At 42.6% G+C, this 57,671-nt stretch carries 36 protein-coding genes and 1 pseudogene (2 of these 37 only partly in view); 18 read left to right on the forward strand and 19 right to left on the reverse strand.

The annotated features are described in order from the left end of the window. The 4 genes from V7K45_RS03835 to V7K45_RS03850 all read left to right on the forward strand — a co-directional run. Window positions 1-16, forward strand: the 3' end of a protein-coding gene (locus V7K45_RS03835) for a PP2C family protein-serine/threonine phosphatase (protein ID WP_335000543.1). Its footprint begins 1,442 nt before the window's first position; 16 of the gene's 1,458 nt are visible here — the last part of the coding sequence; the start codon falls outside the window, past its left edge; it ends in the stop codon at window positions 14-16. 36 nt (window positions 17-52) lie between these two features. Further along, on the forward strand, window positions 53-484 hold the full coding sequence (locus V7K45_RS03840; RefSeq protein ID WP_335000545.1) for an ATP-binding protein: 432 nt from the start codon (window positions 53-55) through the stop codon (window positions 482-484). A gap of 513 nt (window positions 485-997) precedes the next feature. Beyond that, on the forward strand, window positions 998-12,025 hold the full coding sequence (locus tag V7K45_RS03845) for an SDR family NAD(P)-dependent oxidoreductase (RefSeq protein ID WP_335000547.1): 11,028 nt from the start codon (window positions 998-1,000) through the stop codon (window positions 12,023-12,025). Continuing rightward, a complete protein-coding gene (locus tag V7K45_RS03850; protein WP_335000549.1) occupies window positions 12,022-16,851 on the forward strand; it encodes a thioester reductase domain-containing protein in 4,830 nt (1,609 codons plus the stop codon). The genes V7K45_RS03845 and V7K45_RS03850 overlap by 4 nt, the downstream gene beginning before the upstream one ends. Here V7K45_RS03850 and V7K45_RS03855 read toward each other — a convergent pair. Then, a complete protein-coding gene (locus V7K45_RS03855) occupies window positions 16,848-17,102 on the reverse strand; it encodes a hypothetical protein (RefSeq protein WP_335000551.1) in 255 nt (84 codons plus the stop codon). The genes V7K45_RS03850 and V7K45_RS03855 overlap by 4 nt on opposite strands. Before the next feature lie 697 nt (window positions 17,103-17,799). Here V7K45_RS03855 and V7K45_RS03860 point away from each other — a divergent pair. The 5 genes from V7K45_RS03860 to V7K45_RS03880 all read left to right on the forward strand — a co-directional run bounded on the left by V7K45_RS03860 (window position 17,800) and on the right by V7K45_RS03880 (window position 27,000). Further along, complete coding sequence (locus tag V7K45_RS03860) at window positions 17,800-22,824, forward strand: CHAT domain-containing protein (RefSeq protein WP_335000553.1); 5,025 nt, start codon at window positions 17,800-17,802, stop codon at window positions 22,822-22,824. Window positions 22,825-23,098: 274 nt separating this feature from the next. Further along, window positions 23,099-23,836 (forward strand): DUF928 domain-containing protein, encoded by a 738-nt coding sequence (locus tag V7K45_RS03865; RefSeq protein ID WP_335000555.1) that lies wholly within the window; start codon window positions 23,099-23,101, stop codon window positions 23,834-23,836. 77 nt (window positions 23,837-23,913) lie between these two features. Then, the gene (locus V7K45_RS03870; protein WP_335000557.1) at window positions 23,914-26,142 is read left to right on the forward strand and encodes a CHASE2 domain-containing protein; all 2,229 of its coding nucleotides are present in this window, start codon (window positions 23,914-23,916) and stop codon (window positions 26,140-26,142) included. A 178-nt stretch (window positions 26,143-26,320) separates the two neighbouring features. After that, the gene (locus V7K45_RS03875; protein ID WP_335000559.1) at window positions 26,321-26,524 is read left to right on the forward strand and encodes a hypothetical protein; all 204 of its coding nucleotides are present in this window, start codon (window positions 26,321-26,323) and stop codon (window positions 26,522-26,524) included. A gap of 74 nt (window positions 26,525-26,598) precedes the next feature. Then, window positions 26,599-27,000, forward strand: a complete 402-nt coding sequence (locus V7K45_RS03880) for a fasciclin domain-containing protein (protein ID WP_335000561.1) — start codon at window positions 26,599-26,601, stop codon at window positions 26,998-27,000. Between the two features lie 23 nt (window positions 27,001-27,023). Here V7K45_RS03880 and V7K45_RS03885 read toward each other — a convergent pair whose 3' ends face one another. From V7K45_RS03885 to V7K45_RS03895, 3 genes are read right to left on the reverse strand one after another with little or no spacing between them, the layout of a single operon-like run. Then, window positions 27,024-27,188: a hypothetical protein gene (locus tag V7K45_RS03885; protein WP_335000563.1), complete on the reverse strand. Its 165-nt coding sequence runs from the start codon at window positions 27,186-27,188 to the stop codon at window positions 27,024-27,026. 23 nt (window positions 27,189-27,211) lie between these two features. Then, complete coding sequence (locus tag V7K45_RS03890; protein WP_335000565.1) at window positions 27,212-27,709, reverse strand: SRPBCC domain-containing protein; 498 nt, start codon at window positions 27,707-27,709, stop codon at window positions 27,212-27,214. Then, on the reverse strand, window positions 27,696-28,043 hold the full coding sequence (locus V7K45_RS03895) for an ArsR/SmtB family transcription factor (protein ID WP_335000567.1): 348 nt from the start codon (window positions 28,041-28,043) through the stop codon (window positions 27,696-27,698). The genes V7K45_RS03890 and V7K45_RS03895 overlap by 14 nt, the downstream gene beginning before the upstream one ends. Window positions 28,044-28,251: 208 nt before the next feature. Here V7K45_RS03895 and V7K45_RS03900 point away from each other — a divergent pair. Continuing rightward, a protein-coding gene (locus V7K45_RS03900; protein ID WP_335000501.1) for an IS630 family transposase occupies window positions 28,252-29,387 on the forward strand; the annotation gives its coding sequence in 2 pieces (ribosomal slippage) (window positions 28,252-28,672 and window positions 28,672-29,387; 1,137 coding nt in all). On the opposite strand, the gene V7K45_RS03905 is transcribed toward V7K45_RS03900, so the two are convergent. Then, entirely contained in the window at window positions 29,358-29,534 is a 177-nt protein-coding gene (locus V7K45_RS03905) for a hypothetical protein (protein ID WP_335000569.1), read from the reverse strand. The two genes, V7K45_RS03900 and V7K45_RS03905, sit on opposite strands and share 30 nt — an antisense overlap. Window positions 29,535-29,584: 50 nt before the next feature. Further along, window positions 29,585-31,651 carry a vWA domain-containing protein gene (locus V7K45_RS03910; protein WP_335000571.1) on the reverse strand — a complete coding sequence of 689 codons (2,067 nt, stop codon included), beginning with the start codon at window positions 31,649-31,651 and terminating at the stop codon, window positions 29,585-29,587. A 307-nt stretch (window positions 31,652-31,958) separates the two neighbouring features. Between V7K45_RS03910 and V7K45_RS03915 the strand changes: the two genes are divergently transcribed. Continuing rightward, the gene (locus tag V7K45_RS03915) at window positions 31,959-32,807 is read left to right on the forward strand and encodes an alpha/beta hydrolase (protein ID WP_335000573.1); all 849 of its coding nucleotides are present in this window, start codon (window positions 31,959-31,961) and stop codon (window positions 32,805-32,807) included. A 979-nt stretch (window positions 32,808-33,786) separates the two neighbouring features. On the opposite strand, the gene ureG is transcribed toward V7K45_RS03915, so the two are convergent. From ureG to ureE, 3 genes are all read right to left on the reverse strand, one after another. Continuing rightward, a complete protein-coding gene (gene ureG / locus V7K45_RS03920; protein ID WP_335000575.1) occupies window positions 33,787-34,383 on the reverse strand; it encodes an urease accessory protein UreG in 597 nt (198 codons plus the stop codon). Between the two features lie 212 nt (window positions 34,384-34,595). Further along, entirely contained in the window at window positions 34,596-35,288 is a 693-nt protein-coding gene (locus V7K45_RS03925) for an urease accessory protein UreF (protein ID WP_335000577.1), read from the reverse strand. Further along, window positions 35,263-35,709 carry an urease accessory protein UreE gene (gene ureE / locus V7K45_RS03930; RefSeq protein WP_335000579.1) on the reverse strand — a complete coding sequence of 149 codons (447 nt, stop codon included), beginning with the start codon at window positions 35,707-35,709 and terminating at the stop codon, window positions 35,263-35,265. The genes V7K45_RS03925 and ureE overlap by 26 nt, the downstream gene beginning before the upstream one ends. 116 nt (window positions 35,710-35,825) lie before the next feature. Here ureE and V7K45_RS03935 point away from each other — a divergent pair. Beyond that, window positions 35,826-36,395 (forward strand): annotated as a pseudogene (locus V7K45_RS03935) (Uma2 family endonuclease). Window positions 36,396-36,433: 38 nt separating this feature from the next. Here V7K45_RS03935 and V7K45_RS03940 read toward each other — a convergent pair. The 3 genes from V7K45_RS03940 to V7K45_RS03950 form a co-directional block, all read right to left on the reverse strand. Then, window positions 36,434-38,197, reverse strand: a complete 1,764-nt coding sequence (locus V7K45_RS03940; protein WP_442941955.1) for a PAS domain-containing sensor histidine kinase — start codon at window positions 38,195-38,197, stop codon at window positions 36,434-36,436. A 213-nt stretch (window positions 38,198-38,410) separates the two neighbouring features. Continuing rightward, window positions 38,411-40,972 (reverse strand): sensor histidine kinase, encoded by a 2,562-nt coding sequence (locus tag V7K45_RS03945; protein WP_335000583.1) that lies wholly within the window; start codon window positions 40,970-40,972, stop codon window positions 38,411-38,413. After that, window positions 40,965-41,156 carry a hypothetical protein gene (locus tag V7K45_RS03950; protein ID WP_335000585.1) on the reverse strand — a complete coding sequence of 64 codons (192 nt, stop codon included), beginning with the start codon at window positions 41,154-41,156 and terminating at the stop codon, window positions 40,965-40,967. Before V7K45_RS03950 ends, V7K45_RS03945 begins: the two co-directional genes overlap by 8 nt. 261 nt (window positions 41,157-41,417) lie before the next feature. Here V7K45_RS03950 and V7K45_RS03955 point away from each other — a divergent pair, with 261 nt between their 5' ends. Continuing rightward, entirely contained in the window at window positions 41,418-42,005 is a 588-nt protein-coding gene (locus V7K45_RS03955) for a Uma2 family endonuclease (RefSeq protein WP_335000587.1), read from the forward strand. A 230-nt stretch (window positions 42,006-42,235) separates the two neighbouring features. Here the strand turns inward: V7K45_RS03955 and V7K45_RS03960 are convergent, their stop codons facing one another. Further along, window positions 42,236-43,327, reverse strand: a complete 1,092-nt coding sequence (locus V7K45_RS03960) for a hypothetical protein (RefSeq protein ID WP_335000589.1) — start codon at window positions 43,325-43,327, stop codon at window positions 42,236-42,238. A 226-nt stretch (window positions 43,328-43,553) separates the two neighbouring features. Here V7K45_RS03960 and ada point away from each other — a divergent pair, with 226 nt between their 5' ends. From ada to V7K45_RS03975, 3 genes are all read left to right on the forward strand, one after another. After that, window positions 43,554-44,633: a bifunctional DNA-binding transcriptional regulator/O6-methylguanine-DNA methyltransferase Ada gene (ada, locus tag V7K45_RS03965; protein WP_335000591.1), complete on the forward strand. Its 1,080-nt coding sequence runs from the start codon at window positions 43,554-43,556 to the stop codon at window positions 44,631-44,633. Beyond that, window positions 44,617-45,255, forward strand: a complete 639-nt coding sequence (locus V7K45_RS03970; RefSeq protein ID WP_335000593.1) for a DNA-3-methyladenine glycosylase family protein — start codon at window positions 44,617-44,619, stop codon at window positions 45,253-45,255. The genes ada and V7K45_RS03970 overlap by 17 nt, the downstream gene beginning before the upstream one ends. 70 nt (window positions 45,256-45,325) lie before the next feature. Next, on the forward strand, window positions 45,326-46,321 hold the full coding sequence (locus V7K45_RS03975; RefSeq protein WP_335000595.1) for a DMT family transporter: 996 nt from the start codon (window positions 45,326-45,328) through the stop codon (window positions 46,319-46,321). A gap of 95 nt (window positions 46,322-46,416) precedes the next feature. On the opposite strand, the gene dapF is transcribed toward V7K45_RS03975, so the two are convergent. Beyond that, on the reverse strand, window positions 46,417-47,256 hold the full coding sequence (gene dapF, locus V7K45_RS03980; protein ID WP_335000597.1) for a diaminopimelate epimerase: 840 nt from the start codon (window positions 47,254-47,256) through the stop codon (window positions 46,417-46,419). 69 nt (window positions 47,257-47,325) lie between these two features. Between dapF and V7K45_RS03985 the strand changes: the two genes are divergently transcribed. Continuing rightward, a complete protein-coding gene (locus V7K45_RS03985; protein WP_335000599.1) occupies window positions 47,326-47,544 on the forward strand; it encodes an Hfq-related RNA-binding protein in 219 nt (72 codons plus the stop codon). Between the two features lie 148 nt (window positions 47,545-47,692). Here the strand turns inward: V7K45_RS03985 and V7K45_RS03990 are convergent, their stop codons facing one another. From V7K45_RS03990 to V7K45_RS04010, 5 genes are all read right to left on the reverse strand, one after another. Further along, complete coding sequence (locus tag V7K45_RS03990; protein ID WP_335000601.1) at window positions 47,693-49,477, reverse strand: diguanylate cyclase domain-containing protein; 1,785 nt, start codon at window positions 49,475-49,477, stop codon at window positions 47,693-47,695. Window positions 49,478-50,173: 696 nt separating this feature from the next. Continuing rightward, complete coding sequence (locus V7K45_RS03995; protein ID WP_335000604.1) at window positions 50,174-52,513, reverse strand: cation:proton antiporter domain-containing protein; 2,340 nt, start codon at window positions 52,511-52,513, stop codon at window positions 50,174-50,176. Between the two features lie 93 nt (window positions 52,514-52,606). Further along, on the reverse strand, window positions 52,607-53,023 hold the full coding sequence (locus V7K45_RS04000; protein ID WP_335000606.1) for a hypothetical protein: 417 nt from the start codon (window positions 53,021-53,023) through the stop codon (window positions 52,607-52,609). A gap of 57 nt (window positions 53,024-53,080) precedes the next feature. After that, window positions 53,081-54,058 carry an SDR family NAD(P)-dependent oxidoreductase gene (locus V7K45_RS04005; RefSeq protein WP_335000608.1) on the reverse strand — a complete coding sequence of 326 codons (978 nt, stop codon included), beginning with the start codon at window positions 54,056-54,058 and terminating at the stop codon, window positions 53,081-53,083. A gap of 12 nt (window positions 54,059-54,070) precedes the next feature. Then, window positions 54,071-54,964: a hypothetical protein gene (locus tag V7K45_RS04010; protein ID WP_335000610.1), complete on the reverse strand. Its 894-nt coding sequence runs from the start codon at window positions 54,962-54,964 to the stop codon at window positions 54,071-54,073. A gap of 615 nt (window positions 54,965-55,579) precedes the next feature. On the opposite strand from V7K45_RS04010, the gene V7K45_RS04015 reads away from it, so the two are divergent. Continuing rightward, window positions 55,580-57,671, forward strand: the 5' portion of a protein-coding gene (locus V7K45_RS04015; protein WP_335000612.1) for a GAF domain-containing protein. It continues 497 nt past the right edge of the window; the window shows 2,092 of its 2,589 coding nt (coding positions 1-2,092); the start codon lies at window positions 55,580-55,582; its stop codon lies off the right edge, out of view.

Raw genomic sequence — 57,671 nt, forward strand, 5'->3', positions numbered from 1 at the left:
AAAGGCTTCAGACTAAAATTTCATCCTTTCACTCACCCCCAATCCGTAAAATATGGAACCTTTAACTGTGCCTGGAACACTGGACTCTTTAAAGGCGATCGCAGAATATGTGATGGCAGCAGCAACGGTAGCAGGTTTGAATAAAAAAACCTCCTATAGACTGCGTTTGGCGGTAGATGAAATCGCTACAAACATCATTAATTACGGCTATAAGGCAGCAAATCGCGAAGGCATATTGATTTTAAAAGCCGATCTTGACGATCGCTCCTTGACCATTGCGATTAAAGATACTGGTGTTCCCTTCAATCCTACTCAGAAGTTAGCTCCAAATGATTTGAACAAGTCGCTACAGCAACGACAGATTGGCGGTTTGGGAGTTTATCTAGCTCTTAACAGCGTAGATCGGTTTATTTACCAACAAGACGGAAACCAAAATTGTAATATTTTGATTGTAAATCGTGATGACGGATTGGGAAACAGTTAAGTAAGTTTGTAGGAATATTAATTATAAAAAAAGAACAATGAATTTAACAAGATACAACAAGAGTTACAAGTTAATTTATTTTTATTTACATAGTTTTGTTTTTCGACACCGCTGCACTTAAAACCAGTGATTGTTGGACAAAAATCTTCCTAAAACTTGCTAGCAAATATTTACAAAGCTTGATGTCCAATCCTTCCAGATTCTCGTTTCAGGTCACTTGTTACAAATGGTCACGAAGTTAGTAACTACAAAAAAATTTCATGTATTCTCAATATTCACAAGGTAGCGACCTGAAACAGCAAATATGTCAAAAACGGCCAAAAAAAGCATATATAGCAGTTGCCTTGATAGGTTAGGACATCAACCGATGTCAAACCCCGACAACAAAAACTTTTAAGCCTGTTGCCTATTAGCTGTTGCCTGTTATATCAAACCACCAACTAATAGGGTTGCTTGTAGAAGTGAAGACATCCCGCAACAGCAAACGTGTCTAAGTTAGTTTGGAGCTTATAGATGTTGGAGAAAATTAGTACCCTCAATGGTTTTCAGGCAAACTTAGCAGACCAAGAAGCACTCGAAACTACGCTCCTGACCCATCCAGAAATTCAAGAGTGTCGGGTATTAATCCGAGAAACAGAAACCGCAGATATGTGGTTAGTTGCCTACATAGTTGCATCAGGAAAATGTTCGTTGGCACAACTAAATGCATATTTGCAGGTTCATTTGCCAAACACTATCCTGCCTCAATCCTACGTTTGGTTATCGAGATTGCCGCTTACCAGTGAGGGACTGATTGACGATCGCCGACTAACTGATTTAGCCGTGATTGACATAGATTTGGTTAATCGATGGGAGTCGTCTTTGCGATCGCTTCCCTCCATCAACCAAGTCGCAGTTATCGTACAAGACCAGACAAAACAACTGCCACCATTACACGTTTGGGATTTGCTAGGGAATGCTCAAGCAACAAAACTCAATTTTCAATTAGAGGATTCTGGAGAAAAACTAGAATCCAGTGGCGTAAATCAACAACTTGAGCGTTCAAAATTTCAGATTTCCCAGCCAAAAGCCAAAGCAATTAGTCATGGCGAACCTTTACAACTGGCAACAGACGCGATCGCTAACTTAACGGAACTAATCCAAAGGGCAGCGTTACAAAGCTCAAAAGGAATTAGTTACATCCAACCGGATTACACTTGCCAAAACCAATCCTACAAAGATTTATTAGACGCAGCTCAACGGATTTTGGCGGGTTTAAGAAAGTTAGGGCTTGTGCCTCAAGATAGAATTCTCTTTCAATTTGACCAACCTCAAGATTTCATTCCTGCCTTCTGGGGCTGTATTTTAGGCGGATTCATCCCAATTCCTTTATCCGTTCCTCAGAGTTACGATCGCTCTCATGGTTTCGTTAATAAATTAGCTCAAATCTGGCAAAGACTAGAACCAAGCTTGGTACTGACTAGCGATCGATTAGCACCTGAACTGAGAGGTTCCCTGGCAGATTTGCCAGTTGACAATTTGGCGATCGCTACCCTCGATGAGTTGCAATCTTACCATCCCGATCCTAACTGGTATGTTGCTGCTTTAGATGATTTGGCAGTACTGTTTCTCACTTCTGGCAGTACAGGTACGCCGAAAGCAGTTATGCAAAGCCATCGCAGTCTCATCTGTCGGTCGGCTGCGAGTGTCCAAATGAACGGGTTTACCCAAGAAGATGTTTCCTTAAACTGGATGCCACTCGATCACGTTGCTGGATTAGTGTATTTCCATATTCGGGATGTGTATGTGGGTTGTCAACAAATTCATGCCGTCGCCGATTGGGTGTTGCAACAACCCCTGAAATGGCTTGATTGGATGTCTGATTATCGCGTGAGTGTAACCTTTGCACCGAATTTTGCGTATGGGCTAATCAACGCCGCCGAAGCAGAACTTTCTCAGGGGCATTGGGATTTATCATCAGTGCGATACATCTTTAACGGAGCAGAAGCCATTGTCGGCAAAACTGCGAAAAGATTTCTAGAATTGCTGACAGCGCATGGACTCCCGACTAAGGCAATACATCCAGCTTGGGGAATGGCTGAAACTTGTTCGGGAGTAACTTACTCTCACAACTTTTCTGGAGAATCAACCACTGATGAAGATGCATTCGTAGAAGTTGGAGCGCCAATTCCCGGATTTTCTCTGCGGATAGTTGATGCTCAAGACCAGCTCGTTGAAGAAGAAGCCATCGGAAGGCTGCAAGTCAAAGGACTGACAGTAACATCAGGTTATTTTGGTCAACCGGAACTGAATTCAGAGGTTTTTACAGAAGATGGCTGGTTCAAGACGGGAGATTTAGCTTTCTTACGACAAGGACGTTTAACAATTACAGGCAGAGAGAAAGACGTTATTATCGTCAATGGACTGAATTATTATAGTCATGAAATCGAAGCAGTTGTTGAAGAAATTGCAGGCGTAGTTGTTTCCTACACTGCCGCAGTGGCTGTGCGTGATGGAGAAAGTTCAGAACAGCTAGCTATCTTCTTCCATGCAGGTGGCGCGAATGAAATGCAAATTTCAACGTTAATGCAAACTATTCGCCAAAAAATTGTCCAACGTTGTGGCATCAATCCCAGCTATGTGATTCCAGTTGAGAAAGCTGCGATTCCAAAAACGGCCATTGGCAAGATCCAGCGATCGCAACTGGTTAAACGCTTTGAATCCGGTGAATTTAAACCTATCCTCCGTCAGTTTGATATCCTCAGTGGCAATGCCAATACAATACCTGACTGGTTTTATCGCCGAATTTGGTGTGTTAAGCAGTTAAGTCACAAACATCTGGAGCCAGTTAAACTTCCGACTCAGAAATTCCTCGTGTTTCTCGATGGTTTAGGTTTAGGAAATTACCTGTGTACAGAACTCGAACGCCATAAACAATCTTATATCTGCGTTGCAGCAGGTACGGATTTTATCAAATCTGAGCGGGGCGATCGCTTTACCATCAATCCCAAAAATCCCGATCACTATCGGCGGTTGCTAGAGTCTTTGGCATCGGATATTCCCACTCAGATTTTGCATTTGTGGACATATAACGAATCTGTGGGTGTTTCTAGTAGTTTGCCAAGCGAACTTGGCGGGGTAAAGGGGAAAGGGGAAGGGGGAAAGGTTTTAAATCCCTTAGCCTTTACCCCTTCCCCTTTCCCCAGCCCTCACCCAACTTCTAGTCTAGAGGAACTAGAAGATGCCCAATACTTAGGGTTATATAGCATTCTATTTTTAGTGCAAGCCTTAGCAAATACCAAAGAAAAACACCAACTACTAGATATAGACATTCAGTTACAAGTCATTTCTAACAACGTCCAGTTAACTAGCAGCGATGATGCGATCGCTTATGAAAAATCCACACTTATCGGATTACTGAAAACAATTCCTTTAGAACTATCTTGGTTGCACTGTCGCCACATTGACTTGGAAGTTGGGTCACTGGAAACAAATACCAACTATGTTTTTAGAGAATTAAATGTTACTAAAGGTGATAGTGAAATTGCTTATCGTCAAGGTCAACGGCTAATCTCGTCACTCGCCAAAGTCGATATGCTTGCTAGTCCAACCCAGGAACTACCAATTAAACCAGGTCAGACTTATTTGGTAACAGGCGGATTGGGTGGAATTGGGACTTCCGTTTGCCAATATTTACTTAAGCAATTTGGCGTGCGATTGCTGATTGTTGGCAGAACAAACTTACCACCAGAAATAGAATGGTCGCAGTATATCGACCAGAATACAGCGATCGCCAAGCGATTGAAAAATTATCGATCGCTTATAGCAACAGGCGGTGATTTATTATACAAACCTGTTGATATCTGCGATCTAACTTGTTTGCAACAGGCTGTCACTGAGGCAGAGTTGAGATGGAATCAACCCTTGGCAGGAATTATTCATTTAGCAGGTGAAGGCGATCTCAAACACCACTGGACGGTGATGGAAAATCACTGGATAGCTGTGGCTACATTAGAAAGCTTTCATACCATGCTGCGCCCGAAAGTTCAGGGCACTTGGACGCTTTTTCAACTAATTCAGAATCGACCAGATGCCCTTTTCATCGGCTTTTCTTCTGTAAATAGTGTGTTTGGGGGAGCAACTTTCAGTGCCTATGCTGCTGCCAACAGTTTTTTAGATGGTTGTTGTCAATATCAGCAATACCATTACCATCCTGATACTTACTGCTTTAACTGGAGCCAGTGGGATGATGTCGGTATGAGCGAGGGCAACCCCATGCACAGCCGGGAAGCAGCTCATCGCTTGGGCTATCAAAGTATTACTCAAGAACAGGGATGGCGTTCCTTACTGGCAGGTTTATCGCGTCATCAACCGCAGCTGATTGTCGGTTTAGATGGGAGTAATCCCCATATTCGTCGATATTTGAAGACAGAAGCCGAGAACGTCGAGAAATTAACCGCTTATATTACGACGATTGATGGTGCAGAGGTGAATGGTTGGGAGCAAATGAGAGTTGGCGATCGCTTTGGGACTGCTAGCCATTGTGAAATTGTACAGCTTGCAAAAATGCCCTTAACACAAACGGGTACGATAGACATTGCCAAAATTATTGGCAGCAATCAAAGGCACAACCAACCTTGGCAAGTTGTTTTGCCCCAAACTGACATTCAACGCCAGATAGCTCAAATATGGCAAGACATACTGGGCATTACTTCAGTGAGTATCGATCGCAACTTTTTTGAACTAGGTGGCAGTTCGCTCACCTTGGTTCGGGTTCACGATCGCTTACAAAAACAATTTGGGCAACATCTGTCACTGATTGACTTGTTCCAATATCCAACTATTCAGACGCTAGCAGAGTTTCTAAATCAAGCTCAAATACCATTGCCGGAGCGATCGCAATTCTCGCCATCCGAGCGCGTGGGTAAGATGAAAGATACCCAGCAATTAGAAATTGCCATCATCGGCATGTCCGGGCGTTTTCCAGGAGCCAAAACACTCGATGAATTCTGGCAAAACTGCTGTAATGGCGTGGAATCGATTTCGTTCTTTAGTGATGAAGAACTGGAGTTAGCCGGAATCGATCCCTCATCCTTGAATGATGCCAATTATGTGAAAGCAAGTGGTATCTTATCTGACATTGATTTATTTGATGCCGCGTTTTTCGATATCTCTCCTAAAGAAGCCCAAATCATCGACCCGCAGCATCGCCTGTTTCTAGAGTGTGCTTGGGAAACACTCGAAAATGCTGGTTACGATCCTGCAACTTATACAGGATTAATCGGGGTTTATGCAGGCATGGGGATGAATCTTTATGCAGGTCGAACCTATTGGAATCAGAATCTTTACCCGAATCGGGAGCGATTAGAATACGTTGATGACTCGCAACTGGCGATCGCTAATGGTGCAGATTTTCTCCCCACGCGGGTTTCATACAAATTCAACTTGCAAGGGCCGAGCGTCAACGTGCAAACCGCTTGCTCAACTTCCTTAGTTGCAGTCCATCAGGCTTGTCGGAGTTTGATTCAGGGAGAATGCGATATGGCTCTGGCTGGTGCTGCGGCGATCGCAGTACCCCAAAAATCTGGTTATCGGTATCAGCCAGGAATGATTCTTTCACCTGACGGTCACTGCCGAGCATTTGATGCCAATTCACAAGGAACCGTTGGCGGAAATGGCGTTGGCATTGTGATGTTGAAACGATTGGCAGATGCGATCGCGGATGGAGATAATATTTACGCCGTCATTAAAGGTTCTGCGATTAATAACGATGGCTCCCAAAAAATCAGCTATACGGCTCCCAGCGTTCAGAGACAGGCAGCAATGATTGCTCAAGCCCAAGCGATCGCAAATATTAATCCAGAAACTATTACTTACATCGAAACTCACGGAACCGGAACGACTCTCGGCGATCCGATTGAAATTGCAGCATTAACCCAAACATTTCGTAGCAAAACACAGAAGCAACAATTTTGCGCCATCGGTTCTGTAAAGACTAACGTCGGACATTTAGACACAGCTTCAGGCATAGCAGGATTGATTAAAACAGTTTTGGCACTCAAACACCGATTGCTACCGCCTAGCCTAAATTTTAAACATCCCAATCCCAAGATTGATTTTGCTAACAGTCCATTTTATGTAAATACAACTCTATCAGACTGGCAAACAGACCAAACGCCTCGGCGGGCTGGCGTAACTTCTTTGGGTGTTGGCGGTACGAATGTCCATGTCATTTTGGAGGAAGCACCCTCCGATTTTAGATTGCCGATTTTAGATTTTAGATTGGATGATGCTGATGACAATCCAAAATCCCTATTGACGGTTTCGGCAAAAACTGAGACAGCGTTACGGGAATTAGCTGGGCGATATGTGGGGTTTTTGGAGTCTCATTCAGAAGTATCTTTGACGGATATTTGTTATACGAGTAATGTGGGGCGATCGCATTTTGACTATCGGCTGGCCTTGGTTGCCGATTCACCCGCACAATTGAGAAATCAACTTACAACATTTATTGCCGAAAATCAGCGCACTCGCTCTCAGGCTTCAGGGGTAGCTTTCCTGTTCACCGGACAAGGTTCGCAGTATATCGGCATGGGACGAGAACTTTACGAAACCCAACCTGTTTTTCGGCAAGCCCTCGAACGCTGTGCCCAAATTCTGGACTCATTATTAGAGCAACCATTGCTAGAAGTGCTGTATCCATTAGGGGAAAGGGGAAAGGGGAAAGGGGAAAGGGAAAAGAACTTAGGGCGTCATATTCTAGATGAGACTGGCTATACCCAACCTATCTTATTTGCCTTGGAATATGCATTGTCCCAGCTATGGCAATCTTGGGGTATCAAGCCTAGTGTTGTTATGGGTCATAGTGTGGGCGAATATGTTGCTGCAACTGTTGCAGGTGTATTCAGTCTGGAAGATGGATTGAAACTCATCGCCGCACGGGGAAAATTGATGCAAGCACTACCGCAGACAGGGGCGATGGTAGCGGTATTTACTGATTTGGCACAAGTCCGTGCGGCGATTGATTCATTGCCGGAGGTGGCGATAGCTGCGATTAACGCACCAAGGCAAATCGCGATCTCTGGTGCATCTGGGGCGATCGCATCGGCTGTGGCTATCTTAGAAGCCAGAGGAGTGCAAACAAAGTCACTGAAAGTTTCCCATGCTTTTCATTCGCCATTGATGCAACCAATGGTGGCAGAGTTTGAGCAGATTGCCCAGCAAGTGAGCTACCGTACACCAAACCCGAATATTCACTTCATTTCCAATATCACAGGGCAATTGGCAGGAGTGGAAATTAGCACGCCTGAATATTGGGTGCAGCATATTTTGCAGCCAGTGCAATTTGCTAACAGTATTGTCAGCCTTTCAGCGTTGGGAAATTTGGCTTGTTTGGAAGTAGGGCCACACCCAATTTTAGTAAGCATGGGTCGTCAATGTATCCCAGAATCAGGACATCTGTGGCTAGGGAGCCTCAAATCCCAGGAATCGGATTGGCAGCAGATGTTGAGCAGTTTAGCGGCGTTGTATGAGCAGGGAATATCGGTGAATTGGTCGGAGTTTCATCGGGGATTTGAGCATCGGCGCGTGGTGTTGCCGAATTATCCCTTTGAGCGATCGCGTTTTTGGGTTGAACCAAACCAAGATAGTAGCCAAAAAAATGTTCAACTCTCCTCTGCCAATCTCAAATCTTCTCATCCTCTGGTTGGTTCTAGATTGCACTTGGCAGACTCGAAAGAGATTCGTTTCCAGACGCAAATCAATTCTCATTTCCCCGCTTTTTTAGCTGACCATCGCGTTTACGGCAAAGTAATCGTGCCAGGAACTGCTTATCTAGAGATGGTTTTAGGGGCAGCAGCTAAGGTTTTGAAATCCAAAAATTTAATTTTAGAAAATGTCTTATATAAACGGGCATTAATTCTATCAGAAAATGAAGTTAAAACACTCCAGCTAATTCTTCACCCCACGGAACAACAGGGATATTCCTTTGAAATTTTTAGTTGTGAATTAGATGAGGAAGATTCACCCTCTTGGATGCTGCATGTTTCTGGAAATGTCAGCGCATCCAATCTCAAACCATCGATGGAACTTTCTGCAACGCACTGTTTCCCCAAAGAAGTAGCTTCCCATCAGCAAGCCGAACATTATCAACAGTTTCTTCAGAGGGGAGTTGATTATGGTGCTAGTTTTCGGGGAGTTAAACAGTTGTGGTTGAATTCAGAAGTAGTGACAGGGGAAATTGAGTTACCCCAAACATGCGTTTTAGAAACAGATACCTATCAGTTTCATCCAGCATTGTTAGATGCTTGTTTTCAAGTTTTGCAAGCTACGTTCCCACAAGATGGTAGCAAAGAGGCTTATGTGCCGATCGCTATCAAGCGATTGCAAGTTTGCGATCGCCCCAGCAACCGACTATGGAGTTTTGCCAAAGTACATCCTAGCCAGAACAGTAACAAAACACTCTTAAGCGATTTGCAATTAGTTACAGATGATGGTGAGATTCTAGCGGTTGTTGAAGGTCTGCAACTTCAAAGGGTCGCTTCGGCTACATTAACCTCTCCTCAAGTTCCGCCAGATTGGTTGTATCAAATCGAGTGGCGACCTCAAGCCCGAATGGGGCGATCGCTCTCACCGGATTACCTGCTCAATCCCAAGGACATCAGCCAAAACCTGATTCCTCAATTGGCCGAACTCCTAACAACAACCTCATCAAACGACGAATTTTTACCCCAACTTGAAGCTCTCAGTGTATCTTATGTAATCAGTGCCTTACAACAACTAGGATGGGACTTTCAACTCGGATTGCAGTTCTCCTTTACAGAAATAGCAGAACAGTTAGGGGTGATTAGCCAGTATCATCAACTGCTACATCGGTTTCTGGATATTTTGACTGAAGCAGGGTGGCTCAGACCTCTTGATTGTGTCAACGGCAGACATCATTGGGAAGTAATTAGCGCCCTCGATCGCCAAACGCCGCAACCAGACCGACTGTTAGTCCAATTCCCTACCGGAGATACTGAAATCGCCCTAGTAGAACGCTGTGGTGCTAGCTTACCAGAGGTACTTCAGGGAAAACTTGACCCACTACAATTACTGTTTCCCAATGGTGATTTCACCCTACTGACGCAACTGTATCAAGATGCCCCAGCTGCTAGAGTAATGAATACATTGGTGCAAAAGGCAGTTTCCGCAGCACTGCTGCGAGTACCACAGGGAAGCAAGATCCGCTTGCTAGAAATTGGGGCGGGAACTGGCAGCACAACCGCTTACATTCTGCCGCAATTGAATAATTACCAAGCTGAATACACCTTCACAGACATTTCACCTCTGTTTGCAGCCAAAGCACGGGAGAAGTTTCGGGATTACCCATTTGTCCGCTATCAGGCTTTAGATATCAGCCAAGAGCCAGCGACTCAAGGCTTGGAAGGCCAAAAATATGATGTGATTCTGGCAGCAAATGTGTTACATGCTACACCAGATTTACAACAAACATTGGCCCATGTCCACAGCTTATTAGCACCAGGCGGAATTTTGGTGCTGTTAGAAGTCACCGATCGCCATTGTTGGCTAGATATAAGCTTCGGTTTGACCCCAGGTTGGTGGTTGTTTGCCGATCGCTGGTTGCGACCGAATTACCCGCTCTTAAGTAGTGCCGAGTGGCAAGATGTGTTGCAAGCGAATGGATTTACGTCGGCGGTGGCGATCGCACCGAAAAATCAAGTCATCGGTTCCCTGGCTCAGGCTGCGATCGTTGCTCAAAAAGGAACCGAGAGCCACATACCACAAAACTGGCTAATTTTAGCAGATAGTCAAGGTATCAGTCAGAAACTTGCTCAACGGTTTCAAGAACGAGGAGATACCTGTACTCTAGTTTTGCCCGGACATGAATACGAACTGTTGAGTGAGTTCGAGTTCAGGATTAATCCTCAGAAACCGGAAGATTTTCAGCGGTTGGTTTCGCAAATACTTAGCAAGCGATCGCGTCTCTCAGGGGTGGTACATTTGTGGAGCTTGGAGACTGGAGAAACTGCACCAACCTTAACCGTCGAAGATTTGCAAGCAGCAACCCGTATTGGCTGTGGCAGTACTCTGTACTTGGTGCAAGCGCTAGTTAAAAAGATGGGTATAACGCCACCTCAGTTATGGGTAATAACTAGAGGAGCAGTTGCCGATGGAGCTGGATTAGTTCAATCGCCCCTATGGGGAATGGGGAAAGCAATCGTCAAAGAACACCCAGAATTACAGTTTCGCTTGATAGATTTAGACCTCCAAGAGAATTATCGGCTAACTCAAAACCCCCTTGATGCACTATTTGCAGAGTTAACATCACCAGATCGAGAGAACCAAATTGCATTCCGTAATGGGATGCGTCAGGTGGCAAGACTGGTTCCTTACCGGGGAAAACAAAATCCCAATCAAGCAGATATCCCCATCCACGCAGATAGTACCTACTTAATTAGTGGTGGATTAGGGGGACTGGGACTGCTAATTGCCCATTGGTTAGTAGAACGTGGGGCACAGCACTTAGTTCTCATGGGACGCAGGGGGACAAACGAACAGAGCGATCGCCAGATTCAGCAGCTTCAGGCACAAGGTGTATCGGTGATGGTAATGCAAGCTGACGTGTCTGTGCAGTCACAAGTGGCGGAGGTATTGGCAGAAATTGACCGCAGCTACCCGCCTCTGCACGGCATTATCCATGCAGCCGGAGTTTTGGATGACGGAGTTTTACTCCAGCAAACTTGGGAGCGCTTTCATCGAGTCATGGCACCGAAAGTACAAGGTGCTTGGAATCTGCACGCATTAACCCAAACCTTACCGCTCGATTTTTTCATCTTGTTTTCTTCTGCTGCTTCTGTTTTGGGTTCTGCCGGTCAAGCTAACCACTGCACTGCCAATGCCTTTTTAGACGCTCTAGCACATTATCGTCATCAATTGGGGTTATCGGGATTGAGTATTAACTGGGGAGCTTGGGCTGAAATTGGTGCAGCAGCCGAGCGTCAGTTCGGTAAGCAACTCCAACATCAGGGAATGGAAATGATATCGCCATCCCAAGGTTTACAGGCTTTGGAGCAGAGCTTTTCTTGGGAGGTTGCTCAAGTAGGTGTGATGCCGCTCAATTGGCTGACATTTATGCAGCAATTCTCACCGGGGACTTGTCCGGCATATTTGACAGAGTTTTCTCAGGTGGGGATTGCTCAATCGGCATCACCACCGCCGATGGAAATTCAGCAACAATTGCAAACTCATGACTTCGGCGATCGCTTGCAGATTTTAATTATTTACCTGAAAGAAAAGATTGCCAAAGTGTTGGGTTGTTCTGTGGAGCGAGTCGATGCCAGTCAAGCACTGAGCAAAGCCGGACTAGATTCTTTGATGGCGATCGAAATCCGCAATCGGATCATCACAGAACTGGGAATTGACCTTTCTTTAGAAAAGTTTGTTGAAGGTTCCAGCATCAACCAACTAGCAGACCTGTTATTGAAACAGCTAGCTTTACAGGGACTCAACGAAAATTCGGCGATGGAAATCACTGAGGATGTGGAAGAAATAATACTATGAACCTAAATGCCCTTTTAGCCGAGCTTTCAGACCGGGGAGTGAAATTATTAGTTGATGGGGAACAACTCCGCATTCAAGCACCTAAAGGAGTTATCACTCCCGATCTACGCAATGCTTTAGCTAACAATAAAGTAGAGCTAATCCGGTTACTACACCAAAACAAAATCGGTGCTGCTTCCATCCCTTTGGTTCCGGTTTCACAAACGCAAAATGTGCCGGTATCCTTCCAGCAGGAACGCCTGTGGATTTTGGCCCAGTTAGCTGCTGTAGAATCTGCTCATAATATTGCTCAAGCCTTGCGGTTGAATGGGGATCTAGATTTAAACTGCCTAGAACAAAGTATTAATGAAATTTTCCGTCGCCACGATGTGTTTCGGACAACGTTTGGGGTATGGGAAGGAAATCCCGTGCAAAATATCACTGCACCAGAACCTTTTACATTATCTGTTTTCAGTCTTGAGCATTTAGATGCAACCGAACAATTAAAAACTTTCTGGCAACTTGCCGATGAAGCAGCTGAAGCTCCCTTTGATTTGGCGATCGCTCCTTTATGGCGGATTAAACTCATTCGCTTAAATGCACGCGAGCACATTCTCTTGCTCGTCATTCACCACATTATCAGCGATATGATCTCGATGGGTGTATGGATTCGGGAACTGGCGACAGTCTACAGTCATTTCTACAAGGGACAACCTTCCCCACTACCAGAACCTGCGATCCAATATCGAGACTTTGCCGTATGGCAGCGCCAGTGGCTCAACAATGATGCACTCAAAAGCGAACTAGCTTACTGGAAACAGCAACTAGAGGGGGCATCCTTTGAATTAAAATTGCCCATCGACCATCCCCGACCGCCACTCCAGAATTTCCAGGGTCGGCGAAAGTTTTTTAAACTCGATCCTGTTCTGTGGGCAGCAATCAAACAACGAAGTCACGAACAAATGGGAATTACTTCCTTTATGACTTTCGTAGCGGCGTTTAAGGCTTTGATTTATTTGTGTTCTCAGCAGGAAGACATATTAATTGGCTTTACCGCTTCAGGTCGAGTTCATCCGCAAGTGGAGTCGCTGATTGGTTTTTTTGGCTACCCTTTGTTACTGCGTACAGATTTGTCTAACAATCCCACTTTTGCGGAAGTACTCAGCCGAGTGCGATCGGTGTTGTTATCTGCTTATGCTCACCAAAATGTCCCCTTTGGTAAAGTCGTTGAAGTCATGGGGTCGAGTCGGGTTGCACAAGATACTCCCTTTTTTCAAACATTCCGCACCGGATTAAGCTATGTCAACAGTCAATTACCGAGCGACCTAACAAATTTACCCAATCTGACGTTTTCATTAATTGACGAAGGAATTTGGGGGCCTACTGATTTAGATTTATATACCTATATTTACGAAGTCGGAACAGATTTACAAATAGGAATTGCATATAACACCGACATATTTGAAAGTGAAACAATTGACGCTTTTGGTAACGCTTTATTTCAAATTCTAGAACAATGGGTTGAGTCAAAAGATATTCGCCTCAATGAATTGAGACTACCAACAGACCTTGAGAGAAAAGCAAAATTAGCCAGGAGTCGATACCAAAAACAAAAGCTAGCGATCGCAGCTACTTTTACTGCCGATTTGGTTGCAGATTCTCTAAAATTCTGGATGCAGCAACTCAATTTCCCCTCAGAAATTACCTTTGCTCCCTATAACCAAGTTTTCCAACAACTGCTGACTCCTGATAGTCTGTTATCGCAAAATGAAACGGGAGTCAATATTATTCTAGTGCGGTTAGAAGATTGGGTTAGATCACAGGATTCACAAGAGTTATCTAGTAACGAACAAAAGAATTCCATTGAGCGCAATACTCAGGATTTAGTTATAGCATTACGTCAATCCTGCGAACGGACTCAAATTCCCCATTTGCTTTGTTTATTGCCAAGTAATGCAAAAATGGCAACTTTTTTGCAATCAGTGGAAGCAAACTTATTAACAGAACTTGCCGATATTAGTGGACTAAATATTATTAATTATCAAGAGTTAGCAACAAGCTACCCAGTAACTAACTTCTATGATTCTTATAGCGATGAAATCGGACATATTCCATTTACGCCAGCATTTTTCACAGCGCTAGGAACAATGTTGGCGAGAAAAATTCACTGCCTACATAGACCGCCTTATAAAGTAATTGTCTTAGACTGCGATCAAACCTTATGGCAAGGTGTTTGTGGCGAGGATGGAGTTGAGGGTATTGTCATAGATTCATCCTATCAAGCATTGCAAGAATTTATGATTCAGCAGGGCGATCGCGGGATGTTGCTATGTCTGTGCAGCAAAAATAATCAAGCAGATGTCTTTGCCGTATTAGACCAACATTCCGATATGCGGCTGAAGCGTCACCATTTGGCGGCTTGGCAAATTAATTGGCAGACTAAATCAGAAAACTTGAAATTGCTGTCTCAAGAACTAGGGCTGAGTTTAGATAGCTTCATCTTTATTGATGACAATCCCATCGAATGCGCACAAGTCCGCTATCACTGTCCAGAAGTTTTAACCCTGCAATTGCCCACAAATGCCACTGAAATTCCCCAATTCCTGGCTCATATCTGGGCATTCGATCGTCTCAAGATCACTGTAGAGGATCGACAGCGAACGATTGTTTACCAGCAAAATCGCCAACGTCAGCAAGCGGCAAACGAATCCCTCACGTTGCGAGATTTCCTCAATAGCCTCAATCTGCAAGTGGATATTATGGAAATGCAGCCCTCCCAGGTAGATCGTGTTGCTCAACTAACGCAGCGAACAAATCAATTTAATACCACTACCTTACGCAGAACGTCGGCTGAAATCAAAACCTTTTGCCTGTTAGATACTCATACTTGCTATGTTGTGGATGTAAAAGACCGCTTTGGTAATTATGGTTTGGTGGGCATGATGATGGTACAGGCCACAGCGTCTGCCCTAGTGGTAGATACGCTGTTACTCAGTTGTCGAGTGTTGGGTAGAGGAGTTGAATATCAAATGCTCAACTTCCTGGGTAAAATTGCCTTGGCACGCGGTCTGAAGCAGATCGATATTATTTACAAGCCCAGTTCTAAAAACCAACCTGTTGGAGATTTTCTCGAACAGTTGACAGCCATTGGCAAGGAACCTTTAGCAGAAAGCTATTGCTATAAGTTATCAGCAGATGATTGTCGATCGCTCGCTATTGCTTCTGAACGATTAGACAAACAACCAAAATATTCGGCATCTGAAGGGAATTTAACCCAAAGCGATCGCGCAATACCCCAACAATCTGCCAATTACACCACCTTATTCCAAAAAATTGCTTCAGATTGGCATACACCAGAGCAGATTCTCCAGCACATTCAGGAGTCTCAAGTTCAATACCAACAACAGCATCAGACATTTGTTGCACCTCGCACCGAAACCGAGAAACACTTAGCTGACCTGTGGCAAAATTTACTTCACAGATCCCCACTCAGCATCTACGATAACTTCTTCGATTTGGGAGGCAATTCTTTGTTAGCAGTGCAACTGCTGTCTCGGTTGCGAGAAAACTTTCATGTAACTATACCCATTCATCAATTATTAGAAGTCCCAACAATTGCGGGAGTGGCTCAAGTAATTGAAGCGATCGCTCAGACAGGAGTGGCTGCCAATTTAGAGATCGATTTGGCAGCAGAAGCTGTCTTAGATCCAGAAATTCATCCAACGACAGCATTCAAGTTTATCGCCCAACCCCAGGCGATTTTCTTAACTGGAGCAACCGGTTTTCTCGGTGCGTATTTAGTAGAAGAACTCCTACAACAGACCACGGCTAATGTTTATTGCTTAGTGCGAGCGCAGGATGTAGAACAGGGCATCCAACGTATCCAAAACCATTTGCAAGCATACGGACTTTGGCAAGAACAGTTTCGCTCTCGTATCATTCCAGTCGTTGGCGATTTGGCGTTGCCCAACTTAGGCCTGAATGAGTCACAATTCCATCAACTTAGCCATCAAATTGATGTCATCTATCACAATGGTGCTGTCGTCAATTTTCTTTATCCCTACACAAAACTCAAAGCAGCCAATGTTCTGGGAACTCAGGCGATTTTGCGTCTAGCAACTCAAACAAAAGTCAAACCCGTGCATTTTGTTTCGACACTGGGCATCTTTTCTGCTCCTGCCTATGCAAATGCTAACTCCATTCAAGAATCCGATGAATTGGCAGAATTTCAAGGCTTGCAAGGGGGTTATTTACAGAGTAAATGGGTCGCAGAAAAGCTGGTCATGCAAGCACGCGATCGCGGAGTTCCTGTATGCATCTACAGACCAGGTGCAATTTCCGGACACAGCCAAACGGGAATCGCCAATGTGGATGACTTCTTTTGCAGCCTGACTAAAGGCTGTATCGAACTAGGTATGATGCCGGATTTGGAATTCCCCCTCGATTTGACCCCAGTTGATTATGGTAGCAGGGCGATCGTCCACCTCTCTCAAAACCCTGACTCCTTTGGCAAGGCATTTCACCTTGTTTCTCCTGATTGTCTGTCTTGGCGTAATTGGTGTGACTTGGTTCGGTCTTTGGGCTATTCGCTAGAGCAAGTTTCTTACCATGAGTGGTATGCTAAATTGCTACACAATGCGAAACACAATATTCCAAATGCTTTACATGCCTTCCTGCCATTGTTAGACGAACAATTATTAAAGAACGTACATCTGCCTGCATTTGATTGTCAAAATGCATTGACTGGACTTGCTGACACCAATATTATTTATCCAACAATAAACACCGAATTACTCAATATCTACTTTGCATACTTCAAGAAAAGTGGCTTTTTGATCGGAGTTTAGCTTTCTTTTCCCACCTTATTGAACCGTTGGGTGAAAGTTTCATCAAGCTGGCGATAAACCACGTTAGCACGACGTAATTCTGGTGTTTGATACTGCTCAAAACCTAAAGTTTCAGGACGATGGGCGACATATTGGCTGACAAGCCGCAACAGACAATTTAATGCGCCCCCAAGCTGATTTGCGATTTCAAACACGCGTCCGTCAGGAGACAGTATTCTATTTACATTCAAAGTGGAAGAATTTATCTGCATTATAAATTACTCAAATACAATGTTAATATGTAAGCAATTGAGTGCTTAAATAGTTGAACCAACGACTGAGAGCGATCGCCCCATCAACTGTTCCTAAAATCCGATCCTTACTTTCCAGCTATAAATCTTATTATTGGTTAAATAGTCTTCTATATTTCTGTCTAGAGACCATTTATAAAGTAAATCTTTAGATTACAGGACGACACAGTATGTATTCGTGAGAGATTAAGGTCGAGCCTCTTAAAATGATTTGTTCTTTAATAGATAGTTTTGGTTTACGACCTCTTCATATAACAATAATTTTCACTTTTTTCAACTCTAATAAAGCTTGTTTTTCATGATACAATCGTTGTGTATTTAAGATGAATTGTTGTATTTGTTCATACTCAAGATCAATCAAAGGCTTTGTTTGTTAGGATTGTATTCAATATAATTAAGTATGTAGCTCATATTTCTGTGTAAAAAAAGCTCTATAATGTTCTTCTATCACAAAATGATACTATTTTAGAGATATCAACTGTTTGGACTTTGGACAAAAAGAAGATAGTTCGCAAGTGTTCTTTCCCCTCTGCTGGCTACGAGGCAAAGTTTGTGTAGCGCACCACTAGAATTATGGCGATCGCACATAGCAATAACAGTCAAGATGGTGGCTTTTATTTCCAAGTGAATTATCAACTTTAAGCTTGGGGAATTGGCAGTGAACAGAAAAAATCATAAGTCAAAACGAAATAGTACGTTGGCAAAGCAGTACGTTGGCGTTAGCGTTAGCGCAGCGTTAGCGAGTCATCTCCCAAGGGGAGACGCTAAGAGCGAACGAGCGTCGGCAGTTGCGTACTGGTTCTTACAGCGTCTTTGCCAGCAGAAGCAACTAGTGTTTAAAAGTCAGAATGCTTCATTGCCGATTGTGCTTACCCTATGCGTCTGGTTAGGGAGCATTTCTGCCAAACCCGTATTTGGACAATCCATCGTTCCAGCTAATGATGGGACAGGGACAGTTGTGACTCAAGAGGGCAATCGCATCGACATCCAAGGGGGTCAGCTTTCTGGCGATCGGGCGAACCTATTTCACAGCTTGGAGAAATTTGGACTCAATCAGCAGCAGATTGCCAATTTTCTCTCGAATCCCGATATTCATAATATTCTCACACGAGTTGTCGGCGGAGATCCTTCAACCATCAATGGACTGATTCAGGTAACTGGAGGAAATTCCAACTTATTCATTATGAATCCAGCCGGAGTCATCTTTGGACCGAATGCCCAAATAAACCTTCCGGCTGACTTTACGGTAACGACTGCTACAGCAATTGGCTTTGATAATCGCCTTTGGTTTAATGCAGTCGGTAAAAATGATTACTCAAATTTAAATGGCAATCCCTCTGGGTTTGCCTTTGATTTCACCAATCCTGGGACTATTATCAATGCTGGTAGTTTGTCAGTTTTAGAAAAACACAATCTGGCTTTAATCGGTGGCAGTATCATCAATACAGCGACCTTGAGCGCACCCGGCGGCAATATTACTCTTGCAGCAGTGCCGGGGACAAACCTGATTCGGATCTCTCAAGCGGGAAACCTGCTGAGTTTAGAGCTGGAACTGCCAAGAAATACAACAGAGCAACAGCTAGCAATTAACCCTCTGGATTTGCCAACGCTGTTAACCCAAGGATCTAAGGGACTAAATCTTGGTGTGAGACCTAATTTAGATGCAGGCACAGTGCAGTTAACACGATCTGGTACAACTATCCCAACTGCCGCAGGAACTACGATCGCTTCTGGAACCCTAGATGTTTCCAATACAGGAGTTATGCAGACAGGTGGTACAGTAAACGTCTTGGGCGATCGCGTCGGATTGATTGGTGCTAATATTAATGCCTCTGGCACGACTGGCGGCGGCATCGTTCGGATTGGAGGAGACTACAAAGGTCAAGGTATCTTACCCAATGCCTTACAGACGTTTGTTAGCAGCGATTCGGTAATTAATGCTAACGCGCTGCTAAACGGTGATGGCGGTCGGGCGATCGTTTGGTCAGATAATAACACTCAGTTCTTTGGTAAGATCGACGCCATCGGGGGGCTTAATGCTGGGAATGGCGGGTTAGTAGAAGTATCTAGCAAAGGATTGCTCTTATTTCAAGGCTTGGTTGATTTGCGATCGCGTGGCGTGTCCGCAGGACTCTCGCCTGCGGGTAAAGTCGGCACGCTCCTCCTAGATCCGACTGATATCACCATCAGCAGCGCGATGGATACCGCTAGTATGACCTTCGGTAGGGGGATATTTGCTGACACCACCACAACCTCTTCTAATCTCAACTCGACTACGCTACAAAATCAACTAGCTTTGAGTAATGTTACTGTTTCGACAACATCGGGTTTGGCTGGTAAAGGAGATATTACAGTCAGCAATCCAATTTCATGGAGCAGTGGTTCTGACTTGAAATTATCTGCCGATCGCAATCTCAACATCAATGCCAACATCGGTACAACGGCTACTGGCAATGCAAATCTAACGCTAGAAGCTAATAACAGTATTTTTATCAACTCAGATGCCAAGCTAACAGCCAGTGGTGTGGGTAAGTTGGATGTCACCCTCAATGCAGATCGAGACGGTATCAATGGAGGAGCGATCGCCCTCAAAAGCGGTGCTGCGATCGATTCTAATGGAGGCAATATAGTTCTGGGCGGTAGTAATAACCCCTTAAACGAGCCGGCACAAGGAACAGCAGCAAATCCCATTGGAGTCAGTCTTGATGGAGCTACTCTCAATTCCGGTACTGGCAATATTTCGATTACAGGTCAGGGAAACAATGCTGATGCTAACGAGCAGAAAGGCATTTTGCTGAATAATAGCAGCATCATGGCTGTAAATGGAGATATCAGCTTAACAGGCATAGGCTACGGCAATGGAAACAACAACAACGGGATTCAGCTTAACAATAGCCTGGTGAGTTCCACTGGCACTGGGAGAATTACACTCCAAGGTACTAGTAACGCTAGGGGAGGTAGGGACAACGACGGCATTGAAGTAAACAGTAGCACGATCGCCGCGACTAAAACGGGGACAATTAATCTAGAGGGGATTGCTGGAGTCGGAACTGATATTAGTGAGGGGATATATCTCAGTGCCAATTCCAAAGTCCGTTCAGCCAATGGAAATATCAGCCTCATGGGTACTGGCGGTAATGGAGGGGGAAATCGTAACTTCGGCATTTTACTGGAAGATGGTGCAGAGGTAGAATCGACGGGCACAGGAAATATAAGCTTAGAAGGCGCTAGTAGTAGTAACACTACAGAAGGAATTAGCATTAAAAACAGTTCCATTAACCCCACTGGAACAGGCAGTGGTACGATCGCCCTCACTGCTGATGAAATGAACTTCCTTGGCTCCACTCAAATCAAAGGTACTGGTATCCTTCAGTTGCAGCCTCGTACTCCTAGCTTAGACATTACCTTGGGTGGCAACATTAACGATGCCCGTTTAAATCTAAATGCCAGTAAATTAAACACTTGGCAAAATGGCTTTTCTCAAATATCGATCGGGCGAGATAACAGCAGTGGTGCAATTACCCTAGCTGGTGATGTGACTTTCAATGACCCGGTTACTTTGCGATCGCCCTTTGGCTCAGGTTCCATTAACACTAGTGGATTTAAACTCACCGGAGCTGACAATGCCACCCTTAACCTGCAAGCTAACCAAAACATTACCACTGGCGATGTGGTAAATCAAGGTCGAGAGATTAGAATAAACAGCACCAGTGGCAATATCAATACCAGTGCGGGAACTCTCAACACTAGTTCTACAACTGGGAATGGGGGAGCGATCGCTCTAGAAAGCGGCGATGCCATTTCCACGGGCAACCTGAACAGTTCAGGAGTTAATGGTGGTGCCATCATCGCCAAAGCTGCCACCAATCTTACCACTGGCGCAATTGATTCCAGCAGTAGTTTCGGCAACGGTGGCAATGTCACTCTTGACTCCAGCCGTGACATTCAAGCTACCCAGATTAACGCCCAAGGTGGAAAAAACGGTAGAGGTGGTGACATAAATATCACCGCTAAACAATTTTTCCGAGTAACAGACACCTTCACCGACAGCAACAGCGGTCTGGCTAGCATTTCCAGCCTTGGCGGTAACGGTGGGGGAGACATCACAATCCGGCATGGAGGAGGCAGCTTAAATCCGTTTCAGATTGGCAATGCCTCGGTAAATGGTACAGCTGGTGCGATCGTTGGCGGGAAAATTTCTATTATCCCCCCTCCACCTGCAACTGAGACTCCACTTCCAACTGAGACTCCACTTCCGACTCCACTTATTAAGTTTAATCCCGTCGATCTCACCAATCCCTTCCCTGTTACCCAGCAACCAGAAGTAACCTTCGCCTCCACACAAGCAACTGACACTAACATGCCAGAACTGGAGGAAGTCTTCACCAAGACCTTTGAGAACCATTTGGGCATCAGCAATGTCCGCATCAAAACCCTAAAAGAAGCCCAGGCTATATTGCGCCGAATTGAACAAGCCACTGGCATTAAACCTGCCCTGATCTATGTCTTGTTTCAACCCAAAACCGAGCAAGACTCCAAATCTCAACAAGAGGAGACTGCCAAGCAACCACAACCTATCTGGGAGTTCAATTCTCAAAGTTTGGAGCAGCGCCGACAGCAAGTACAACCCACTACGCAACAAGCTCAAGGTAACTACCAGCTTGAACTAATGATGGTCACTTCCTCTGGAACACCAATCAGACGGCAGATTAAGGGAGCGACGCGAGAGCAAGTCCTCAAAAACGCTCAAGAATTCCAAGCAGCTATCACTAACATTCAACGCTCTCCCCCATATCTAGCTTTAGCTCAAAAGCTCTATAAGTGGCTGCTTGGGCCTTTAGAGAAGGATTTACAAGCTCAAAAAATCACGAATCTCAGCTTTTTGATGGACACGGGTTTGCGCTCCCTGCCGATCGCCGCCCTGCATGACGGGCAAGGGTTTATTGTGGAAAGATACAGCGTTGGTCTGATGCCCAGCTTATCACTTACTGATACTCGCTATGCGGATGTGAGAAATCAGCAAGTCTTAGCAATGGGAGCCGATCGCTTCCCCGATCAAAAGCCCTTACCAGCAGCTTCACTAGAGTTGTCTTTAATCTTCAGTCAATTGTGGACTGGCAAATCTTTCCTCAACGAAAATTTCACCGTGGAAAAGCTCAAACAAGCCCGTGCTTTACAGACGTTTGGTATTGTCCATTTCTCCACCCATGCCAACTTTCAGCCTGGTAATATCAATAAATCCTATATTGAGTTTTGGTATAGCAAATTACTAATTAGCCAATTGCAGCAGTTGAAGTTAAGTCAGCCGCCAGTGGAACTATTGGTTTTGAGTGCCTGTCGTACAGCACTAGGGAACCCAGAAGCGGAGTTGGGATTTGCAGGCTTGGCGGTGTTAGCAGGAGTGAAATCAGCAATGGGCAGTCTATGGTCTGTCAACGATGAAAGCACAATGGGACTAATGACAAGTTTCTACGAGAAATTGAAAGAAACTCCGATTAAAGCCGAGGCTCTCCGGCAAGCACAGGTAGCAATGCTCAAGGGTCAGGTGCGACTAGAGAAGGGTCGGTTGGTAACAGCGAGTAAGAGTTTTCCTTTACCGCCGGAGTTAGCACAAATAGGAGACAAAGAATTTGCTCATCCCTACTATTGGAGCGGTTTCACGCTCGTCGGCAATCCCTGGTAAGGAAGTTCCAGAAAATAAACGATCCAATTTACTGGAATCGTATTTTTCTGTCTCCCTCCTGCACTCTGCCTACACAGCAACGGGATATTTTTTAATTGGAAGTCCCTCAGAGAGTGCATTTTTCAGATATAGCCGTAGTCACACAGATTAGGACAGTATTGATTGCTCAAAGTTTTGAAACAACAGGGTTTTGACTCAGCACTCAACTATACTTCTGAAAAGACTGATTTACTGCTTCAAAGATTTACGTTCAACAGAAGTCCTTACGCGGATCATGAATTTACCAAAATTTTTTCAGTTTTTAGCGATCCTTGTTAGCGCACTTTCTCCCACCATTGTCACTTTTGCTAGCTTGCCATCACAGCGATCGCCATCCAACTTGGAGTGGAAAGTCAGTCTCAAATTCCCACCTGTAGATGACCGAGGAGCGCCCTCTCAAACATTCGGTGGAGGAACGCGTGGCTCTTCTTGTATTGATGGGAGCGGAATACCGATAACGCCTTTAATGCCGTCAAAAAATAATTTTGGGAAAACGGTTGCAGCCAATCCAACACTGTATTGGTACATTCCTCAAAATACTGCCCAATCTGGAGAATTGGCTTTGACAGATGAAGCCGGAAATCAGGTTTATCTGACAACCTTTAAACTACCTAGTACTCCTGGCATTATTAAACTGGACTTACCAGCAAATGTTTCTCTCCAAATTGGCAAGTACTATCGATGGTACTTCACGATGATTTGCGATTTTCAAGACCGCGCTCAGGATCAATCTGTTAAAGGATCGCTCCAGCGTACCGAAGTAAGTTCATCCCTGAAAAGTCAGCTAGCTGGCGCAGGACTTCTAGAACAGGCAAAAATTTATGCAGAGTCTCAAATTTGGCAGGAAGCGCTGAATACCGTTGCTCAATTGCGCCGCGAGAAGCCAACTGAATGGGAAGAACTTTTACAATCAGTTGGTCTAGGGGCGATCGCCAAAGAACCTTTCCTTGACTGCTGCACGAGCGATCGCTAACCTCAGTACAGCTAGATATAAGCAAAGTTAAAACGGTTACTTTGCTAACCTGAAAAATTAATTTTGGTGTAAAAAAGATGATGTGGAGAAAGTGGAAAAAGCTACTGTGGCAATGGCGCGGTGTTTTGATTACTACTCCTAGTGTGGCTGGCGTAGTCATCTTATTACGCTTTGCTGGTTTGATGCAGCCTTGGGAGTTGGAGGCTTTCGATGGATATATGCGTCTGCGACCCCAAGAAGCACCAGATGACCGGATTGTCATTGTGGGAGTAAATCTTGCAGACATGAAAAAAATTCGTCAGCCAATCGTTCCAGATGGTCTGTATGCTCAATTGTTGCAAAAATTAAAAGCCAGGAAACCACGAGCTATTGGTTTAGATATCTACCGCGATTTACCTGTAGAACCAGGACATCAAGAATTAACCAAAGTATTCGCATCTACCCCCAATTTAGTCGGAATTCAAAGAGTGGTAGGAAATAACCAACGCGAGCCAATTGACCCGCCACCAGCACTTAAAGATAAAGGGCAAGTAGGTGCAAATGATTTGGTTTTGGATGCAGATAAAAAGGTAAGACGGAGTTTGCTCTACTTAACAGATAAAAATGGAGAGACTATTTACAGTTTTGCATTATATTTAGCTTTACTTTATCTTGATGCCGAAGGTATTGCACCGGAAACTTCTGGACAGACAAAAAATTGGCAGTTAGGAAAGACAAGATTTATCCCCTTTGCTGCTAATGATGGTGGCTATGTGCGAGCTGATGACCGTGGCTACCAAATTTTAATTAATTACAGGGGGCCAGCCAGACGCTTTTCTACAGTCACGATGACAGATATTTTGGAAGACAAGGTACCACCAGAATGGGGACGCGATCGCATTATCTTAATTGGGAACGTCAGCGAAAGTTTTGAGGATTTATTCTTCACTCCCTATAGTAGTGGTTTGTTGACTTCCCCAGAACCGATGCCTGGGGTAGAGATTCATGCAAATATGGCTAGCCAAATTATCAGTGCAGCTAAAGAAGGTCGCCTACTAATTAAGAGTTGGTCGCAGCCAGTGGAAATAGGATGGATTTTTCTGTGGTCTTTTGTGGGTGCAACTCTAACTTGGCAATGGCGATATGCAGGTGGGGTAAAATTTTTATCCTTCCAGAAAATAACTAGCCCAATTTTGGCAGCAGGTGTGTTATTAACTATTACATATACAGCCTTTATCGCCAGTTGGTGGATACCTGTAGTACCACCATTATTAGCTTTGTTGGGATCTGCGATCGCTATTACAGTCCACATCGCCCGTACTGCTGGAGAAATTCGTTATACATTTGGGCGTTACTTAAGCAAAGAAGTAGTCACTACCTTATTAGAAAGTCCAAAAGGTTTACAGCTTGGGGGCGAACGGCGCAAAATCACCATACTCGTCTCCGATTTAAGAGGGTTTACCAGTATTTCTGAACAATTACCCCCGGAAAAGGTTGTTCAAGTTCTCAACTTTTATTTATCATCAATGGCAGATATCATTACCCAGTATCAAGGAACCATTGATGAATTTACAGGTGATGGTATTTTAGTGCTGTTTGGTGCGCCTACTGCCAAAGAAGACGACACTACAAGGGCTATTGCTTGTGCGATCGCTATGCAGTTAGCAATGGTCAGTATAAATGAAAAGATGCAGCTGTGGAATCTGCCATCATTAGAAATGGGAATAGCTGTCAACACAGGCGAAGTTGTTGTTGGAAATATTGGTTCTTATATCCGAACCAAATATGGTGTAGTCGGTAGCCAGGTGAATCTCACCTATCGTATTGAATCCTATACAATTGGAGGGCAGATTGTTATTTCAGAATCGACATTTACAGAAGTAGAATCAATTGTTAAAATCTGTGGACAAAAGCAAGTACAGGTAAAAGGAATTAAACTACCGATAAATATTTATGAAGTTAGGGGGATTATTGGAAAATACAATCTCTTTCTAACTCAAGAAGAAGAAAGATTACTACCCTTAGCTGAAGCAATACCAATAGAATATACCATTTTAGATGAAAAGCACATTGAAAAAAACCTTTTTCAAGGCAGTTTAGTTAAACTTTCCACCAAGGGAGCCGAGGTACGTCCTAATGATATAGAAAAGGATATTATTCCTTCTCTATTAAGTAATATTAAATTAGTTTTATCACCAAATTCTACAAAAGAATTAAGCGTTGATATTTATGCTAAAGTTTTAGAAAAACCAATAGAAGAGGGGGTATTTTATATCTGCTTTACTACTAAAAGTTCTGAGATAAAAGTAATTCTTAGTAAGATTTAAGGTAAGGATTCAGGTCTAATATTGAGGAAGTAAAGAAGGGCGAGACAGGGAGTTAAGGTGAGTTCGACTGAACTAAAAAATGGCAGGAGGTAGTGCAGGCAAATCTTTTGGGTAAATGTCAATCGAAGGTTTTTTAGGCAAATAGCTGTTATTACCTGCTGTACTGTTACTCGAAAATTTGAATCTGTTGCAGTTTCTTACACCAGACGTTCAGTTGCGGGGGTCTGATGAAAAGATGCTGGAGTTTAAAGCGCTGGCTGTAACGCATCGGCACGTTATCAAGAATTACTTGAATGTCAGTATCTCGGAAAAACTCACCCCAGTAGCGATCGCTTCAAAAAGTGCGACAAGTACATTTACTCTTCAATTGCATCTAGCGTAGGTTTATATTTTCTAGATACTCAAGTGTGGTAAACCTCTAAGTATCAAGTTTTTTGACAATTAAGGTAAAACTCAATGCCAGATATTATAGATACTGCAATCAATGCAGGTACTTTCAACACTTTGGTAACAGCAATTACAACTGCTGGTTTGGACACAGCGCTCAAAGGTTCCGGCCCATTTACCGTATTTGCACCAACAGATGAGGCATTTTCTAAACTGCCATCTGGTACTGTAGAAGCATTACTTGAAGATGTGATTGAGTTAAGAAAAGTTCTAGAGTATCACGTAGTAGCTCAAAAAATTGTTGCAGTAGATTTGGCACAGTTGTCCGAGGTAACAACAACCCAGGGAACAGACCTCAAAATTGATTCTAATAATGGTGTTAAGGTAAATGATGCAACAGTTGTCACACCGGATGTGTCAGCAGATAATGGTGTGATTCATGTTATCGATCGAGTATTAATCCCTCAGTAAGATGCCGTGAAGTCTTTTTGAGATTAAACATCGCGATTGCTGCTCTGTGCAGCTTCTCCAGAGTCCATCGGTGAGAGGCTCATAAAACTGTGGTCTTGTGGTTCATTGTAGGTTGCTCCACCGGCGGCAAGAGCAGGGAGCAACCATCGCATCAACTTTTTCTCGGCTTGATGAAGATAAACATACAAACCTCATCCCTAGTAAGAGAAACTCAAGCTTTCGCCAAAAACTCATCTAGGCAGTCAAAAGTGGAGTTCCACCCTTCGATCGCACCCATCTGTTCATGCTTACGCCGATCCTCAATAGACTCATGCATAATCTGGAGTGTGAGTTTGGTATTGCCATCTAAATCCTCGAAAATGGCTGTTACAACCATTCCCTTTGGTAAATCAGCATTTACGACTTTTTCAAAGCCTTGATCAAATTCATCAGTGGTAACAATCCTCTCAAAGGGTACGATTTCGCGAAAAACACCTTTGGCCGGGTACTCCCTGCCGTCTGGGCCAGTCATCACGTAGCGCCATTTCCCGCCTGGACGCAGATCCATCTCAATCACACGGGTTGTGAAACCTTTTGGCCCCCACCACTGCGTTATGTGTTTGGGGTCAGTCCATGCTTGGAACACAACTTCGCGCGGCGCTTTCAAGATGCGAGTAATGACGATCTCACGTTGAGATTGAGCATCAGTGTCATCCTCAATGTTGCTCATTTTGTTTCTCCTGAGTTTGTAATTCGTGCAGGTAATCATCAAGCCTAGAGAGCCTCTGTTCCCACAATTGACGATATTGCTCAATCCAATCCGCCGCTTCTTTGAGCGGCTGTGCTTGAATCTGGCATGGTCGCCATTGAGCTTCGCGACCCCGCACAATCAGTCCGGCACGCTCTAGCACCTTGAGATGCTTTGAAATTGCAGGAAGACTCATCTTAAAAGGCTTGGCTAACTCACTTACCGATGCCTCACCTTTGGCGAGGTGAGCCAGAATTGCACGCCGTGTAGGATCGGCTAGGGCAGCAAAGGTAAGACTCAGTTGTTCGTTAGACATTTTTTATTTAACCTAATGGTTAATTAATTACTAGGTTAAATGTACTATTGAATCATGTCAAGTCCCCACTTAAGGGAAATCCAAGAAATAAAATGCCCGTTTGGGCAATATAGTTGTACTGCGTAACAGCTAGTAGTCTGGCAAGTCAACAATGCTTGGTGAGACAGATTTTTGATAAGCTATTTGAAGTGTGGCTGCGGGTAACATCATGGCAAAGAAGTATACAGTAAATTTGAGTAAAGAAGAAGTAGAAAAACTGCGATCGCTAATCAAAACAGGCAAGAGTAAAGCAAGGAGTATGACTCGCGCCCATATACTGTTGATGGCATGGGAGGGAGAAATTGACAAAGCGATCGCAGAATGTCTAAGAGTACACGTTTCAACCGTAGAGCGTACTCGTGCGAGATACGTAGAGGGAGGAATTGAATTAGCTGTACAAGACCGGCCTCATCCACCAAAACAACGAAAATTAGATGGTGAACAACAAGCATTTCTGATTGCAACAGCTTGTTCTAAAGCACCATCAGGAAGAAATCGTTGGACGATGAAACTATTAGCAGAGCGCATAGTAAGTTTAAACATCGTAGATTCAGTTTCTAAAGAAACTGTTCGTTCCTATTTAAAAAAAACGAAATTAAACCTTGGTTAAAGGAACAATGGTGCATTCCCAAAGTAGATGCCGAGTATGTTTTACGGATGGAAGATTTACTAGATTTATATAGCCAACCAGATGACCCAAAACATCCAGTAATTTGTTTCGATGAACGCCCATATCCTTTATTAGAGGATATTAGAGAACCGTTACCACCTGAACCAGAGCAACCTCTTCGTTATGACTACGAGTATAAACGCAATGGGAGTGTCAATTTATTTGCAATTTTTGAACCTCATAAAGGTTGGCGGCATATTGAGGTTACACAACAGAGAACGAAAAAAGATTTCGCTTTACAAATGAAGAATTTAGTAGATATTCATTGTCCACAAGCCGAATCAATTCGTCTGGTAGTTGATAACCTCAACACACATAATCCAGCTGCTTTGTACGAATTCTTTCCACCAGAAGAAGCACGTCGAATTGTCCAAAAACTAGAATTTCACTACACGCCTAAGCATGGGAGTTGGCTAAATCAAGTTGAGATTGAGTTATCCGTTTTAGCACGTCAATGCTTAGAAAGACGAATTGCTGACGTTCAAACACTATCTCAAGAAATCGCTTCTTGGCAGAGCGATCGCAATTCTAGTAAAGCAAGTGTAAATTGGCGCTTTAAAATTACGGATGCACGTAAGAAAATGGGACGGTTATATCCGGATGTCTCACCAAGCATTGTTGACTTGCCAGACTAGTAGCAGCGATCGCAAAACATCTCGCAGATATGCAATGCTCTCTTCTGAAATTAAATTGCTGTATTTATTGCAGATATCTAATACAGTGGAGAGCGATCGCTCTTTTGTAGATTGTGAATCTCCCCAAGATATTACAACGGTTTTCAAGTAATTGAACTACACCACTCCCTACTCCCCGTCTCATTTATGGTCTAAAATCATTTTTTTGTAATCAACTCTCTAGATTGCTCCACTAAGCGAATAAACTCACCCCGATAGCCTTCTTGATCTTCTCCCTTCCCTTGGGTTGCCAATTTCATCACCAAATCATAACTAGCATCTCCCTTATACTCAGAGTCACGCAACACCATCCCAAAGGTCGCTACCGCAGCAGCAAATCTCAGGTTTGTGGAGGGTATCTGGTCGGTTCTCAAATCATTATCTTGGATGGTTTGGGTAATTAGTTGACTGGTGCTATCTTGGGGCAACTTATAGCGAAGTTTCACCTGCATTAACTCATTACCAGCAGCATCCGAGACAGTTTCACCAGAACGCTGATACCGCAAAGGGTCTATCTCTGGGAGTTTCACATCGCTTTTGGTACCAGTGGGAATTATTTCATAAAGCGCTGTCACAGAATGACCAGCCCCAATATCCCCTGCATCTTTCTTGTCATCATTGAAATCCTGGTTTTGCAGCAGACGATTTTCGTAACCAATTAAGCGATATGCCTGAACTTTCGCCGGATTAAACTCCACCTGAATTTTCACATCTTTGGCAATAGTAAATAGAGTTCCCCTGAGATCGTTAACTAAAACCTTTTTGGCTTCCAATAGGGTATCGATGTAAGCGTAGTTGCCGTTACCCTTATCAGCCAGTTGTTCCATTTTTCCATCTTTATAATTGCCTGTGCCAAATCCCAACACCGTCAGGAAAATTCCTTGCTCTCGCTTTTGTTCAATTAATCGCGTCAGGTCGCCATCACTGGAAACCCCGACGTTAAAATCTCCATCGGTAGCTAAAATGACTCTGTTATTACCAGATTTGAGGAAGTTTTCTTTGGCTATCTTGTAAGCTAGTTCGATGCCCTGACCGCCAGCAGTGGAGCCTCCAGCCTTTAAGCGGTCAATCGCCGCCAAAATTGTTGATTTTTGACTACCAGGAGTAGCAGGTAACACCAATCCAGCATTCCCCGCATAAACTACCAAACTTACTCGGTCTTCAGGACGCAGTTGATTCACCAACAATTTGAGCGACTGTTGCACTAAGGGTAATTTATCCGGGTCATCCATAGAACCGGAAACATCAATCAGAAATACTAAGTTGCTCGGTGGTAAGGTTTTGCTTTCTGGGCGTTTACCTTGCAAACCTACCTGTACCAGCTTGTGTTGAGGATTCCAGGGGGCAGCAGCAACTTCAGTGGTGACGGAAAAAGGGCGATCGCCTTTTGGTTGGGGATAATTGTAGGTAAAATAATTGATCAATTCCTCAATTCGTACTGCATCTTTGGGTGGTAATTCTCCTTGAGTAATAAACCGTCGCACGTTGCTATAAGATGCTGTATCTACATCAATGGAAAAGGTAGAAAGGGGATCGTTACCGACGCGATGAAAGGGATTATCTTCAATCCGGTTGTAGTTTTCTGTATTGAATCCGCTACCTATTTGAGGTTCCGGGGCAACCCTTCCAATACTGCCACTTTGGAGTTTAGGCATATTCGCACGGTTAGCAACTCGATCCTGCACAGATGAGCCAGACGGAATACTAAGGGGTAGGGCTGTGGGTACAGCTTGAGTCTTTTGGTTAGACTCAGTTTGAATACGTTCTCTGGTAGGCTGATTCAAAGTGATGGGACTACGAGCTTCCAATTCATCTATGGGACTTTTTAAGGTTGCTAACTCCGGTGCAAATTCTGACTGCAAGCGTTGCAGAATTTTCATATCTGCTGGGGTAACGATCTTGGGATCAGTCGCTATTAGCTCATTGCTCCGATTCACACAGGAATTCAAGACTGTGGCAAACTCAGTCCTGGTTACAGGAAGAGTGCCAAAATTTTGGACGGGAACGACACAACTATACTGTTTTACCAATGCCTGGAGTGCTTGGTAGTCAGGGTAATTGGGTAGAATGGAAGTTTTTGGGGTAGAACTGGCAGGAGTCTGATTAGCTGGAACTGCAACCGTAGCAGACTGGCGTAAAATCGCAATTCCTACAGACGGTATCAATAAAAACAATATTACAATACTGACTCGCTGCCACATTTTGGACGGAATCGGGTAAGACATAGCTAAATCCTCACACTAAATTTTTTCTGTCACATTTGACTATTTACTCAGAATAGTCCTGAGCAGCTTGGGATTTGATAACCGTTTCAGTTTTGGTAACTGTAATTTATACAACACTAACCATTGCCATCTAGGATTAGGGAATATCACAGTGTTTGTTGGTATTGGCTCAAAAATCTGGGTTAAGTAAATTACTCATTTGTGACAAAGTTGGCATGAAGTTTGATGAAGTTGTATTAGTTGTAGTTAGGAAACATCAGAAATCGGGAAACCTGGAAATAAAGTTTTACCCAATAAATAAAAACTAATGGATAAACAGCAAGTTATAAAACTGCTAATTGGTGATTTGACTTGGCAACGATTGGTTAAATCTTTAATCTTTACCTATATATTTTTTGCTGTATTCGTATATTTTCGGGCAGATAGCATGATTTTTTTGTCTCAACCTTCTAGCTATCAGGACGACCCAACAATTCTGAAGTTAAAAAGTGGGAAAGATACTAATATCTCAGCTACTTACTTATTGAACAATCAAGCTAAATACACTATTCTTTATTCTCATGGTAATTCTGAAGATTTAGGAGATATCAAACCGATCCTAGAAAAATTACACGCATGGGGTTTTAGTGTATTTGCTTTTGATTATCGCGGTTATGGTACAAGTCAAGGAAAGCCAACAGAAAGTCATGCATACGAAGATATCAATAGCGCTTACAATTATTTGACCCAAAATTTAAAAATCCCACCTGAAAAAATTATAGTTTTGGGGCGTTCAGTTGGCGGTGGTTCGGCGGTCAATTTAGCAATGCAGAAACCAGTAGCTGGTTTAATTATTGAAAGTTCGTTTATTTCCGCTTTTCAAGTAATAGTACCTTTTCGGATTTTACCTTTTGATAAGTTTCCCAATCTGCACAAGATCAAAAAAGTCAAATGTCCGATATTGGTGATTCATGGGAAAGCAGATAGCATAATCCCTTTTACTCATGGAGAAAAATTGTTTAATGCTGCAACATCCCCAAAACTTTATCTGTGGGTTGAAGAGGCAAATCATAACGATTTATTCTCGATAGCTGAAGAAAAGTATCATCGAATTTTGCAGGAGTTCACTAACCTTGTCAAGGCAAATCAGCAATTATCCCATTCCAGTAACTCGTAATTGCTCTTTGTGAAGTCATGATTGAAACCTAAATAAATTCGGGTGAAGTTAGTTTGTGTAACAAAAGTAACATATCCCAGCATTAGAGATTTCTGACAAAAATCTGTAAAGTCAAAGATTCTACAAAGGCGATCGCATGACTAATGGCGTAATAATGCAGTATTACCATTGGTACATCTCCAATGATGCTTGATTATGGGACAAGCAGGATAAAACAGCTAGCTAGTCGAAGTTTCACTGCCTTATGGCTGCCGCCAGCTTATAAGGGCAGTGGTGGAACATGGGAGGGAAATTTCCCATATCATGGTGGTTCAATATCAGTCTGGCTGCAAAAATAGTTTTCAAGTAGAATGGAGCAAAATTTTCAACAGGATTACGGAATTGAGATGACACCGCTTGAAGTCATAATCATCAGGACACAAAGTGACTGTGTTCACTGAATTTTTTGCTTGACTAGCTCCAAGCAATAAATTTGAAAACAGCCAAATAATTAAAGCTATTAAGGAGATAAATTAAGATGAGCGAGAATAATAACCCACAACCCAAAACAAAAAAACAACCTCCTAATACAATAGGAAAACCACCTAAGACTGAATTTATTAACTCCGAACAACAGCCCACAAGGCCAGGATTATCAGATAAATAATTCCCTTTTACCTCAACATTTTATATCATGTCCGCTTGTTGCAATTCTGACTCTGCCCATTTTTGCACGATATACCATTAGCCGCAACTATACTTTCTCTCAAGACTATACCTATCAACCGTTTCGGTCTGATTTTAAGTATTTTGTCTGTTTGTGAAGAAAGATGCAGGTAATGAATAATTACCAACGGGAGGAGAGACTAAGCGTAGCTTTGGCGGAGTGGGGTTCTTGAGGTTTAATAAGTAACCAAGCGGACATGATATAAACGACGTTTTTGCACTTTCGCTCAAGATGCAGATTTAGTTCTCTTTATTCTGGCTCCTGAATTCTTTTTTAACAGATATTTGTGCAAACAAAGTTAATTACATCTGCAAGTCCAGACTGAGTTTTCAAATTAGTAAAAATAAAAGGTTTATCACCGCGCATTTTTTTAGCATCTCGTTCCATCACACTTAAATTTGCACCAACATAAGGTGCTAGATCAATTTTGTTAATCACCAACAAATCAGACTTGGTAATACCGGGGCCACCTTTGCGGGGAATTTTATCGCCAGCTGCAACATCAATGACATAAATTGTTAAATCTACCAATTCTGGACTAAAGGTAGCAGCTAAGTTATCGCCGCCACTTTCCAAAAATACCAAATCCAAATCAATAAAACGTTCTTCTAACTGTTCAATTGCCGCCAAATTCATCGAAGCATCTTCGCGGATAGCAGTATGGGGACAACCACCAGTCTCTACACCCAAAATGCGATCGCTTGCCAACGCCTGAGAACGCACTAAAAACTGAGCATCCTCCTGAGTATAAATATCATTCGTCACCACCGCAATCTGATACTGCTCGCGCAATCCCTTACACAAAGCATCTACCAAAGCCGTCTTTCCCGAACCCACCGGGCCAGCAACTCCCACTCTAAATGCATTCATTTTTATTTGTCCTTTGTCATTTTTTCTTAGTCACTGTTGTTTGGTACATGGTTATCGGGAATTAGTTTTTGACTAATAGACTTCTTGCATAAGTCGGCAAAAAGGGAAGGGAAAAGGTTCTGTATTGTCCCCTTCCCCTTTAACCTTTACCCTTTTTCCCCCTCTTGCAAAAAGCACAAATGCCAAGAGGTCTAATGACCAATGACAAATGACTAACTCCTAAACAACCTTGTATACTGCGTTTCATGCTGCATACTTGCCAGCGACAAACCCCAACTACAACAGGCGAGTTCATCGTCCTCCAACGTGAGAATTTCTAATGCCGCAGCACTGAGTAATGGTTGCAAATCTAGCAATAACTGCTGTCCTGCTGTTTGTCCAAGGGGGATAAGTTTTACGCCAGCAGTAATCAAATTACTTGCCCAACTGTGCAGATATGCGAGTAATGCGGCTTGGATACTGATTTGCCAATGGGCAACGGCAATACCAAAAGCGATCGCATAATTGCAAGGATTACCTACAGCATTGGCAATAGGCATAATCTGCGGTTCTAGTTTACCAAGTAATTGGATGAGCGATCGCCCCATTTGCCAACTAGAGGCGCGTAATTCTTCTGTTTCCCTAGCAGCCGATAACCACAGATTCCAACGGCATAGCGAATCAATATCACCCATTTTTGTAGTTTGCTGCGATCGTACCATTACTGCTGCCTCTAATCGAATTGCCCCATAGAGCAACTCTGCTGTTAACCAATCTTTGAGATGTGTGTGGTTAGCGATCGTACCATTTTCCACCAGCATTTCCAAACCTTCAGAATAACTATATGCTCCTACAGGTAAAGCGGGACTAGCCAGCTGCAAAATACTCAAAAGATGACTATTAGTGAGCATGATGGTGTTGTCCATAAGCTCCTAATTCTGGCTGAAACGGTAAAATTTCCTCTTTAACTTCTAACCCCAATTGTTCTAACATAGTGCGTAAAACCGAATCTGAAGACAAGCGTAAATAAGTCGGAGTAATTTCTACAGGTACATGGCGATTTCCTAGATGGTATGCCGCCCGTAACAATAAAAGTGATGTTTGGGCAAAAGCAGTCATTACTAGTTCTGGTTTGGCAGTAATTCTGATTAAACTACTATGGGTTTCTTCTTGGAGAATATCGCCATCGTGTAAAACAGTTCCTCTGGGTAAATGTAAAAACACAACCTTACCATCTTCAGTTTCAAAGCGATGACGACTGCGGGTGCGTTCTTCTGCTGTTAGCGCCAAAGTAAAAGTAACAGCGGCATCATAATTAGGTGGTTTAAGTTGGGTAAATGTCAGCATACAGAGTTTTGCCTGAACTTTTGCTTTTTATTATGGTTTTAATTTAAATACAATATCTGCCTTGTTGGAAGAAAACATAAAATTAAACAAAGGCAACGAGCCAAACGGGGATAATCATGAACCAAGCCGTTGAGGGAGTACGCTGGACAATTCACGATTTAGAGGTTCTACCCGAAAACGAGTGGACGCGCTATGAAATTATTAATAGAGAACTTTTTGTGACTCCCACTCCTCACCGCCGTCATCAACAAGCTTGTGTAAAAATTGCTCGACAACTCGATTTTTGGTCAGATTCGAGTGGTTTAGGGGAAACAATTGTGGCTCCAGGAGTGATTTTTTCGCAAGCAGATAGCGTCATACCAGATGTAGTTTGGGTAAGTCGAGAACGACTAGGGCAAATTGAAGATTAAGCGGGACATTTGACAGGCGCACCAGAGTTAGTAGTAGAGGTTTTATCCCCAGGTAAACAAAACGAACTTCGAGACAAAGAAGCAAAACTGAAACTTTATTCAGTTCAAGGCGTGCGAGAGTATTGGATTGTCGATCGGTTTACTAAACAAGTCGAAGTTTATCGGCGAGAAAAAGCACAGTTGGTTTTAGTTGCTACTTTGTTAGGTGATGATGAAATAACATCGCCACTTTTACCCGGATTTTGTTGTTCTATCCGTTTATTTTTTCCTGAATAATAGCAAATTTAAAAAAATATTTTTGATAACAAAAAGGTTTAATTAGCAACTTCATCCTGTGGGCTACTAATTGGTAAGGTAAACCAAAATGTTGCCCCTGCATTCAATTCACTGTTTACACCGATTTTGCCGCCGTGAGCATGGATGATTTGCTTACACAGATACAATCCTAATCCCAAACTTACAGAATTGCCGATGCTTGTACCCCGAAAGTAAAGGTCAAAAAGCCGATCGCTTTGTTGTTGACTAATGCCCACGCCGTTATCACTAACAGTACAATAAATCATTTCACCTTCACGGGTAGCGTTAATTGTCAAGAGCAAACCAGGGGGATTATGTTTCAGAGCGTTGACGATTAAGTTAGAAAAAACTCGCCATAGTTGCGTTGGATCGGCATTCACTAATGGCAAATCTGCGGATACCAGATTTGTCAGCTTGGCTTTATTTTGTGCTAGTAATGGCTCTAAATCAGCGATCGCAGCTTCGACAACTGCCAGTAATTGTACGGGTTGACGTTGTAAGACAACACCTTGTACCTCACTGATATGAGTTTCCATCAACGAATTAATCAAATTAAGTTGGCGATCGCTACTTTGAATCATCCGCTCTAAAATTGAGCGGGAAATCGCAATATTTTCCTCTGAACGGGCAAGCAAATTCTTCAACACCATTAAAGTACCCAGTACTGGGTTGCGTAAGTCGTGGGAAACTGCATGGAAAAATACTCGTAGTTCTTCTTCAGTTTGCTTGCGCTGGGTAATGTCTTCAATTAAACCTTCGTAGTAAAGCAGTTTCCCCTGTTCGTCACGGACTTCGTAGGCTTTTTCGGAAATCCAGACAATACTCCCATCCCGACGATAAATTTGGGACTCGAAATCGGAAACGCTGCCATGCTTTTCCATTAGGCGCACAAATTCTGCTCGGCGGTTCGGTTCAACGTACAATTGTTCAATATCAGTGAAATTTGCTGTCACCTCGTCTACTAAGGAGTAGCCATAAATCCTCGCTAAAGCAGGATTTGCCGTAATGTAATGTCCATCGGGACTGCTTTGAAAAATTCCTTCAACGGCGTTTTCAAAAATGCTGCGATATTTAGCTTCGGCAACCTTGAGTTTTTGGTAGGCAGATTCTAGTTCTTGGCGGGCGAAAAATTCAGAACGTTGCAGGCGATCGTACAGATAAACACCGATGTCACATATAGTACAAAACCAGAAAATGTATAAAATGAACGTTACATTATATATTTCTGGGTGATCGGGGATTGGTGTTTTTAGCCCAAGTGCAGTATTCACACCAAAATAGTAAATCAGCACACTCACTTGAGTGAGCAAGTGAAGAATCCAGCAGACGGGCATCAACACAGCTTGGCTCAAGAACAGTAGCGACCAGCCGATGGTATCGGGTAGTGCGAAACCTCTGATGGTTGCAAACAACTGCGACGCTAAACTAATTGACCAAGAAGACCCTAAAAATAATAAATCTGGACGATGACGACCTAATTTAGTTTTATGTAAGGCAAAGCAAATAATTAATGTTGCAAGCATTGCAACATTAATTACCAGGCGCTGAGTTCTCAGTACTTCTGGCAGTTGCTGCAACTCTGCAAAAGGAAAAAACAGACCGTAAATATCTCGCAAAGTAAAAGACAATAGACAGATTGACGCCAGCCATAACCATAAACGCAATCTCTGCCACAAGAAACGGTTACGCCAAGCTCTGTAAAGAGTAGTGATTTCATCTGTTATTGGTGCAGAAAGGGTTTTTCTCCACCAGCTTTGCACTGTTGTCAATGGAGTAGCCATTAGCATCCGAGCAACTTTGCCCATACCTTGAGGGTGTTTCCCTTACTTAATAGACTTCTTGCAGAAGTCGGGAAAAGGGGAAGGGGCAAAGGGTAAAGGTTTTGTATTTAACCCTTCCCCTTTAACCAAAACCTTTTCCCACAAGAGTGCAAAAAGCACTTTTGCAAGAGGTTTTATATTGCCATAAATAACACCCTCTCATTTTTTGGTGATTTATGGGCGATTTGTTGCGGATGAAGTTGCCAAAGGTAGTGTAAACCAGAAAGTTAACCCACGCTTGCGGTTACTCATAACCCCGATTTCGCCGCCATGCGCCTTAATAACTTTCCGACAAAGATACATTTTTAAGCCAATGCTTGTAGAGCAGCAATCTTGAGGATCGCGGACATGGAGATCGAAGAGGCGATCGCACTCTACTTTACTCATTATCACACCGTCATCTTGAATCTGAGTGCGAATCATTCCCCCTTCAACGGTGGCGCTGAGGGTAAAATTTAATCCTGGCGGATTATTGTGCAAGCTATGTGCGATCAAATTTACCAAAACTTTCTGCAATCGAGTCCCATCTGCCATTACTAATGGTAAGTCTGCGGGAACCAAGTTTTTCAGAGTCGCTTGATTTTGTGTCAGCATGGGTTCCAACTGGGGGGAACATTCGCCCAGTAGGGTACTAAGTTGTAGAGGTTCGAGTTTGATCTCAATACCCTGTTTTTCACAAGAATTAATTTCTAGCAATGAGTTAATCATTGTTAGTTGGCGATCGTTGCCCTGAATCATTCGCTCGATGATTGAGCGAGATATTGGAATTGAAGATTGGGCATGGGAAAGAGGCAGAGGGGCTGAGGGGATGGGAAGCACAGGAGAAAGACTTGCTGTAATTTCCCCCCTGCTCCCCTGCTCCCTTGCTCCCTTGCTCTCCACTCCCTGATTTAACAAATTCTTTAACACCATCAAGTTACCCATCACGGAAGTTCGTAAATCGTGGGCAACTGTGTGCAAAACAACATCTTTGACACGATGCAAATTTTCAACTTCTTGCATTTTCTGCTGCAACTGTGCTGTCCGTTCTTGGACTTGGTGTTCTAAATTAGTGTTGAGTTCTGCTAGCTTTTGGCATATCTGGCTTTGTTGAATCGCGATCGCTAGCTGTTCTGACATTTGCTGTAACAAATCAATTTCTATGGGCTGCCAATGACGCGGCCCTGAGCATTGATTGGCAATTAACGCACCAAATAATTCGTCACCTAGCATAATTGGTACAGCCAAGCTAGCTTTCGTTTGGAATTTTTGACAGTGTGCTTTTACTTTGGGAGATGCTGATATTTGCGTTACGTCTTCAACAACACGCACGCGATTATCTTTTAATAAGTTTCTTAATTCTTGTAGATAAGCTTCATCATTAGTAGACCAACCTGAGACTGATGGATACTGAGGATCTACTGATTCGGCAAGAGTTTTGACTCCTAAATTAGCATTATTTAAACCAATGAAAACTCGATCTGCTTGCAGAAATTGTCTGACTTCCGTCACGGTAGTTTGAAGAATTTCCTCTAATTTCAGCGAAGACCGAATTCTTACTAGGGTTTCTGCCAACAAACGATCGCGTTGGGCACAAAAGCGTAATTGTGCTTCTACTTGTTTGCGTTCTGTAATGTCGTGATGCACTGCTAAAATGGCAGGAATACCATTCAAATCAATGACTTCGGCTGACAGGAGCGTTGTAATTATCTCGCCAGATTTTTGCCGAAAATCAATTTCTAAGTTACGAGCAACTCCCGTGCTTTGCAACTCTTGCACTAAGTTTAGGCGATCGCGATCGTTTACCCAAAGATTTAACTCAAAAGAAGTTTTACCAATTGCCTCATCTCGCCCATAACCTGAAAGATTCACAAAACTGTCGTTAACTTCGATAAAGCGTCCTTCTTGCAGCGTGCTAATGGTAATTGAATCGGGGCTGCAACTAAAAGCTTTCGCAAATTTTTGGGCAAGGTTTTGTAAGGCAACTTCCCCTTGTTTGCGATCTGTGATGTCTCGGACAATTGCTAGTACCTCATCTGTACCACTAACTACCAACCGCGCCTCATAATCTCTGATTCCCAAAGATGTTGGTAGTTGATATTCACAAGTTTGCAAAATTCCAGAATCTAAAGTTTTAGCGATCGCTACTTGGCTAATGGCTGCAACATCACTCGGCAATAACTCTTGCAAATTTTTTCCAACTATTTCTTCTCTCGAAAGAGTGATATTTGCGCCCTCACTTTTCAAATCTAGATACTCGCCATCGCGGCTGATGCGAAACATCAAATCGGGGATAGCATCCAAAATTGCTTTATACCGTGCCTCACTCTCTTGCAATTTTTCTTGGGCTTGTTTTCGGTCTGTAATATCCATAACCAAGCCATGCCAAAGAAAATCACCTGCTGCTTGTAATTCGGGTTGTAAAGTACCTTGAATCCATTTAAGTTTGCCACTAGGCGTAACAATCTGGCTTTCCCAATGCCAAGGTGTAAGAGTAGTACGACAAACAGCAATAGATTCTGTAAAAGCTTTTATATCTTGTGGATAAATCAGTTTGCATAACACCTGAAAGTCTGGCTGTACAGCCTCTGGTTCTAATTCATACAAATATTTACAACCAGAACTAATATAAGGAATAAATACAGAACCATCCTGCCGTTGCAGAATTTGGAAAATCATTCCTGGTAAATTGGCAGCAATTGTTTCCAACAGAGTGATATTCTCTACTTTATACGGGGACTTTACAATTTCATCCACTCTTAGACCCTTTGATATATAAGCAATTGGCATAATATTCAAGGCAATCATAGCCATTGTGAAAGTTTTTAGCTGTTAGCGCGATCGCTAACAGCCGAAAAAGTGGCTCTACTTTCAGGGTAGTTCTGGATGTTGCGATCGCATACACCCAATCGGGTGAACCAGTTGCTACGGCGAGAATCATTTCAGGAGTGCTGAGTTAGCGTTCGCCTTTAGTGTCTCTCTTTGGGAGGACTTCCGGCCCAAGCTTTTGAGAATTGCAAGCCGCAGATACCCGACAACTTTTATGAAGTCAGGGATCTTGTTTCTGCGGGTTTGATTCAGGATTGCGATATTAGTCCATCAAGCTAACGAAAGCCTAGTACTTAGTACAAAATTATTTCCCAGCATCGTTGACTTGACAGACTATTAGAATAGAGATATTGCTTCCACCCAAACTGATAGCATGAATACTACCACCGTCAGTTTACCTCCTACCCTCGAATTAAATATCGACTTGACTGACGAGCAATTTTTTCAGCTTTGTCAAAATAATCGAGACTTAAAGTTTGAGCGGACAGCTTCAGGGGAATTAATTATTATGCCACCTACAGGGAGTAATACTAGTGACCGTAATGCCGATTTAACTTATCAATTAAGAGCTTGGAGTCGTCAAAATAAGCTAGGAAAATCCTTCGACTCTTCTGGTGGTTTCAAACTTCCTAACGGTGCAGAGCGTTCTCCAGATGCTTCCTGGGTAAAAATGGAACGGTGGAATGCTTTAAGTGAAGCAGAAAAAGAAAGATTTGCTCCTTTGTGTCCCGATTTTGTGGTTGAGTTAATGTCTCCAAGTGATTCCTTAGAAAAAACACGAACCAAAATGAGGGAATACATCGATAATGGCGCCAGATTAGGCTGGCTAATTAATAGAGGACAGCAACAGGTAGAAATTTATCGTTTTAATCGAGAAGTTGAGATTTTACAAAGCCCTAAAACTATATCAGGAGAAGATGTTTTGCCAGGGTTTGTTTTAGATTTAGCAGAAATTTGGTAAGTAATTGCCTACCTTGAATCATTCCTAAGAAACAATATCCCCAACAAATTTTATCAAGTCGGGGATATGTGGGTTGTAATTATAACAAATCAAATAGAACTCCTATCCCAATACTGCTCGGTTAAGCATTTTTAAGTCGGAATTGGATTTGGGGAAAAGGTTAAAGGTTTTTTCTTTCCCTTTTCCCCTTTTCCCCTTAACCGACAAGTATTGACTCCTATCCTACAAGATTATGATAATTTAATTTCACGAATAGCCCAGACCAGTACTTCCAAAAACTGTTTGAGAACTATTTCATCATTCAGAGCAGAAAAGGGAATATACCAGCAATAAGGATTAATAGAAATTGAGGTTCCTACAACAGACTGAAATCGAGTCAGAAGTTCTGCTTTACGATCTTCTAAATTGAATGGTGGCTCGTAGGCGCAAATTTCCACAGTGGCATTACTCCAAACTCGGAAAAAAGTGCGATTTTTTCCCTGGTAATAAAATTTAGGAACAAAAGAGCCATGACTTCTACCTGTACCCCATTGAATCTGCAAAGTTTGAATAGTCGCCCATTCTAGAATCTGACTGGCGACATGAGCCGCTTTTGGGCTGTATTTAGTCTCAACTTCTTTCATGAAAGTTGATGCATTCCATTGTCTTTTCTCTGGGGGAAACGTGGGAGATTTCTTAGTTTGACCAATCACTCTAGGAACCAAAGTTTTTAAACCCTGACCCACATATTGTTTAATCTCTACTGCCAATACCTGTGCCGGACTCATTTGCTGATTTAAAAACTCGACTATCCGCTGAAGTTCGACAGGAATTTCATCAGCCACAAAGACGAGACGAACTTTACCTAATTGCAAGTTGGCTTTGACTTGTTGCCAAAACTTTTCTAAATCAGTCTCTTGGCTGCCAATTAAATCTATTAATAGCTGTTCAGCATTGGGATTAGCTTCAAACTGGGCACGGATTTTCTCAATCGACCAATAAACTACCGCATTAGCTGCATAGTCAAGCATCTGACCAACGACTTCTCGCCGAATTCGGGTATCGCTGCTCCGCTTGACTTCTACAATAGTGGGAATTCCATCTTGATCGAGAAATAAATGATCGAGCGCCCAACGTCCAGCACTGTCTTCGCTATCTGGTATTGCTATCTCCCGTGAGATTAACAACCAGCGTCTTGGTGCAACACTGTCTATCTGTTCTCCTGCTAACAAACTTGGATAGTCAGCTAGTAGCTTTTGTAGCCCATCCTCTGATTCATAGGGTTCTTCCTTCATCTCAACTAATTGAGAATTATCCTGAATCAGGTAAATACCACCACTCATAAAAACTCCGTTGTGTTGACCTAATTTAAGGTTCCCGGTTTCATCGAGTAGTGAACACTCGTTCAGCAAGTTGGTACATAAAAAAACTGAGATAATCAACTTTGATCGCAACAATCAGATAGAAAGTAGTTTATCGATACATTTAATCTAGTTTTACCTAAAGCCAAAAACTAATAATGAACGCTCTAAGGTGAGGATACTTTGCAATAAATTCAAGGAGACATGAATGCAATTACAACAAACACAACTTTTAGAAGAAACCTTCTGGCAAGCAGTTCTCAATCGAGACTCCGCTTTTGAAGGTAAGTTTTTTTATGGTGTTCGCTCTACAGGCATTTATTGCCGACCTATTTGCCCTAGCCGCAGACCGAATCGGAATCAAGTTCGTTTTTTCCAGTCGATACAAGATGCTGAAATTGCAGGTTTTCGCCCTTGTAAGCGCTGTCAGCCACAATTTGAAATAGTTCCAAGTACAGCCAAAGTCTTAGCAGTATGTCGATATATTGAAGCACAAGTTGACCATATCCCCACCCTGTCGGAATTATGCTCTCAGGTGGAAATGAGTCCGAGTTACCTACAAAGAATATTCAAGCAGATAATCGGTGTATCGCCTTTTCAATATGCAGATGCGCTGCGTAGCCAACGATTGAAACAGCGTCTCCAAGAAGGAGAGGAAATTGCTGATGCAGTTTACGATACGGGGTATGGTTCAAGTAGTCAACTGTATGAGAAAGCGCATAAACAACTGGGAATGACGCCAAAAACTTACCAACAAGCTGGAAAAACAATCAACATTGTCTATGCGATCGCTCCATGTCCACTAGGATATTTGCTTGTGGCAACAACAGAGAAGGGTATCTGCGCCGTAAAATTAGGTGATGAAGCAAACAAACTTGAACGCGTTTTGAACCAGGAATTTCACCAAGCGCACATCATACGTGACGATCGCACACACAAGGAATGGATACAAGCAATCCTCGACTTCATTGCGGGAGGTGAAACGCATCTTGATTTACCACTTGATGTCCGTGGGACAGCTTTTCAGAAACAGGTTTGGCAAGCATTACAAAAAATTCCCTATGGCGAAACCCGCACTTATGCCGATATCGCCCGTAATATAGCCAAACCCCAAGCAGTCCGCGCGGTGGGTAATGCTTGTGGCGCTAATCCGATCGCGCTGATTGTACCATGTCACCGGGTGCTGCGGAGTGATGGCAGTCTTGGTGGTTATCACTGGGGAATTGAGCGCAAACAAAAACTGCTTACACAAGAGTCGAAATTTTACAAACATGACTCAAACTCCTGAACTAGAATCGCTGACTGAAGAAAGTCTTACCCGTGGTTTAACGGTGCTTGCCAAACTCGATCGCGATTTGGCTCGGATTTTAGAGACACTGGGGCCTCCACCGATATGGTCAAGAGAAGCGGGTTTTGCAACGCTGTTGTGTATAATTCTGGAACAGCAAGTTTCTGTAGCGGCTGCAAAGGCAGTATTTACAAGACTCTGTGGGGTTGTTGTAACTCTGACGCCAGAAAATTTTCTGATATTGGATGATGCTCAATTAAGAGCGATTGGATTTAGTCGGCAAAAGATTCTATACTGTCGTGGGTTGGCTCAGGCGATCGCAACTGGTCAGCTTGATCTAACCAAGCTGGAAACAATGGACGAAACTACTATTAGAACTGAGTTAAAGCGTCTCAAAGGGATCGGAGACTGGACAGTTGATATTTATTTGCTCATGGCGCTGCAACGTCCTGATGTCTTTCCTAAAGGCGATTTAGCGATCGCGATCGCTCTACAAAAACTCAAAAATTTGGCAACGCGTCCAACACCAGTTCAATTAGAAGAAATGACACAGCACTGGCGACCGTGGCGAGCAGTTGCGGCAAGACTTCTATGGCATTATTACCTGAGTAATCCCAAATAATTACTCTTCCTTCTCTACGAGAGGCTGTGGGATGGCGCACTTTGCGGTTCGTATAATAAATATAAACTAAATGGCAGAAAATCAATTAAGCCTAACACCAGAAAATGATAAAACTTCAAAAATCCTGCCGATAATCATAGTAATAATTGCCTTATTAGCTTTATCTTCAACTGCAATATTTATTAAAGTCGCTGTTAGAGAAATGAGCGCTGTTGCTACATTTTTTAATCGCTTATGGATAGCGACAATTATCTTTGGATTATGGAGTGGAATTAACCAAGCACGGACGCAAATTACAGATGATGAACCTGTATTACCACAGCAGCCTTATCCAATCAAAGAGATAGTGCTTTTAATCGTAGTGGGTTTAGTTCATGTATTAGGTCGATTATCTTGGACTTGGGCGCTAACTCAGACTGGTGCTGCGAATGCTAATGCCTTAGGCAGTCTCAATCCGTTATTTACTACTTTAGGAGGATGGCTATTTTTTAATCAAATTTTTGGACGCAAATTTATCATCGGTCTAATGTTAGCTATAATCGGTGCGATCTCTGTTGTATTTGAAGATTTATTGCGTTCTAATCATAATTTTACAGGTGATGCTGTTGCCCTCATATCATCGATATTTTATGCAGCAAACTTTTTACTTATTGAGCAGATCGGCAATAAGTTTTCAATGATCGCTATCCTCCTGTGGCGCTGTGCGATCGCAACTTCATTGATCATACCAGTAGTATTAATCTTAGAAAAACAAGTTTTTCCAGTTACTTTGTCGGGGTGGTTAGTAGTATTTGCTCTAGCTGCGATTTGCGAAGCTTTGGGTCATGGGCTAATTGTATACAGCCTCAAAAATTTCTCATCAGGATTTATCTCTTTACTTTTACTACTCAATCCAGTGATTGTTGCGATTCTTGCTTGGATACTTTTCTCAGAAAACTTAAGTATTTTTAACTTGTTAGGGTTGGCTCTAATTTTAGGGGGTATATATCTCGCAATTTCTAATAAAGAATCTGTACAATCTAAAATTAATCCCCAGATCCAATCTCCAGCAGAAAGTGAATCTTAAAAAGTTCGTAGTAAGGACTTTAGTCGTGATTTATTAAGCACTAAAGTCCTTACTACAAACCTCGAAATAGTTGAGTAATGCCAATGAGAAGCTGGTTACAGTTTACCAGTGAATACCTTCTCAGCCGGGCCTGTCATGTAAATCCGTTGGTCGATTTCTGACCATTCAATTTGCAAGGGGCCACCTGGTAATTCTACAGTCGCGGTGCGATCGCATTTCCCGGTTAGCACACCACCTACCAAGGAAGCACAAGCACCAGTCCCGCAAGCTAAGGTAATTCCAGCACCCCGTTCCCACACCCGCATTTTCAAATAGTCACGGCGTACCACTTGAATAAATTCGGTATTTATGCGTTGCGGAAAAACTGGGTGATGCTCAAATTTTGGGCCGATGCTTTCTAACTCAATTGCTGCGACATCTTCCACAAAGGTAATGCAGTGGGGATTTCCCATATTTACACAGGTGACTTCCCAAGTTTTCCCCGCTACCTCTAACGGTTGAGAAATGACTTTTTCTTGGGCGGGTGTAAGGGTGGTAGGAATTTCGCTAGCGAGTAACCTGGGTAAACCCATATCTACTTTAACTTGACCATCAGCTAAGAGTTGGGGAGTCATTACACCACCCAAAGTATGAATGCGATATGAGTCTTGATTGCGCGATTCGCCTTCTAAATCTGCCAAAAAGCCAGCTAAACAGCGAATGCCATTGCCACACATTTCTGGTTCTGAACCATCGGAATTAAAAATCCGCATAGTGTAGTCAGTGCCGTTTTCTCCAGGTAAGGCAAAAATTACACCATCAGCACCGATACCAAAATGGCGATCGCACAACTTGATGGCTTGCTCTGGAGTCACTACAGGCAAAGATGACGAGCGATTGTCAATCAAAATAAAGTCGTTGCCTAGACCATGATACTTAGTAAATTCGATTGCCATTTCTTCAAGGATGAATTATCAAGGATTAGTTACTCTTTATTTTGCCTTGTAGGTTCATCTTTACTAAAAATGCTTACCGAATTTGACACCACTTTACCCAGTATTAGACAAGTCCAAAACCTGATTAAACAAACAACGCCAGTTGAGTTAAAGCTGCTGACTCAGGATGTACTGACAGGAAAGGTTTTATGGCAAGATCCGCAGTGTATCTGTATTGTTGATGAAAACAGTCAGCAAACCACCGTTTGGAAACAAGCGATCGCCTACATCAAGCCGCAAGTGAGTTAGGAGTGAGGCAGAAAAATCACAATCCAATACGGTTCGGTTAAAGGGCAAAGGGAAAAGGGGAAAGGTTTTGAATACATCCTTTACCCTTTACCCGCAAACCCATTCCCCAGACCACAAGGAAAGTGAAAAATGCTTATCCGAACTAGACTCAGATTTTTGCAGCACAAACCCACCGATTGCGTCCTTGTTCTTTAGCTTTATATAAAGCTTTGTCGGCGGCGTTAATTAAATCTTGAGATGAACTTTTATCTGTTGGTCTTTGAATTGCAACACCTAAACTGACGGTGACAAAATATTGAAAATCATTCTTCTTTTTATGGGGAATCTTTAATTCTTGAATAGATTTTTGAATCAACTTAGTTACTTTAATTGCACCTGATTCGTTCGTATTTGGCAAAATTACAACAAATTCTTCACCACCATAACGAGCTAGTAAATCGGTAGGACGCTTTAATACAGATTGTGCTGCACGAGCAACTTGTATTAAGCATTCATCCCCAGCTAGATGTCCATAAGAATCGTTATAATCCTTGAAATAGTCAATATCAAATATAATTAAAGATAAATAGTTTTCACTTAGTCTTAGTCGATTCCATTCCTGGTCTAAAAACTGATCGAAACAATGACGGTTGGCGATTTGGGTTAGAGCATCTAGCTTACTAAGTTTTTCTAGCTGAGAATTTGCTATTTCTAAAGCATGATTTGCTTGAGCAAGTTGATTAGCTTGAGAGCGGAATTGCTCTAATAATTCAGAATGTTCTAACGCTACATTAAATTGAGTGGCTAACTGATGGATAAATTGAATTTCTGACTTTTTCCACTCACGCGAACAATGGCACTGATGAACGCATAGTAATCCCCATAAAGTTTTTCCTTTCATTAAAGGTGCAACAATTTGTGCCTTGATTTGAAATTGCTCTAACAGTTGAATGTGGCAATCCTTTAGCCCAGCTTGATAAATATCTGATACTACCTGTATACGCCCTTGGTGATAAGCAACTGCATATTTTTTACCAAAACAATCATCCTTTACCTTGATGGCGATCGTAGAATCGTAGTCAGGCAGTACATTCTCGGAGACAAATTCACCAGAGGTATAGTTCGATTCTTGGTCAAATCGAAAGATACTGACGCGATCGCTGCGGAGAGCCTTACGAATTTCTCGTACAGTAGTCTTAAACAAGGTGTCTATATTCAGAGATTCACGAATTTCAGCAACTAAATTAAACAGAATATCCTGCTGCTGATTTGCTTTATACAGTTCTGCGGCTTTTTGTTCTGCTTGAGCTAAAAATTCTGCTTGTTTAACTGCAAATCCTAACTGCGTTGCAATCTGAGACAGAAACTGGATTTCTAACTGTTTCCATTCATGTGGCTGTGAATGCTGATAAGCTGCAAGCACTCCCCACAGGTTTTTTCCCACAAAAATTGATGCAGTTGCATAAGCTCGAATATGAAACTGTTCTAAAATTTCTAAATGGCATTGAGATAAGCCTGCTGCGTAAACATCTGAAACAACTAAAGCTTCATTATTACGATACCGTCCACCTTGATTTTGTTGTAGATAAGAGTCGTTCCAAACTGTGTTTTTTCCTAATGTATCTACATCATCCCATCCAGTCTCTGCAAACTCAAAGTCGCTGACAAATTCTCCACCCCAGTTTTCATAGAAGCGATAAACGGCAATCCGTTCGACTCGGAGTAACTTGCAAGTTTCTTTAGTAGCTGTACGAAAAATTGTTTCTAATTCAAGAGAAGCTCTAATTTTGCTAATAACTCGGTAAAGCGCCCTTTCTTGCTCTTCTAGCTGCTGAAGTTGAAATTGTTTATCATAAAGTTGAGTTTCTAAATTACTAACACTAGGCTGTCCTAAAAGCTTACAGAGTAAATTAGCAAAGACTCTAGTAATAATACGTAAACTTGTGTACAACATTATAAGTATATTTTCAGTAATATTTGAAAGATGAAAAGAGACAGCTACAACAATGTAAAAACGTAGTTTTTCTTAGTTTATAACCATTATCGCGTAAGAAAGTTTCGCGATCGCTGCTCTTCATCTGACTTTTGCCATTAAGCCTTAAAAAGCTTTCTCACAAATAATTTTGGATAAAGTACTGTAAATACAGTACAGTAATTATCATTATCGCCAAAGTATCTGATAACTGAAAATATGAGATAAAAAAGTATTGTAAAGATAGAATAAATTTGTAAAAAGTAAAGCTCAATTCTTAGATAAATTCAGTTATCAAACAAGGTAATCAAATTCAATAGACCAAAAAATTCTGCGATTGACAAAGATCAAGCAGATGACCCCATTAAATACTTTTTTGCAAAAGAGAATCAAAATTTAGAGTAGTAAAAGGCAAAAGATCGCCAGTCCTCAAGCTTGATTTGTCGCCTTATCCTGCAACCACTTTTCAAACATCCTCTTAAGCTCTTATGGATGGACTGTTACCGAAACTGAGCTGCAAATTACTCAATCCATGATGATGTCCGGATCAGAGATAACATCTTGAATCTGGGTATTATCCTAAAAGAATATGAAAAAGCACCCTTTCAGAGCCAAGTCACTACCATCCCAAAGGCGCGATCGCTATATTGAGCCACTTAGCTTGCGGAGTCTTAAAGTTCAATCAGTCACACTATCGACAGGTAGAAAGTCTTTGAGCGCTTCTGCTTCACCAGCTTTCACCACTGGGATAGACAGGGGTACTGAATTAGCGATCGCAAATAACTGTTGTAGTTGACTTAGACCTGTCAAGCCACCACATAATAATACTTGGTCGCCAACTTGTAAATCCATACCGCCATCAGGATAGCGGATAAATTTACCATCTCGCCGGATCGCCTGTACTTGTACTCCATATTGCTTGGCGATATCTAAATCTGCAAGGGTTTTACCTAGCGTTGGCGCATCTGCATTGACTGTAACCCACTGACAAGCACTATTTTCTCCGGGTACAGCCGCTTGTCCCTTTGCGAATTCTGCCAAAGCCGCCAGTTCTTCATTTGCTCCTACTACCAATAAGCGATCGCCTTCTGCTAATTTGGTTTGATTATTGGGATAATCAATTTCTTCGCCGTTAGCGCGGCGAATTGCCATCAAACTCGCTCCTGTTAAATAGCGCATATCTGCTTCTTCTATGCTCATGCCAATTAAGGGCGAATTGGATGGTAAAGGATACCAGCGCTGATTTAAATCGCGGGTGGCTTGGCGCAAATCACGAGCAACTTCAGTTGCAGAGCGCTCTGGCCGCAAATCTAAATAATGATCGTTACGAATTTGCTGCATTTCTCGCTGTACCACAGGTGGCGACAACAAACCTAAGCCAGTTAATAAATAGGTTGCCATTTCTAAACTGGCTTCAAACTCTGGTTGCACAACTTCCCTTGCTCCCAATTGATACAGCACCTCAATATTTTTATCCTGGGTAGCACGGACAACCAAATCTAATTCTGGGCGCAATTCCAAAGCGCGTTTCAAGCAAAGACGAGTACTTATGGGATCTGGGAGTGCGATCGCCATTCCTTTGGCATGATTCACCCCGGCAGTTTCTAAAACGTGTAAACTGACGCAATTGCCATAGACATAAGACACCCCAGCCTCGCGCAACTGCTGAATTCTCCTCTCCGATTGGTCGATTACCACCACAGGTAGGTCGTGTTGCTGCAACAACTTCACCAAATTCTTGCCGACTCGCCCATAGCCACAAACAACTACATGATCTTTGAAGGGCAAATCTTCCGATACATCCCGCGCTTCATCTTCTTCTAAATACGGTTTTAACCAAGGCATTGATTCGGCAAAGTTAAATAAAAATGGCACTAACCGCAGTACAAAAGGAGTCAGCATCAGAGTGACTGCGGTGGTTCCCAAAATTAATAAGTATATTTGTCGAGACACCAGCCCCAAAGACTGCCCTTCACTAGCCAGAACAAAGGAAAATTCCCCAATTTGCGCCAATCCCAAACCGGCGATTATGGCTGTTTTCAAAGGATAGTGGAACAGTTTTACTAAGGGCGTGATAATTAAAAATTTACCGACGAAAACTATTGCCACCAACCCCAAAATCAATTCTAGGTTGTTCCACAAAAACACTGGGTCAATTAACATCCCAATGGCAGCAAAAAATAAACTGGCAAAGATATCTCGCAGTGGTTCGACATAAGTCAGGGTTTGGTCGGCGTACTCCACCTCAGAAATCATCAAACCCGCGACAAATGCCCCCATTTCAATCGACAGTCCCAAATGCTCTGTCAACAGGGCAATGCCTAAACACAGGGCTACAACCCCTAATAAAAATAGTTCTTTGCTTTCAGTACGAGCTAGCAGTTGCAACAAAGGCGGTATCAGCCAAATCCCCGCAGCTACCGCCCCAGCAGCAAATAAAGCAATCGAACCTAGCGCTGTTAGGACAGCAATGCCAATAGTTTCTGCTGGTTGGTTGAGGGCTGGTAAGACTGCTAACATCAGTCCTAGTGCCAAATCCTGGACTACCAAAATCCCTAGCATCACTTGCCCGTGGGGTGTTTCTGTTTCGTTGCGCTCCATCAAGCATTTGAGAACAACTGCTGTGGAAGACAGGGACAAAATACACCCCAAAAACATCCCCTTTGCAGGTAAAGCTCCCCAGGCTCCGCTTAACCCGCATACTAAAACTGTCACCAAAATCGTCAAAGCAATCTGGAGTCCACCTCCACCAAGAGCGATCGCTTTTACCTTCTTGAGTTCCGCAAAGGAAAATTCCACACCCAAGGCGAATAACAAAAAGGCGACCCCAAACTGTGCCAGAGTCTCTACTTGAATTAGTTCTTTTATCAATCCCAGTCCCGTTGGCCCAATGACTATCCCGCCAATGAGATACCCCAGCAGCACGGGTTGTCGCAAAAGTGCCGCTAATAGTCCGCCACAGGCTGCAACGCCTAGAACTAAAACTAAATCAACAATTAACCGAAAATCTTCTTGCACCAGTTTTAAAAGAACTATTGTGACCTATTAATTCAGGATACAAAGTTTTACGATCTTAAACAGCTTGTTTAGTGAAGGGGTGACAAAATTTGCTTATTTTGAAGTGGGTGGACAGTAGGTGAGCAGTAAGGATACATCAAGGTTTTTGAAGGTATTTTGATTCACGAGTATCAAAGGTGGATTCATCCAGTTCAAAGACTCGTCAACGGAGATCAAAGGTGGATTCATCCAGTTCAAATACTCGTTGACGGAGATCAAAGATGGATTCATCCAGTTCAAAGACTCGTCAACGGAGATAAAAGGTGGATTCATCCAGTTCAAATACTCGTTGACGGAGATCAAAGGTGGATTCATCCAGTTCAAATACTCGTTAACGGAGATCAAAGGTGGATTCATCCAGTTCAAATACTCGTTAACGGAGATCAAAGGTGGATTCATCCAGTTCAAATACTCGTTAACGGAGATAAAAGGTGGATTCATCCAGTTCAAATACTCGTCAACGGAGTTCAAAGACTTATTATTGCATTATTTAAGACGCATCTCTTCTGGCTCCATGCCCGATGCCCATTAAATTTTAGGCGAACTGAGGGCATTCAATAATAGCAGCGACCACGGCAGTTTAATATCAGGTATGAGCCATGAGTAGTTTCTCAGTACAGGCAATGCAGCAGGTAATACAAAACGTAGAGAGCGTAGGGATGCAGGACGATCGCCATTTTCATCTACAAGATTATATTTCTTAGCTAGTTCAGCAACAATCTGCACGCGTCCTGTATGGCGGATTATATTTGGCTCACTAGCAAGTGCAGCGATCGCTCGTCCAGTAAATAAGGGAGTTTCCCAGTTGTAGCGATCGCTTAAAAATGAGAAATTATTTTCATTAGCATTGGTTTGATTCATTTCCGAAGCAAAACGAGAAAAAAGCTCAGTACCAACAATACCCGGCCAAATTGAAACAGAAGCGACGTTATGGGGTTTTAACTCAACAGCCATATTAGCAGCTAGGCGATCGCAAGCTGCTTTACCAACACCATAAACTGTATTAAAGAGATAAAACATACTACCCCACGAGGAAATAGTGCAAATTAGTCCAGACTTACGCCTAGTCATCATCCGAGCTGCAAAAACACTCGCAACATAGTGGCTCCGAAGACCAACGTTGTTGCTAGCATCCCAAAGACTCGGTTCACAATCCCAAAAGGGCTGTCCCTGAGCGTCTTTTAATGCCTGAACTCCTGAGTAAGCATTATTTACCAGTAGGTCGAGTTGGCCATTTTGCTCATCTTGAATGCGATCGAAAAGCAAACGCACCTGCTCATCGTCGCTGTGGTCTACTTGGACGGGAATGCATACACCCCCGACTTCCTCAATGGCTGATTTCGTTTCATTAAGACTCCCTGAAACCCCATCACTGGAGGAGTTGTTGAGGCTGCGACCCGTGATGTATACAGTTGCACCAGCTTCACCAAGGCCAATAGCAATTCCTCTACCAATTCCCCGCGTAGCACCTGTTACTAAAGCCACTTTACCTTCAAGATGTTTCATGAGCGCTCATTTCTAATCTTTTAGCGTTAAATATTGATTATTACAATATTCTTTCGTCGCTGTGACTGAAACAACTTCTACTTCTATTGGTTTCTCTTTAGTTCCGTCGATCAAAAACTCACTAGCTCCTTCACGAGGTTTTTTCGGATTTCCCCAATCATAGGTGTAACCTAAACCTGTCCAAGGATAATGTTCTTGATTAGCGACTGCATAAGAAGCTGTGTATATCTCTTGCAAAATTGGATAACTAACAGGAATCGGTATATTAAAAACATTACAACTAGAATCATTAATTTCTGGGTCAACACATGGTCTACTTAAATCTTCAGCTTTCACCCACATTTCGACAAAATGCGTCTTATTTGAATTTCTATTTAAAATTAAGCCTAAGTACTGTTGTAACCTCAGAGAAAGCATAATATTACCGGGAATATTTATACCGATCCCCTTACAATTTTGACAAAATTCCTTAACTTGAGGAACGGCTGTTAACCAAGTCCGTGCTTCTATGCTTTTTTTTGTACCTACTTTCCAATCCTCAGTTGGGTTTTTGACATATTTCCAACTTGCCATCAGATATTCAATTTTGCCGTTATTTTCTCTCCACTTGATTTGAGGATTAGTTTTTGATAATGACCAAAGATTTTTTATTACTTTATCTTCACTCGGTCTTTTTGCATCCTCAATCGCTTCATCTAACTGCTTTTTCAGAGCTTTATAACTTTCTGGTTTATTTTTCTCCAAATACTCATTGACATTTGGATTGGTTTCTAATTGCGCTACTAAATCCTTTCTGAGATTTGATGTATTCTGTATGGGAATTTCTCTAGCTAGCAAACTGGAATATCCGATTGCCAAAAATGCACCTGTCAAGCCTAAAAATACTTGAGTCTTTAATTTTTTCATTAAAATAATCCTGTGGATTTCCAATAATAGGGTGAATTTTCCAGCCCATCTAATATATGGGTTAAATTCAAAGATTGAATCTGATTTTATATTTATGTTTGGCTGAGATAATATTGTGCTTAATATTTTTAATTAACTCTATTTGTAGAAAAATGAATAGTCTATTGTTTACTCAGCGCTTTATTTTCCTGGCTGACATATCTGCGACAAGAAGCGATCGCAGTCAATTCACAACCTACGTATATTTACTTAAAAACACAGCCATTTTCAGATAAATCGACTATATCCTACGGATACAGCAATGCTCATTAGTGTGCCCTTGCAAAATCTTACAACGCAACATTAACAATCAATCCCCTGCGGAAAACATTGTTTTTTCGTTTAGATGAGGGGTCTAACCCTCTATTTATCATCTGTATCCACCAGTGGGAAGGGCTTTTAGTCAAGCCATGCTTGTTGGTAATCAACTTGAGCGTTTATTCACAGGATGACGCTGGCTAAACAAGCGATTAAACTATGGATAATGTCGAGCAATTGTTGCTTTTAACACCACTTACATAAATTTAATCTCATTGTTAAATCTAAAACCTCATCCTGTTATATAAAATACCAGTTATGTCAGCGTATCAAGGAAGTTGTGGGGAGACCACCGATTTGGTTATTGGTGTTCACAACCAAGAAAACCTCGAATTACCAGCAAAATCTGCTCCTGTGGGTGCTCTTGCCACAAGACAAGGAACTTTTTCTTCGTTTCTTGCTCCCTTGACTCAGGATACTTTTAAACAAGTCGTTAAGGATGTCGAGCAAAAATTGCAAATTGTTCATCAAACCCTATCAATGCTTGATTCTCAAGGGTTTGAAACTATTTTGCAAGAAATGTTGCATTCGATTACCTTGAAAACCGGGGAATTGCTGGGAGCAGACCGGACGACGATATTTTTATTGGATGAAGAAAAACAAGAACTTTGGTCAATTCTAGCTGAGGGCGAGGGCGGTCGCTCTTTAGAAATTCGCATCCCCGCAAATAAAGGCATTGGTGGTGAAGTCGCCACTTTTAAAGAAGTTATCAATATTCCCTTTGATTTTTATAACGATCCGCGATCGCATTTTGCCCAAGAACAAGAAAAAAGAACTGGCTATCGCACTTACACCATGCTAGCTTTGCCGTTGTTAAATGAACATGGGCAATTAGTTGCAGTAGTACAATTACTGAATAAATTAAAATCTTCTGGAAATAATCACGATACTCCACTTGCAGAGCGCATTGATACCAAAGGTTTTACCCGTGCTGACGAACAATTATTTCAAGAATTTGCCCCTTCTATTTGCCTGATTTTAGAGTCCTCGCGCTCTTTTTATGTAGCCACCCAAAAACAAAGGGCAGTAGCGGCGTTAATGAAGGCAATCAAGTCACTTTCTCAAAGTAGTCTCGACTTAGAAGACACCCTCAAACGGGTGATGGATGAAGCCAAGGAGCTGATGAATGCCGATCGCAGTACACTATGGTTAATAGACCACGATCGCCATGAATTGTGGACGAAAATCACTCAGGATGATGGTTCAACAAAAGAGTTACGAGTCCCTGTAGGTAAAGGCTTTGCTGGGATAGTCGCGGCTTCTGGCAAGAAGTTAAATATTGGCTTTGATTTGTACTACGATCCTGACTCAGAAACAGCCCAAAAACTAGACCAGCAAAATGGCTATCGCACCTGTAGCTTACTTTGTATGCCAGTATTTAATGCCGATCAACAACTGATTGGCGTTACCCAACTCGTAAATAAAAAGAAATCCGGGGATTTTCCCCCTTATAATCCAGCTGATTGGCCCAAAGCTCCCGACTGCTTCCAAGCTAGCTTTGACCGCAACGATGAAGAGTTCATGGAAGCTTTTAATATTCAAGCGGGAGTCGCGCTGCAAAATGCTCAGTTGTTTGCCACAGTCAAGCAACAAGAACAAATGCAACGGGATATTTTGCGTAGTCTTTCCAATGGCGTGGTTTCCACTGATAAAACTGGGCTAATTATCGCCGCTAATGAAAGTGCCAAGCGTTTGCTAGGACTGGAGGCAGAAGACCGTTTAGAAGGTAAAATAGTTACTGACGCGATCGGCATTAAAGAAGGCGACTTTAGCAAGTGGTATCAGGATGCTTTACATGCAGTTGACTTAAAAGGTCGCCAGCAATATTACCCCGATCGCACACTTATAAGCACTGGTACAGAACAGCATAGTATTAATTTATCGATTAACACAATTGCTGATGCTAGCGACCAAGAGCAAGTCCGTGGGGCGCTGGTGGTGATGGAAGATATTAGTGATGAAAAGCGGCTCAAAAGTACGATGTACCGCTACATGACCCAGGAATTAGCCGAAGAATTGCTGAAATTAGATGACGCTAAACTAGGAGGCGATCGCAAAGAAGTTTCGATTTTATTTTCCGATATTCGCGGCTACACCACATTAACAGAAAACTTGGAAGCAGAAGAAGTGGTGAGTATGCTCAATGAATATTTTGAATCAATGGTGGAAGCAGTCTTTAAACATAAAGGCACTCTTGATAAATATATCGGCGATGCCATCATGGCTGTATTTGGTTCTCCTCTTCCATTAGAAGAACACGCTTGGATGGCAGTACAAACATCCTTAGAAATGCGCGATCGCTTGCATGAATTTAATCAACGTCGCCATATAGATAATAAGCCTAGAATTA

Origin of the sequence: Nostoc sp., assembly GCF_036917375.1 — a bacterium.
In the GTDB taxonomy this organism is placed as follows: domain Bacteria; phylum Cyanobacteriota; class Cyanobacteriia; order Cyanobacteriales; family Nostocaceae; genus Nostoc.

Bases quoted from the DNA above. Each gene is read 5' to 3' on its own strand.
- V7K45_RS03890 (WP_335000565.1), bottom strand. From the start codon at position 27,709: ATGAGCAACATTGAGGATGACACTGATGCTCAATCTCAACGTGAGATC.
- V7K45_RS03865 (WP_335000555.1), top strand. From the start codon at position 23,099: ATGAATTTACCAAAATTTTTTCAGTTTTTAGCGATCCTTGTTAGCGCA.
- V7K45_RS04005 (WP_335000608.1), bottom strand. From the start codon at position 54,058: ATGAAACATCTTGAAGGTAAAGTGGCTTTAGTAACAGGTGCTACGCGG.
- V7K45_RS03915 (WP_335000573.1), top strand. From the start codon at position 31,959: ATGGATAAACAGCAAGTTATAAAACTGCTAATTGGTGATTTGACTTGG.
- V7K45_RS03940 (WP_442941955.1), bottom strand. From the start codon at position 38,197: ATGGCTACTCCATTGACAACAGTGCAAAGCTGGTGGAGAAAAACCCTT.
- V7K45_RS03960 (WP_335000589.1), bottom strand. From the start codon at position 43,327: ATGAGTGGTGGTATTTACCTGATTCAGGATAATTCTCAATTAGTTGAG.
- V7K45_RS03970 (WP_335000593.1), top strand. From the start codon at position 44,617: ATGACTCAAACTCCTGAACTAGAATCGCTGACTGAAGAAAGTCTTACC.
- V7K45_RS03870 (WP_335000557.1), top strand. From the start codon at position 23,914: ATGATGTGGAGAAAGTGGAAAAAGCTACTGTGGCAATGGCGCGGTGTT.
- V7K45_RS04010 (WP_335000610.1), bottom strand. From the start codon at position 54,964: ATGAAAAAATTAAAGACTCAAGTATTTTTAGGCTTGACAGGTGCATTT.
- ureE (WP_335000579.1), bottom strand. From the start codon at position 35,709: ATGCTGACATTTACCCAACTTAAACCACCTAATTATGATGCCGCTGTT.
- ureG (WP_335000575.1), bottom strand. From the start codon at position 34,383: ATGAATGCATTTAGAGTGGGAGTTGCTGGCCCGGTGGGTTCGGGAAAG.
- V7K45_RS03950 (WP_335000585.1), bottom strand. From the start codon at position 41,156: ATGATTCTCGCCGTAGCAACTGGTTCACCCGATTGGGTGTATGCGATC.
- V7K45_RS03840 (WP_335000545.1), top strand. From the start codon at position 53: ATGGAACCTTTAACTGTGCCTGGAACACTGGACTCTTTAAAGGCGATC.
- ada (WP_335000591.1), top strand. From the start codon at position 43,554: ATGCAATTACAACAAACACAACTTTTAGAAGAAACCTTCTGGCAAGCA.
- V7K45_RS03955 (WP_335000587.1), top strand. From the start codon at position 41,418: ATGAATACTACCACCGTCAGTTTACCTCCTACCCTCGAATTAAATATC.
- V7K45_RS03975 (WP_335000595.1), top strand. From the start codon at position 45,326: ATGGCAGAAAATCAATTAAGCCTAACACCAGAAAATGATAAAACTTCA.
- V7K45_RS03850 (WP_335000549.1), top strand. From the start codon at position 12,022: ATGAACCTAAATGCCCTTTTAGCCGAGCTTTCAGACCGGGGAGTGAAA.
- V7K45_RS03855 (WP_335000551.1), bottom strand. From the start codon at position 17,102: ATGCAGATAAATTCTTCCACTTTGAATGTAAATAGAATACTGTCTCCT.
- dapF (WP_335000597.1), bottom strand. From the start codon at position 47,256: ATGGCAATCGAATTTACTAAGTATCATGGTCTAGGCAACGACTTTATT.
- V7K45_RS03985 (WP_335000599.1), top strand. From the start codon at position 47,326: ATGCTTACCGAATTTGACACCACTTTACCCAGTATTAGACAAGTCCAA.
- V7K45_RS03925 (WP_335000577.1), bottom strand. From the start codon at position 35,288: ATGGACAACACCATCATGCTCACTAATAGTCATCTTTTGAGTATTTTG.
- V7K45_RS03895 (WP_335000567.1), bottom strand. From the start codon at position 28,043: ATGTCTAACGAACAACTGAGTCTTACCTTTGCTGCCCTAGCCGATCCT.
- V7K45_RS03845 (WP_335000547.1), top strand. From the start codon at position 998: ATGTTGGAGAAAATTAGTACCCTCAATGGTTTTCAGGCAAACTTAGCA.
- V7K45_RS03990 (WP_335000601.1), bottom strand. From the start codon at position 49,477: ATGTTGTACACAAGTTTACGTATTATTACTAGAGTCTTTGCTAATTTA.
- V7K45_RS03880 (WP_335000561.1), top strand. From the start codon at position 26,599: ATGCCAGATATTATAGATACTGCAATCAATGCAGGTACTTTCAACACT.
- V7K45_RS03910 (WP_335000571.1), bottom strand. From the start codon at position 31,651: ATGTCTTACCCGATTCCGTCCAAAATGTGGCAGCGAGTCAGTATTGTA.